The following is a 48,296-nucleotide window of genomic DNA, read 5'->3' as shown; positions in this document are numbered from 1 at the left end:
CCGAACACGGAAGTTAAGCTTTTCAGCGCCGATGGTAGTTGAGGGTTTCCCTCTGTGAGAGTAGGACGTCGCTAGGCAAAGAAAAAAAGCACCTGAGTGGGTGCTTTTTTTGTTATGTATATTTTTTATTGTTAAGTAATCACTTTTATGACTTCAAGTACCATTTATTCCACACAAACACGTCATAAACTACTTTTTTATGACGTGCAGTACCACTTTATCCTCGCATATAAGTTATAAACCAACTTTTATAACCTATCAGCTACACAAATCCCACAGCAACGAGTCATAAATTTGCTTTTATGATCTACAGCAGCCCTTTTTCCTTCGTCTACGTGTCATAAACCAACTATTAGGTCTACAGCGCTTCTCCTCTCCTTCTAGCCCTTGGATCAGAAGAATGATGTTTTACTTTTTTCTTTCGAATGGCCAAATAGAAGGTCTCTATCTGCCCGTGAGCGACACTTTTCCCCCCGAATGGTCAAATAGAGGAGCCCTCACTGCCAGTAAGCAACAAGTTTCCCCTCATACGGTCAAATAGAATAGATAAAAAATACCCCACAAACGCTCTGTTCCTCAGTGATCCTGTCTTAAATTTAATTAATTCTCTATTTTATAGAATTATATTTATGAATTCCTTCCTAGTTTGAGAGTGAGAAATTTGGGGAAAAATTTATAAGGTGTTGTTCATTGCATGAAACTACGTTCATCATGTATAATTAATGTCAAATATAGTCAAAGTCAGAGAGGGGGGGTATGGTGAGGAATATCTCCGATATCATTGAACAGTACTTAAAGGAAGTACTCGAGATGAGTGAAAGAGAGCTCGTTGAAATTAAGCGTAGTGAAATAGCTGATAAGTTTCAGTGTGTACCATCACAAATCAACTACGTAATAAACACACGATTTACCATTGAAAAAGGGTATGTTGTAGAAAGTAAACGAGGTGGTGGTGGATATATTCGAATTATGAAGGTTCAATCACACGATAACGCTCACCTTATTGACCAGCTGCTAACTGTGATCTCTTCTAGAGTGTCACAAAGTAGTGCAGAGCACGTGATTTTCAGACTAGTTGAGGAAGATGTGATCTCAACGAGAGAAGCAAAAATTATGCTCAGTGTCATTGATCGCTCCGTCCTGTATATTGACTTACCATATCGTGATGAACTTCGTTCGAGAATGCTAAAGGCTATGTTAACAACATTAAAATATAAGTAAGAAGAATCTACGCCTTTAGAAAAGAGTAAAGCCATTTATTGAGGTGAGTAACATGATTTGTCAGGAGTGTAATGAAAGGCCAGCTACACTTCATTTTACAAAGATTAATAATGGTAAAAAAACTGAGTTTCACTTATGTGAGGTTTGTGCTCAAGAAAAAGGTGAGCACTTTGTAGTCACTAATACGTCAGGGTTCTCCATTAATAATCTATTGGCTGGGCTATTAAACTTCGATCATAACTACCAGCTTGCTCAACAAAAAGCTTCACTTTATGAGCAACAACAAGTATTGCAATGTGAAAGCTGTTCGATGACATATAAGCAATTCATTCAAGTCGGGCGGTTTGGATGTGCACATTGCTATGAGACGTTTAGGGATCAGCTTCAACCGATACTACGACGGCTCCATAGTGGAAACTCCACACATAATGGGAAGATACCTAAGCGAATAGGTGGAAACATTCACTACAAAAAGAAAGTTGAAGAACTAAAGGTTGATTTAAAGTCTGCAATAGAAAACGAAGAGTTTGAACAAGCTGCAATTGTAAGGGATGAAATTAGAGAAATTGAAAAGCTGTTACGCAGTGAAAGTGAAGGAGAGGATTAGTACATGTCTCTTGAAAAATTTATTAATCAAGCCATAAGCTCATGGATGAGTGCAGAAGGGCCTGATTCAGACATTGTTCTAAGTTCTCGAATTCGGCTCGCGCGGAATATAAATGAGTATAAGTTCCCAACCCTCTTCTCTAATGAGGAAGCACAAGAGGTTATTCAGACAATGGAGAAGGCATTATTAAATCATACCATTCCTAACTTAAGTCAATTAGAGCTCCTAAGAATGGAAGAACTTCAGCCAATACAAAAACGAGTATTAATGGAGAAGCATCTAATCAGCCCTCATCTAGTTGAAAACTCTGCTCTAGGTGCCTGTCTTTTATCCGAAAATGAAGAAGTTTGCATTATGGTTAACGAAGAAGATCATATCCGAATTCAATGCTTATATCCTGGATTCCAGGTGAGCGAGGCATTAACACTGGCTGATCGCATCGATGATGAATTAGAAGAGCATATCAATTATGCATTCGATGAAAAGGTAGGATACTTAACGAGCTGTCCAACGAATGTAGGGACAGGGATGCGGGCTTCTGTTATGATGCATCTACCAGGTTTGACATTAACGCAACAAATGAATCGTATTATTCCAGCCATCAATCAACTTGGTCTCGTCGTTAGAGGAATGTATGGAGAGGGTAGTGAGGCGTTAGGCAACATCTTTCAAATATCTAATCAGATCACGTTAGGTAAATCTGAAGAGGATATTGTTGAGGACTTAAAGGGAGTTGTCAGCCAACTAATTGCCCAGGAAAGATCTGCTCGTGGGGCATTAGCAAAAACTTCTAACATACAATTAGAAGATAGAGTTTTTCGTTCCCTAGGTGTTCTAACACATAGTAGAATCATTGAAACAAAGGAAGCAGCCAACTGCTTATCTGATGTAAGATTAGGGATTGATATGGGTTATATTGAAAACATATCAAAAAATATTTTGAATGAATTAATGATATTAACACAGCCAGGATTTCTCCAGCAATATGCGGGAGGACCACTAAGACCCAACGAGCGTGATATTCGTCGCGCCTCTTTAATAAGGGAAAGAATAAAAATGGAAAATTAACCTTAGTTAGGAGGATGTTCACATGATGTTTGGACGTTTTACAGAGAGAGCTCAAAAGGTACTTGCACTAGCGCAGGAGGAAGCTATTCGTTTAGGTCATAATAATATTGGAACAGAGCATATTTTACTTGGGTTAGTAAGAGAAGGCGAAGGTATCGCAGCAAAAGCATTATATGCTTTAGGATTAGGATCAGAGAAAATACAAAAAGAAGTTGAAAATCTGATTGGTCGCGGGCAAGATGCTTCTCAGACGATTCACTATACACCGCGAGCAAAAAAGGTGATTGAACTTTCTATGGATGAAGCAAGAAAGCTTGGTCATTCATATGTAGGAACAGAGCATATTTTGCTTGGTCTTATTCGTGAAGGTGAAGGAGTAGCAGCAAGGGTATTAAACAATTTAGGAGTCAGCTTAAACAAAGCAAGACAGCAGGTGCTTCAACTCTTAGGTAGCAGTGAGTCAAGCAATCATCAAGGTGGTACAGCAGCAAGCGCTAATACACCTACCTTAGATAGCTTAGCACGAGATTTAACCGCTATTGCAAGAGAAGGAAGTCTTGATCCGGTTATTGGTAGAGCTAAGGAAATTCAGCGTGTGATCGAGGTATTAAGCCGACGAACGAAAAATAACCCCGTGTTAATTGGGGAGCCTGGAGTAGGGAAAACAGCTATTGCTGAAGGTTTAGCCCAACAAATTGTAAACAATGAGGTTCCTGAAACATTAAGAGATAAGCGTGTTATGACGCTTGATATGGGTACAGTTGTAGCAGGTACAAAGTATCGAGGTGAGTTTGAAGACCGTTTAAAGAAAGTAATGGATGAAATCCGACAAGCAGGAAATATCATCTTATTCATAGATGAGCTTCATACACTTATCGGTGCGGGTGGAGCAGAGGGTGCGATTGATGCTTCAAATATCTTAAAGCCTTCTTTAGCTCGTGGGGAGCTTCAATGTATTGGGGCAACAACCCTCGATGAATACCGTAAATATATTGAAAAGGATGCAGCTCTAGAAAGACGTTTCCAGCCAATCATGGTAGATGAACCGACAGCGGATGAATCTGTTCAAATCTTAAAAGGATTGAGAGATCGTTACGAAGCACATCATAGAGTATCCATTACGGATGAAGCTATTGAGGCAGCTGTAAAATTGTCTGATCGTTATATTTCGGATCGTTTCCTTCCTGATAAGGCAATTGATTTAATTGATGAAGCAGGTTCAAAGGTAAGACTTCGTTCTTACACGACTCCTCCAAACTTAAAGGAGCTTGAAGCAAAGCTTGAAGAGGTTCGTAAGGAAAAGGATGCTGCTGTTCAAAGCCAAGAATTTGAAAAGGCTGCATCATTACGAGATTCAGAGCAAAGACTTCGTGAACAACTAGAAGAGACAAAGAAAACATGGAAAGAGAAGCAAGGAAAAGAGAACTCAGAGGTTACTGTCGAGGATATTGCTACGGTTGTAGCAAGTTGGACTGGAATTCCTGTATCACGCCTGGCACAAACAGAGACAGATAAGCTATTAAAGCTTGAAGAAATTCTTCATTCTCGTTTAATCGGTCAAGAAGAAGCTGTAAAGGCAATCTCAAAGGCTGTCCGCCGTGCGCGTGCTGGTTTGAAAGATCCAAAGCGCCCTATCGGCTCGTTTATTTTCCTTGGTCCAACAGGTGTTGGTAAAACGGAGCTTGCACGTGCATTAGCAGAAGCCATGTTTGGTGATGAGGACGCAATGATTCGTGTTGATATGTCGGAGTATATGGAAAAACATTCGACTTCCAGACTAGTAGGTTCTCCTCCAGGTTATGTAGGATACGATGAAGGTGGACAATTGACAGAAAAGGTAAGAAGAAAGCCTTACTCTGTTATTTTATTAGATGAAATTGAAAAGGCGCATCCAGATGTATTTAATATTTTGCTTCAAGTACTTGAAGATGGTCGTCTAACTGACTCCAAAGGAAGAAGTGTTGATTTCCGTAATACAGTTGTTATTATGACTTCTAACGTTGGAGCAGAAGCGTTAAAGCGTAATAAGTATGTTGGCTTTAACATTCAAGATGGAGAACAGGACTTTAAAGATATGAAGGGGAAGGTAATGGAGGAGCTGAAAAAGGCATTCCGTCCAGAGTTCCTAAACCGTATCGATGAGATTATTGTTTTCCATTCGTTAGAGAAAAAGCACTTAAAACAGATTGTAACATTAATGTCTGATCAGCTAATTAAGCGATTAAATGAACAGGATATTACGTTAGAGCTAACAGAAGCTGCAAAAGAGAAGATTTCTGAGGAAGGGTATGACCCTGAATACGGTGCTCGACCTTTAAGAAGAGCGATTCAAAAGCATATTGAAGACCGTCTATCAGAAGAGTTATTAAGAGGAACGGTTCTAACCGGACAAAAGGTTGTCATTGATTTTGTGGATGGTGATTTTGCTGTAAGGGCAGGAGAACCCATTCATAAATAATCGTAAAAAATAGGGAGCACACGTAAGAGATTACGTGTGCCTTCTATTTTCTGTTGGGAAATACTTATCACTGCAATGAATTTACAACATGTCTTATAATAAGAGAGTATGGCAAGGAAGGTGTAAAGGGGGATATAAGTTTGGCAAAAGTAAAAACAAAATTTATGTGTAATGATTGCGGCTATGAATCTCCCAAATGGATGGGGAAATGCCCTGGATGTGGACAATGGAATACGATGGTGGAAGAAATAGAAAAAAAGGTGTCTAATCACCGCGCAACCTTTGCTCATTCAGTAGGTGCAACAACCATGTCTAAAGCAACACCAATTACCTCTATTGAAACGATTACAGAGCCCCGTATACAAACGGATTTGGTCGAGTTAAATCGTGTGTTAGGTGGAGGAATCGTTAAGGGCTCCCTTGTGTTAATAGGCGGTGATCCCGGAATTGGAAAATCCACCTTGCTATTACAGGTTTCCTCTCAACTTGCAAAAAAGCAACATTCCGTTCTTTATATTTCAGGGGAAGAATCAATGAGACAAACGAAGCTAAGAGCAGATCGACTAGGAGTAGCATCAGAAAACTTACTCGTCTATTCTGAAACAGACCTGGAAGAGATCAGTCGAACGATTGAGAAGGAAAACCCGAGTTTCGTGATTGTTGATTCTATCCAAACCATTTTCCATCCTCAAGTAACCTCAGCACCAGGAAGTGTCTCTCAAGTAAGAGAGTGTACAGCTGAGCTTATGAGAATAGGTAAGACAAAGGGCATTGCTATTTTTATCGTAGGCCATGTGACAAAAGAAGGCTCGATTGCAGGTCCTAGACTTCTCGAACATATGGTCGATACCGTTCTATATTTTGAAGGGGAGCGCCACCATACGTATCGGATCGTCAGAGCGGTAAAAAACCGTTTTGGTTCCACAAATGAAATGGGAATTTTTGAAATGAAGGAATTTGGATTGGAAGAGGTTCATAATCCATCTGAGATATTCCTTGAGGAGCGATCTCAAGGTGCTGCAGGATCGACAGTAGTTGCTTCGATGGAAGGCACTCGACCGGTTTTAGTAGAGATACAAGCACTTATCTCACCGACTAGTTTCGGAAATCCTAGGAGAATGGCTACAGGCATTGATCATAACAGAGTGTCACTGTTAATGGCTGTGTTGGAGAAACGAGTTGGTTTGCTACTCCAAAACCAGGATGCCTACTTAAAGGTTGCTGGTGGAGTGAAGCTGGATGAACCAGCTATTGATTTAGCTGTAGCTATTAGCATTGCTTCAAGCTTCCGGGATAAGCCAACAAGACCAACGGATTGTATTATTGGTGAAGTAGGTTTGACAGGAGAGATAAGAAGGGTATCAAGAATAGAGCAGCGTGTTCAAGAAGCTGCCAAGCTAGGGTTTGAACGAGTCATTATCCCTGCCAATAACATAGGTGGATGGTCAGCCCCAAAAGGGATTCAGTTGATTGGAGTTTCTACTGTAGCGGATGCACTAAAAGCGACATTTGAATAAGTGAAAGATAAAGGGTAAAAAATTGACACCAATATTTGCTAGGTGCTACCCTTAGTAATAATAAGCATGTGAAATCACCCGCAATTATACTAATATAACAAAGAGATTACAGGATAATGACAAACAATAATTTTCTATGTAATATTACGTTTCAATTTATGGAAATTGTTTATAATGTATAAAAGGAGGTGAAGGAATGTTAAAGCGTATTGTTCAAGCCTGTTTCTTAATTACAGGTGGTACTTTAGGGATCTTTTTAATCTCTGATCTATTAACACTTATATCATTAGACGACATTCCTCTGATAAATAATCATTATGTTACCGCTATTTTAGGTGCTATTATTTTTTATCTTATTACTTTTTGGGCGGTCGATTACGTCGTCAATTTCGTGAAATGGGTAGAAGAATCTCTTGTAAAAGTACCTATAACAGATATTATCTTTGGTAGCGTAGGATTAGTATTTGGATTAATTATTGCCTTTTTAGTTGGTTATGCTTTAACGGGTATTGAAGTACCTATTTTAAATACGGTAGCTCCCGTACTACTGACACTTCTATTTGGTTATTTAGGTTTCCAGGTTGGTTTTAAAAAGAGAGACGAGTTATTATCCCTTTTTACAAAATCAAAAAAGAAGTCTAGTGATGAAGAATTAGATGCTGAGAATACAACTGCCAAAAATGAATTAAAAATATTAGATACGAGTGTTATTATTGATGGACGTATTGCTGATATCTGCCAAACAGGATTTTTAGATGGAACCATTGTCATTCCACAATTTGTCCTTGAAGAATTGCAGCATATTGCTGATTCCTCTGATGTATTAAAGCGAAACCGTGGTAGAAGAGGTCTTGATATTTTAAATCGAATTCAAAAAGAACTAGCCATGAATGTAGAGATATATGAAGGCGACTTTGAGGATGTACAAGAGGTAGATTCAAAACTTGTTAAGCTTGCAAAGCTAACAAGCGGAGTAGTCGTAACCAATGACTTTAATCTAAATAAAGTGTGTGAACTTCAGAAGGTTGCTGTATTAAACATTAATGACTTAGCAAATGCCGTTAAGCCAGTTGTATTGCCTGGAGAAGAAATGAATGTCCAAGTTATAAAAGATGGCAAGGAGCATAACCAAGGCATTGCTTATCTCGATGATGGCACGATGATTGTTGTTGAAGATGGTAGAGATTATATTGGGAAGCAGCTTGATGTATTGGTAACAAGTGTACTGCAAACATCAGCTGGTCGAATGATTTTTGCTAAACCGAAATTACTAGAAAAAGCATTATAGAAATAGTTAGGGGATATCTTATGTCTTACCAAGTTATTATCCCTGCAGCAGGACAAGGGAAAAGAATGCGGGCAGGCAAAAATAAGGTGTTGCTTCAGCTAAAGGATATTCCTATATTAATTCATACACTCAAGGTATTTGAATTAGATGAGGCATGTAAGGGAATTATTTTAGCTATTTCAGCCGGAGATGAAGATCATTTTTCCAGCCTTTTAAAAAAGTATCGAATTAAAAAGGTTACTTCCCTTGTTGCTGGTGGGAACGAAAGACAGCACAGTGTATATAATGGGCTGCAAGCAGCAAAGAAAGAGGGAATTGTCCTCGTTCATGATGCAGCAAGGCCATTTATTGAAAAAAGAGTAATCCATGAATTAGTAGCGGTAGCAGAGCAAGATGGAGCGGCTGTAGTAGCGGTCCCTGTTAAGGATACGATTAAGAAGGTAAATAATTTTGAAGTAGTTGAGACGATTGAGCGTTCAAGCTTGTGGGCCATTCAAACCCCACAAGCTTTTCGCGTGTCGTTGTTAGAAGAAGCTCATAACTTAGCGTTGGAACAGAAGTTTTTAGGGACGGATGAGGCAAGTTTAGTAGAACGACTACATGTACCTGTAAAAATTGTTGAGGGTGACTACGATAATATTAAACTGACGACACCAGAAGATTTGTATTTTGCAGAAGCAATCATAAAGCAACGTGACTACCAAAAGAGGGGACTTTAATAACGATGTTTAGAATTGGACAAGGATTTGACGTTCATCAGCTCACAGAGGGTAGGCCTCTTATTATAGGAGGAATAACGATTCCTTATGAAAAAGGATTGTTAGGGCATTCCGATGCAGATGTCCTTCTTCACACAGTGACAGATGCTGTCTTAGGAGCAATAGGTGAAGGAGATATTGGTAGACACTTTCCGGATACTGATCCAGAGTTTAAGGATGCCGATTCAGCAAAACTTCTTGAACATGTATGGTCATTAGTTGAGAATCGAGGATATGAGCTAGTGAATGCTGATTGCACCATTATTGCACAAAGGCCGAAGATGGCACCATACATTGAGGAAATGAAGAACCGAATTGCTGAATTACTGAAGGCTACACCAGAACAAGTAAATGTTAAAGCAACAACAACAGAAAAGCTTGGGTTTACAGGAAGAGGAGAAGGAATTGCTTCTCAAGCAGTTGTGCTCTTAAAAAAGAAAGAGCTCTAGGAATTGTCTTTTCACAATGATAAAATAAATGTCAAAAATAGATTGAACTCTTTAGGAGGAAAAATAGAATGTCTAACACTGTACGTGTTCGTTATGCACCAAGTCCAACGGGGCATTTACATATTGGAAACGCTCGTACTGCGCTTTTTAACTACTTGTTTGCGCGTCATCAAGGTGGAAAGTTTATTATCCGAATTGAAGACACCGATAAGAAGCGTAATATTGCTGGCGGGGAAGAAAGTCAGCTGAAATACTTAAAATGGTTAGGAATAGATTGGGATGAGAGCGTTGATGTCGGTGGATCATATGGTCCATACAGACAATCAGAACGTAACGACTTATATGAAGTGTACTATAAGCAACTTCTAGAAGAGGGAAAAGCTTATAAATGTTATTGTACAGAGGAAGAACTAGAAGCAGAACGTAATGAGCAAGCGGAGAAGGGGGAGATGGGTGGCTATTCAGGGAAATGCCGTCATCTAACGAGTGATCAGCGCGAAGCTCTAGAAAAAGAAGGAAGACAACCAAGCGTTCGCTTTTTGGTTCCTAGTGGGAAGGTTTTCAGCTTTAACGACATGGTCAAAGGTGACGTATCTTTTGAGGCAGATGGGATCGGTGGAGATTTTGTCATTGTAAAAAAAGATGGAACACCGACGTATAATTTTGCTGTTGCTGTTGATGATCACTTGATGGAAATAACACATGTGTTACGTGGAGATGACCATATTTCTAATACACCAAAGCAAATGATGATTTACGAAGCGTTAGGTTGGGAAACACCAGTATTTGGACATATGACATTGATCGTAAACGAAAGCCGAAAGAAGCTGAGCAAACGTGATGAGTCCATAATCCAGTTCATTGAACAGTATGAGGAATTAGGATATCTTCCTGAAGCATTATTTAATTTTATTACCTTACTCGGCTGGTCACCATCTGGAGAAGAAGAGATTTTCTCGAAGGAAGAGCTGATTTCCATTTTTGAAGCGAATAGACTTTCGAAATCTCCAGCTCTATTTGATAAGCAAAAGCTTACATGGATGAATAACCAGTACATGAAGAAGCAAGAGGTTGACGTTGTGTATGAGCTTGCTCTACCACATCTTCAAAAGGCGGGACTTGTTAGTGAGGCAATGACTCCAGAGGAAATAGAATGGACGAAAAATCTCGTAGCGCTTTATCAAGATCAGTTGAGCTATGGGGCTGAAATTGTCGAGCTATCTGAGTTATTCTTCAAGGAGGAACTAGAGCTAGAGGAAGAAGCAAAGGCGGTTCTTCAGGAGGAAGGCGTGAAGGAAGTATTATCTACTTTTGCGAGTGAGATTGAAAAGCTTCCAAGCCTCCAAGCAGAAGATGTTCAAGCAACTTTGAAGGTTGTTCAAAAAGCAACAGGACAAAAGGGTAAGAAGCTCTTTATGCCGGTTCGTGTTGCTGCTACTGGTCAAACACATGGCCCAGATCTACCTAAAGCAATTGCTTTAATTGGTAAAGAAAAAATATTACAACGAATTGTGAGCATTATTGGTTAACAGATTGGAAAAAATGTAATATAGTAAAGATAATTATATAATTTAGAAAATGTTGAAGAGGAAAAGTAAAAAAGCAATGCTTTCTAGAGAGAACCATCATCGGCTGAAAGTGGTTTAAGCCCCTTGTTTTTTGAAGTGCCCCTCTGAGTCCTGATTCGAAACAGGGTCATTCCCCTAGTAGAATGAGGCGGATTTCTTCCGTTACAAGAGATGAGTTGAAGTAGCAATTACGTTACTTAAACAGAGTGGAACCGCGCATACAAGCGTCTCTGTCATTTTTGACAGGGGCGTTTTTTATTTTTACAAAAAATGCAGCATTTACGTTTAGGGGGAACGATAATGTTTAAAATGCTAAGGGAAGATGTTGAAGTAGTTTTTGAACAAGATCCAGCGGCAAGGACGTATTTGGAGGTTATCTTAACATATTCAGGTTTGCATTCCATCTGGGCTCATCGAATGGCGCATGCTCTATATAAGAGGAAATTTTATTTTATGGCAAGGGTCATTTCGCAGGTAAGCCGCTTCTTCACAGGGATAGAAATTCACCCAGGTGCAACCATCGGAAGGCGATTTTTTATCGATCATGGCATGGGGGTTGTCATCGGTGAAACATGTGAAATTGGTGACAATGTGACTGTGTTCCAGGGAGTTACACTAGGGGGAACGGGAAAAGAGAAAGGAAAGCGACATCCAACTATTAAGGATAATGCTCTTATTGCAACGGGTGCAAAAGTATTAGGATCGATTACGGTTGGTGAAAATTCTAAGATAGGAGCAGGTTCTGTTGTACTAAAGGATGTCCCTCCAAATTCGACAGTAGTTGGGATTCCTGGGAAAGTTGTAATAAGGGATGGAAAGAAAGTAGAGAAAGATTTAAATCACTGTGATCTACCAGATCCAACTGGCGACCGTTTCAAAGCATTAGAATCCGAAATTCACAATTTAAGAAAACAACTAGAACAGGTAGAGAAGGAAAGGAGCTACGAGCATGAGCATTCAAATATATAATACACTGACTCGTTCAAAAGAGCCGTTCATCCCTCTAGAAGAGGGTAAAGTAAAGATGTATGTTTGCGGTCCTACAGTTTATAACTATATCCATATAGGAAATGCAAGACCACCCATTGTGTTTGATACAGTAAGAAGATATTTAGAGTATAGAGGATATGAGGTTCAATATATCTCCAATTTCACTGATGTGGATGATAAGCTTATTCGTGTAGCAAATGAGCTTGGAGAAGATGTCCCAACGATTGCTGATCGTTTTATAAAAGCATACTTTGAAGATGTAACAGCACTCGGATGCAAAAAAGCAGATATTCATCCTCGAGTAACAGAAAGCATGGATATTATTTTAGACTTTATTTCTACATTGATTGAAAAGGGATATGCCTATGAGTCCGAGGGCGATGTATACTACCACACTCGTAAATTCAAGGAGTATGGAAAATTGTCTCACCAATCGATTGATGAACTGAGACTAGGTACGAGAATTGCCATTGGTGAGAAGAAACAAGATTCTTTAGACTTTGTACTTTGGAAGGCAGCAAAGCCAGGTGAAATTTTCTGGGAAAGCCCATGGGGGAAAGGGAGACCAGGCTGGCATATTGAGTGCTCTGCAATGGCGAAGAAGTATTTAGGTGATACGATTGACATTCATGCAGGGGGACAGGATCTGGCTTTCCCACATCATGAAAATGAAATTGCGCAATCAGAAGCGTTAACAGACAAAACATTTGCGCGCTATTGGATGCATAACGGGTACATTAATATTGATAATGAAAAAATGTCAAAATCACTAGGAAACTTTGTTCTCGTTCACGATATTATCAAAAAACATGATCCGCAGGTACTACGGTTCTTCATGTTAGCTGTACATTATCGTAATCCCATCAACTATACAGATGAGTTGTTAGAAAATACAAAAGCAGGACTTGATCGATTAATAACTTCTTATCAAAACTTAAAACATCGACGTGAGGCTAGTGCCAATTTAACGGACAATGATCAAGAATGGTTGACAAAGGTTACTACCTTACATGATGAATTTGTTCGAGATATGGATGATGATTTTAATACAGCTAATGGGATCTCTAAGTTATTCGACTTATCTAAGTTAGCTAACATGTATCTTATTGAAAAAAATACATCTATCACTGTGATCGACGCATTTATGAGTGAGTTTGAAGTGTTATTTGGAATCTTAGGTTTAACTCTTGAAGCAGAGCAACTGCTTGATGAAGAAATAGAAGCGTTAATCGAACAGCGTATCCAGGCAAGAAAGGATCGGAATTTCCAGTTATCTGACCAAATTCGTGATCAGTTAAAAGATATGAATATTATTCTAGAAGATACGCCTCAAGGCACTAGATGGAAAAGAGGCTAAAATATGCTTCGCTTTGAAAATACGATAGATGCGAAACAACTGAATAGCCTCGCCTTAGCTTATATAGGTGATTCTATTTTTGAGGTATATGTTCGGAGATACCTGCTTCAATCTGGGAAGGTACGACCTAATCAGCTTCATAAGGAGTCGACCAAATATGTTTCAGCAAAAGCTCAATGTCAATTCATCCATCACTTTCTGGATTCGAAGCTCTTAAGTGAGGAAGAAGAGGCTGTTGTTAGAAGGGGCAGAAATGCAAAATCTGGAACAGTGCCAAAGAACACAGATGTACAGACATATCGCTATGGTACAGCGTTTGAAGCATTAATCGGATATCTATATTTGATGAACAGAGAGGAGCGACTTGATGAATTGATCGAAGTTGCCCTCTCTCAAGTTGGAGAATGAAAGGAGGAACAATAAGATGAGCCAAGACTTTATTATTGGGAAAAATCCAGTTATAGAAGCACTAAAGTCTGAACGCGATGTGAATAAAATATTTATCGCAGAAGGTTCCCAAACGGGTCAAATGCAACAGGTAATAGGGCTAGCAAAAGCACAAAATGTCATCGTTCAATTTGTTCCTAAAAAGAAAATCGACCAGATGGTAGAAGGAAATCACCAAGGAGTTGTAGCAGCAGTAGCTGCCTACCAATATGCGGAACTTGATGACTTGTTTAAGGCGGCAGAAGCAAAAGGTGAAACACCATTTTTCCTTTTGTTAGACGAAATTGAGGATCCGCATAATCTAGGATCCATTATGAGAACAGCCGATTCCACTGGTGCACACGGAATTATCATTCCGAAACGAAGAGCAGTAGGGTTAACGGCAACTGTTGCAAAAGCATCAACGGGAGCCATTGAATATGTTCCTGTTGTCCGAGTGACGAATATGGCACAAACCATTGATGAGCTAAAGGAACGAGGATTATGGATTGCAGGAACAGATGCGAAGGGCAAACAGGACTTTCGTTCGCTCGATGGGACAATGCCTTTAGGTCTTGTAATTGGTAGTGAAGGAAAAGGAATGGGAAGACTCATCCGTGATAAATGTGACTTTTTGGTTAGCCTGCCAATGAAAGGACATGTCACCTCTTTAAATGCTTCGGTAGCGGCTGCCCTTTTAATGTATGAGGTGTATCGAAAACGATATCCACTAGAGGGGTAAAATGGACATTCTGTTAGTGGATGGATACAATATTATTGGAGCTTGGCCAGAACTCCGAGAGCTAAAAAATAAGGATTTAGCAGCAGCTCGGGACCGTTTAATTGAAAGGATGGCCGAGTATCAAGCCTACTCAGGCTATCGTGTTATCGTTGTATTCGATGCCCATTTTGTAAAAGGGACAGAGAAAAAGTATAAGAATTATAAAGTCGAAGTAATATTCACTAGAAATAATGAAACAGCGGATGAACGCATTGAAAAACTTGCGATCTCTTTAAATAATAGAAAAACTCAGATTCATGTGGCAACCTCTGATTTTACGGAACAATGGGCCATATTTGGACAAGGTGCGCTAAGAAAATCAGCACGAGAGTTACTTATAGAGATGAACTCGGTTGAAAAGAAGATAGAAAAGAAGGTACAAAAAATTCAGGAAAATAGCCCTACGTCAAAAATTCCATTAAGCAGTGAAGTGGCAGAAATTTTTGAAAAATGGCGAAGAGGAAAGTGATGAGCGGTTGACGCTTTAAAAAAGGCTACTGTATAATATTTCTATCTATGCTTGTTCGGTCGGGGGGATCCGAAGTGAATGCTGACTACAAGACAACAAAAATCAACGAAAATTATTTACATTTAATGCAGCTTGAGGATGAAGAAATAGTTGATTTAGTGCACAAAGGTGATAGTGAAGCATTAGATTACTTGATTCATAAGTATCGAAACTTCGTTAGAGCTAAAGCTAGATCCTATTTCTTAATCGGTGCTGACAAAGAGGACATTGTTCAAGAAGGAATGATCGGCCTTTACAAAGCGATCCGAGATTTCCGAGAGGACAAACTCACTTCTTTTAAAGCGTTTGCAGAACTGTGTATTACAAGACAAATTATTACCGCGATTAAAACGGCAACGAGACAAAAACATATTCCGCTGAATTCTTATGTGTCGTTGGACAAGCCGATCTATGATGAAGAATCCGATCGAACGTTAATGGATGTTATTTCTGGAGCTAAAGTGTTAGATCCGGAGGAACTGATTATCAATCAAGAGGAATTTGATCATATTGAGGTGAAAATGTCAGAGCTTCTAAGTGATTTAGAGCGGAAGGTACTAGCTCTTTACCTAGATGGTCAGTCATATCAGGAAATATCAGAGGAGCTCAACCGTCATGTGAAATCGATTGATAATGCGCTCCAACGTGTGAAGAGGAAGCTTGAGAAATACCTAGAGGTAAGGGAGCTCACTCTGTAATATGACAGGTATATGGTAATAGAGCTCTGTTGACATTGATAAGTGTCCATGATACAGTTTTATGGACAAAATAGTAAGTTAGAGGTGGCATTTTTGACAAAAAAGGTAGTTTTGGCCTGTGTAACTTGCGGTTCGAGAAACTATTCAACGATGAGCAATAAAGAGTCGGAACGGTTAGAGCTGAAGAAGTTTTGTAGAACATGCAGTGCTCATACCATCCACCGTCAAACAAAGTAGTAGGCACCACCTATAGATAGAGTAAGACAAGGAAGTTGGGGGTATACACATGCAGCGCGTAGTCAATTTTTTTAAAGATGTCAGCCGCGAAATGCGCAAAGTTAGTTGGCCAAAGCGTAAGGAACTGACAAACTACACAGTTACGGTATTAGCTACAGTTATATTTTTTGCTCTTTTCTTTGCTGTAATAGATTTAGGGATTTCAGAATTAATTCGTTTAATTCCTTGAATAACACCCGTAACATAATGGTATAATGGTAACAAACATAGGAAACTTTTAGCAAAGCCCGGCAACGGGTTTTTTCATTTGTAAAAAAATAAAGGCTAACAATGCTTTCTAGTTTAATAAAATGGATATTTTCATATAGGGAGGGAAGGACAATTCGTCCTCGACAATGGAAAAGAATTGGTATGTAGTTCATACTTACTCGGGTTATGAGAACAAGGTAAAAGCAAACCTTGAAAAACGTGTAGAGTCTATGGCGATGCAAGACAAAATCTTTCGCGTGGTAGTGCCTGAAGAAGAAGAAACAGATATTAAGAATGGTAAAAAGAAAGTAGTTAAAAGAAAGGTGTTTCCAGGTTACGTATTGGTTGAAATCGTGATGACAGATGACTCTTGGTATGTGGTTCGAAACACTCCTGGAGTAACTGGTTTCGTAGGTTCAGCTGGATCTGGTTCTAAGCCGACTCCTTTACTACCGGAAGAAGTGGATTTCATCCTTAAACGTATGGGACTTGAGCAGAAGCGTGTGGATGTAAACTTTGAACTTGGAGAAATGGTACAAGTCAAGGAAGGACCATTTGCAAACTTTACTGGATCTATTGAAGAAATAGATAAAGACAAGTCTAAAGTCAAGGTTCTTGTAAATATGTTTGGTCGAGATACCCCTGTAGAACTTGAATTTACACAGATTGAAAAAATATAACCTGAAAAAACTTGAAATAGGTTTCGAAAAGTGGTAATATTTCAAAGGTCAGTATGTCTCAAACTTTGAGACCGGACAAAAGGAAACAGTTCTTTATTTTAAATAAAGACTATTATATGAGTGGGAGGGGAAAATCCCCTATTACCACATCACGGACTTAAGGAGGTGTGTCTCGTGGCTAAAAAAGTAATTAAGATTGTTAAGTTACAAATCCCTGCAGCTAAAGCTAATCCAGCACCACCAGTTGGTCCTGCACTAGGTCAAGCCGGTGTTAACATCATGGGATTCTGTAAAGAGTTCAACGCTCGTACAGCTGAACAAGCTGGCTTAATCATTCCTGTTGAGATTACGGTTTTTGAAGACCGTTCATTTACATTTATTACAAAAACTCCTCCTGCTGCAGTTCTTCTTAAGAAGGCGGCTGGTATCGAGTCTGGTTCTGGTGTACCGAACCGTAATAAAGTAGCAACAGTCAAGCGTGACAAGGTGCGCGAGATTGCTGAAACAAAAATGCCTGATCTAAATGCGGCTAGCGTTGAAGCAGCTATGCGTATGGTTGAAGGTACTGCACGCAGCATGGGTATTGTTATCGAAGACTAATTCATGCTCGAATGTTTTTTGAGTTAAGGGGTTGCGGTGTTGAATTTGGTTTCACGCGCAACCTTTCTTATGTCTAGCGAATGTGTGTTTATGCACAGCGCTGTTATTCGTGGGAGGTTAGTTAAGAACTTTTCCGCTAAAACCACAATCTAGGAGGAAATAAAAATGGCTAAAAAAGGTAAGAAGTTTTTAGAAGCTTCAAAGCTTGTTGACCGTACAAAAGCATATCCGGTTGAAGAAGCTATTGAACTTGCTAAAAAGACAAACTTTGCAAAGTTTGACGCATCTGTAGAAGTTGCTTTCCGTCTTGGAGTAGATCCAAAGAAAGCTGACCAACAAATCCGTGGAGCAGTTGTGCTTCCAAACGGAACTGGTAAAACACAACGTGTACTTGTATTTGCTAAAGGTGAAAAGGCGAAAGAAGCAGAAGCAGCTGGCGCTGATTATGTAGGAGATGCAGACTATATCAACAAGATCAACCAAGGTTGGTTTGAGTTTGACGTAATCGTTGCTACACCTGACATGATGGGTGAAGTTGGTAAGCTTGGTCGTGTATTAGGACCTAAAGGCTTAATGCCAAACCCTAAGACTGGTACAGTTACATTTGATGTAACAAAAGCAGTTAACGAAATCAAAGCTGGTAAAGTTGAATACCGTGTTGATAAAGCTGGAAACATCCACGTACCAATCGGGAAAACTTCTTTCGAAAACGAAAAGCTTGTTGAAAACTTCACTACAATTTTCGAAACAATGCTTAAAGTGAAGCCTTCTGCTGCAAAAGGAACTTACATGAAGAACGTAACTGTTACTTCAACAATGGGACCTGGAGTAAAAGTAGACCCTTCAACTGTAAATGCAAAGTAATTTAAAAATATAATTGACAACAGAATGAAATTCTACTAGAATAGATTTTGTTGTGAAAATAGAATAACATTTGTACCGCAGACAGTAGGTGCCTTTAAGGCTTAATTCCCTACCGAGGTCATACGATAGATTGAACAGTTCGTGTAAACGACTATTGTATACTTCCTCCATGTCTGCAAGGCATGGAGGTTTATATTTTTTGGTATAAATGTAGTAAATCTACAGGAGGTGTAAGGATGAGCAACGCTATCGAAACTAAAAAAGTAATCGTAGACGAAATCGCTGATAAGTTAAAAGCTGCTAAAACAACAGTTGTTGTTGACTATCGTGGTTTAAATGTTGCTGAAGTAACAGAACTTCGTAAACAACTTCGTGAAGCTGGTATCGAGTTCAAGGTTTACAAAAACTCTTTAACTCGTCGTGCTGCTGAAGCTTCTGAACTTGCTGGCCTTAACGACGCTCTTACAGGTCCTAACGCTATCGCATTCAGTAACGAAGATGTAGTTGCCCCAGCTAAAATTTTAAATGACTTCGCTAAAAAGCACGAAGCTCTTGAAATTAAAGCAGGTGTAATTGAAGGGAACGTTGCATCATTAGAAGATATTAAGGCTCTTGCTGAACTACCATCACGCGAAGGCTTACTATCTATGCTACTCAGCGTACTTCAAGCTCCAATCCGCAACCTTGCTCTTGCTGCAAAAGCTGTTGCAGATCAAAAAGAAGAACAAGGCGCGTAAGTTAGAAATATCGTTCGTGAAATAAACAATTACAAACACAATTTTAAGGAGGAACTTTTATCATGACTAAAGAACAAATCATTGAAGCAGTTAAAAGCATGACTGTTTTAGAACTTAACGACTTAGTAAAAGCTATCGAAGAAGAATTTGGTGTAACTGCTGCTGCTCCTGTAGCTGTAGTTGGAGCTGCTGGTGGAGAAGCTGCTGCTGAGAAAACTGAATTTGACGTTGTTCTTGCTTCTGCAGGCGACCAAAAAATCAAAGTTATCAAAGTTGTACGTGAAATCACAGGTCTTGGACTTAAAGAAGCAAAAGAACTTGTTGACAACACTCCAAAAGCTATCAAAGAAGGAGCTTCTAAAGAAGAAGCTGAAGAAATCAAAGCTAAGCTTGAAGAAGTTGGAGCAAACGTTGAAGTTAAGTAATAATGATATTGAAAGGCTCGCTGCATAAGCGAGCCTTTTGCTTTTTAAAAAAGGTTCGATTATAATTTTTTCGTATAAGTTTTCTCTACTAAAAATTCATGGAAGTGGTAGTATGGCAGAGCATTATTTCTCGAGGGACCAAAAAGTTGAAAGTAATCGAAAGACATGGAGTTTTACACTAAGAAATCAAAGCCTATCTTTTATTACCGACAATGGTGTGTTCTCAAAAAGTGAAGTAGATTTTGGCTCGAGGTTACTGATTGAGGCATTTCAATTTCCGAATGTTAATGGCCCGATTCTTGATGTTGGTTGTGGCTATGGTCCGATTGGGATTTCTCTAGCAAAAGAACAGCCCACCAAAGAAATACATATGGTCGATGTGAATGAGCGAGCGATTGGATTAGCAAAAGATAATGCAGCTCTAAATAAAGTTTCTAATGTTACTATTTATGAGAGTGATCGATTAACTGGAGTAAAAGGTAAGGGGTTTGCCGCAATTTTGACGAATCCACCTATTCGTGCGGGAAAGCAAGTGGTGCACGACATTTTTGTACAAAGTTTTGAGTATCTAGCGCCTGGTGGTGAGCTTTGGGTGGTTATTCAAAAAAAGCAAGGTGCTCCTTCTGCGATAGAAAAACTAAATGAGATGTTCGGCTCTGTAGAAACGGTTGAAAAGAAAAAAGGGTATTTTATTTTGAAAGCCAAAAAGATTTGACTTGACATTTTGGCTATGTTAATATTATAAAATGCCAACATGATATATTGTGTAAAATTGCTAAATTCAACTCTTGTTGTATAAATTTGGCAATTAACGGCGATGCTAATAAAATAATAGTAGAAAATTGGAGAATGTGGTTTTTAAGAAAAAACCCTTTTTCTTTTTGTCTTATGAAAGAAGATACATGTAAGCGTTGAAGTCTTGAGTCGAGCGGTCAAGTGGGAAAATCCTCCTGTCTGGATAAAAGCATCACGTTTTACTATCTATTTTTTATAAGAAATTTATAGAAGTAATTACAAAAGCTTGATTTGAGGGGTGAATCTGTTGACAGGTCAACTAGTTCAGTATGGACGACACCGCCAACGAAGAAGTTATGCGCGAATCAGTGAAGTTTTAGAATTACCTAACTTAATTGAGATTCAAACAGCTTCCTATCAATGGTTCCTTGATGAAGGATTGCGTGAAATGTTCCAGGATATTTCACCGATTGAAGATTTCACGGGTAATTTGTCACTAGAATTTATTGATTATAGTTTAAGCGAACCAAAGTATTCTGTTGAAGAATCCAAGGAACGAGATGTTACATACTCTGCTCCACTTCGTGTAAAAGTGCGTCTTGTTAATAAAGAAACTGGGGAAGTAAAAGACCAGGATGTTTTCATGGGAGACTTCCCACTAATGACGGAAACAGGTACATTCGTTATTAATGGTGCTGAGCGTGTTATCGTATCTCAGCTTGTGCGTTCACCAAGTGTTTATTATAGTGGGAAACTTGATAAAAACGGAAAACGTGGATATACAGCAACTGTAATCCCGAATCGTGGTGCTTGGTTAGAATACGAAACAGATGCGAAGGATGTTGTGTACGTTAGAATAGATCGTACGAGGAAGTTACCCGTTACGGTTCTTTTGCGTGCGTTAGGATTTGGTTCAGATCAAGAAATTATTGAGTTAATTGGAGACAATGAGTACATTCGTAATACTCTTGAAAAGGATAATACGGAAGGTACGGAGAAAGCTTTATTAGAAATTTATGAGCGACTTCGTCCTGGTGAACCACCAACGGTTGAAAATGCAAAAAGTTTACTTGTTTCTAGATTCTTTGACCCTAAACGCTATGATTTAGCGAATGTTGGTCGTTACAAAATTAACAAGAAGCTGCATATAAAGAATCGTCTATTCGGTCAACGCCTTGCAGAAACATTGGTTGATCCTGAAACGGGAGAAATCATTGCAGAAAAAGGTGTGCTTTTAGACCGCCGTACGTTAGATCGTATTCTTCCACAATTAGAAAAGAATATTGGATTTAAGACCTTCACTCCAGTTGGAGGAGTAGTTCAAGAAGATATCCTTTTACAATCAATTAAGATTTTTGCTCCTAATGAGGATGGCGAAAAGGCAATTAATGTTATTGGAAATGCATATGTACCAGAAGCTGTTAAGAATATTGACCCTTCTGATATTATTGCTTCCATTAGCTATTTCTTTAACCTTCTACATTCGGTAGGAGATACAGATGACATTGACCACTTAGGAAATCGTCGTCTGCGCTCAGTAGGAGAATTACTTCAAAACCAATTCCGTATTGGATTATCAAGAATGGAAAGAGTCGTTCGTGAAAGAATGTCCATTCAAGATACCAATACGATTACACCACAGCAATTAATCAATATACGTCCTGTGATTGCGTCGATTAAAGAGTTCTTTGGTAGCTCTCAGTTATCGCAGTTCATGGATCAAACAAACCCATTAGCTGAGCTTACTCATAAGCGACGTTTATCAGCATTAGGACCTGGTGGTTTAACACGTGAACGTGCTGGATTCGAAGTGCGTGACGTTCACTATTCTCACTATGGTCGTATGTGTCCAATTGAAACGCCGGAAGGTCCGAACATTGGATTGATCAACTCTCTATCTTCTTTTGCAAAAGTAAATCGATTCGGGTTTATCGAAACGCCATATCGTCGTGTAGATCCTGAAACAGGAAGAGTTACAAGCCATATCGACTACTTAACTGCAGATGAAGAAGATAACTATGTAGTAGCACAGGCAAATGTGAGACTAGGAGAAGACGGATCTTTCATAGATAACGATATTATTGCTCGTTTCCGAGGCGAAAACACGGTTGTTGCTCGTGAGCGTGTAGACTACATGGACGTTTCTCCTAAACAAGTAGTTTCAGCTGCGACAGCATGTATTCCGTTCCTTGAAAATGATGACTCAAACCGTGCTCTTATGGGTGCGAACATGCAACGTCAGGCTGTACCATTGATGCAACCAGAAGCCCCTCGTGTAGGAACGGGAATGGAATATGTTTCTGGTAAAGACTCTGGAGCAGCAGTAATCTGTAAACACGATGGAATCGTGGAGCATGTTGAAGCTCGTCAAGTGTGGGTAAGAAGAGTGACTGAAGTAGATGGCCAAGAAGTAAAGGGCGATCTAGATAAATATAGAATGCAAAAATTCATTCGTTCAAACCAAGGTACTTGCTATAACCAAAGACCAATCGTGGCTGTAGGTAACCGTGTAACAAAAGGAGAGATCCTTGCAGACGGACCATCTATGGAGCTTGGAGAACTTGCTCTTGGCCGTAACGTTCTTGTTGCCTTCATGACTTGGGATGGTTATAACTATGAAGATGCTATTATCATGAGTGAAAGACTTGTAAAAGATGATGTGTATACTTCTATTCATATTGAAGAATACGAGTCAGAGTCACGTGATACAAAACTTGGACCAGAGGAAATCACTCGTGATATTCCAAACGTAGGGGAAGATGCTCTTAGAAATCTCGATGAGCGTGGAATCGTACGTGTCGGAGCAGAAGTGAAGGACGGAGATTTACTAGTTGGTAAAGTAACGCCTAAAGGTGTAACAGAACTAACAGCTGAGGAACGCTTATTACATGCAATCTTCGGTGAAAAAGCACGTGAAGTTAGAGATACATCTCTTCGTGTACCTCACGGTGGTGGCGGTATTGTCCTAGATGTAAAAGTCTTTAACCGTGAAGATGGCGATGAGTTACCTCCAGGTGTTAACCAACTTGTTCGTGCTTATATTGTTCAGAAGCGTAAAATTTCTGAAGGGGACAAGATGGCTGGTCGACACGGGAACAAAGGGGTTATCTCACGTATCCTACCTGAAGAGGATATGCCATTCTTACCAGATGGAACACCTGTTGATATCATGTTAAACCCATTAGGTGTACCATCGCGTATGAACATCGGTCAGGTGCTTGAACTTCATCTAGGTATGGCGGCAAGAGCACTAGGCATTCATGTTGCTTCTCCGGTATTTGATGGAGCGCGTGAAGAAGATGTGTGGTCAACGATTGAAGAAGCAGGCATGGCACGTGATGCGAAAACAGTTCTATACGATGGTCGCTCTGGTGAACCATTCGACAATCGCGTTTCTGTTGGTGTAATGTACATGATCAAGCTTGCTCACATGGTTGATGATAAGCTACATGCTCGTTCGACTGGACCATACTCACTTGTTACGCAACAACCACTTGGTGGTAAAGCACAATTTGGTGGACAGCGTTTTGGTGAGATGGAGGTATGGGCATTAGAAGCATACGGTGCTGCATATACGCTACAAGAAATCTTGACGGTTAAGTCAGATGACGTAGTCGGACGTGTGAAAACGTATGAAGCAATCGTTAAAGGTGAAAATGTACCAGAACCAGGTGTACCAGAATCATTCCGCGTATTAATGAAGGAGCTTCAAAGCTTAGGTATGGACGTTAAGATCCTTTCAGGCGATGAGCAAGAGATTGAAATGCGCGATTTAGAAGATGATGAGGAAGTACAACAAGCTGATGCTTTGACGATTTTGCCTGATTTAGAAGAGTCTGAATCAGAAAAAGTAGGTACTAAAGAGTAACTCACATATATAAAGGCCATCTCCTTCACTGAAGAGGTTTTAGGAGATGGGCTGATTTTTCAAGGAATCATTCCCTAACATATTGTTGGCAAAGAGACTTATTTAGGATCTAAGCCTTTCATATAAGGGTAAAACCCGTAGATCAAAAGGGAGGTAGGCCCCTTGCTAGATGTCAATAATTTTGAGTTTATGAAGATTGGTCTTGCTTCACCAGATAAGATCCGTTCATGGTCATTTGGAGAAGTAAAAAAGCCAGAAACAATTAACTACCGTACTTTAAAACCAGAAAAAGATGGTTTATTCTGTGAGCGTATTTTCGGGCCAACAAAGGACTGGGAATGTCATTGCGGTAAGTACAAGCGTGTAAGATATAAGGGTGTAGTCTGTGATCGTTGTGGAGTGGAAGTAACTCGTGCAAAAGTACGTCGTGAACGTATGGGTCACATTGAATTAGCAGCTCCTGTGTCTCATATTTGGTACTTCAAAGGGATCCCAAGTCGTATGGGTCTTGTATTAGATATGTCTCCACGTGCACTAGAAGAGGTAATCTACTTTGCTTCTTATGTAGTAACAGATGCTGGCGATACAGCTCTTGAAAAGAAGCAGCTTTTATCTGAAAAGGAATATCGTGCATACCGCGATAAGTATGGTAATAAATTCCAAGCTTCGATGGGTGCAGAATCCATTAAAAAGCTTCTTTCTGATATTGATTTAAATAAAGATGTTGAAGCACTGAAGGAAGAGCTTAGAACAGCACAAGGGCAACGTCGTACAAGAGCGATTAAACGCCTAGAGGTTCTTGAAGCTTTCCGTAATTCAGGTAATGAGCCATCTTGGATGATCCTTGATGTTCTACCAGTTATTCCACCAGAATTACGTCCAATGGTTCAGTTAGATGGAGGACGTTTTGCTACTTCTGACTTGAACGATTTATACCGTCGTGTAATCAACCGTAATAACCGTCTTAAGCGTCTATTAGATTTAGGAGCTCCAAGCATTATCGTACAAAACGAAAAGCGTATGCTTCAAGAAGCAGTGGATGCACTAATTGATAATGGTCGTCGCGGACGTCCGGTAACAGGACCAGGTAACCGTCCTTTAAAATCACTTTCACATATGTTGAAAGGGAAGCAAGGTCGTTTCCGTCAAAACCTACTAGGTAAGCGTGTTGACTATTCTGGTCGTTCCGTTATCGTTGTAGGACCAAACTTAAAGATGTACCAATGTGGATTGCCAAAAGAAATGGCACTAGAGTTATTTAAGCCATTCGTTATGAAGGAATTGGTGGAAAAAGGTCTAGCTCACAATATCAAATCAGCTAAGCGTAAGATTGAAAGAGTTCAGCCTGAAGTTTGGGATGTACTTGAAGAAGTAATTAGAGAGCATCCGGTTCTTCTTAACCGTGCACCGACTCTTCACAGACTAGGTATTCAAGCATTTGAACCAACGCTAGTAGAAGGTCGTGCGATTCGTCTTCATCCGCTAGTATGTACGGCATACAACGCTGACTTTGACGGTGACCAAATGGCCGTTCACGTTCCGCTTTCGTCTGAAGCTCAAGCAGAAGCAAGATTATTAATGCTTGCAGCTCAAAACATCCTTAACCCGAAGGATGGAAAGCCAGTAGTTACTCCGTCTCAGGATATGGTATTAGGAAACTATTACTTAACTCTTGAACGTGCGGGTTCTGTTGGGGAAGGTATGATTTTCAATGATACAAATGAAGCGATATTAGCTTATCAAAATGGTTATGTACACTTACATACTCGTGTAGCTGTGCGTGCAGGTTCATTGAATAACGAGACGTTCACTGAAGAGCAAAATAAAAAGCTTCTATTAACGACGGTTGGAAAACTGATCTTTAATGAAATTTTGCCTAGCTCATTCCCTTACATCAACGAGCCTACTAAATCAAATCTTGAAGTGGAAACACCTGCAAGATTCTTTGTAGAGCCTGGTACGGATGTGAAACAAGTAATTAGTGAAATGGATGTTGTAGATCCATTTAAAAAGAAGATTTTAGGGAACATCATTGCGGAAGTATTTAAGAAGTTTAAGATTACTGAAACTTCAAAGATGCTTGACCGAATGAAGGACCTAGGGTTTAAGCACTCTACAAAAGCGGGTATTACAGTTGGGGTTGCAGACATCGTTGTATTAGGTGAAAAGCAAGAAATAATCGCTGAAGCACAAACAAAGGTAGATAATGTTCAAAAGCAATTTAGACGTGGTTTAATCACAGAAGATGAGCGTTATGATCGTGTTATCTCCATCTGGAGTGCTGCGAAGGATGTTATCCAAGCGAAGCTAATGAAATCATTAGATAAAACAAACCCAATCTTCATGATGAGTGACTCTGGTGCCCGTGGTAACGCATCTAACTTTACGCAGCTTGCTGGTATGCGTGGACTAATGGCGAACCCGGCTGGTCGTATCATCGAATTACCAATCAAATCAAGTTTCCGTGAAGGTCTAACAGTATTAGAGTACTTTATCTCTACTCACGGTGCGCGTAAAGGTCTTGCCGATACAGCACTAAAAACTGCTGACTCTGGATACTTAACTCGTCGTCTCGTTGACGTAGCACAAGATGTTATCGTTCGTGATGATGATTGCGGTACGGATCGCGGATTGCATATTGCTGCACTTAGAGATGGAACGGAAATTATCGAGTCTCTAGAAGAACGTTTAATCGGACGTTATGCAAGAAAAGCAATTAAAAATCCTGAAACAAAAGAAGTAATGGTTCGTGAAAATGAATTAATTACAGAAGACCTAGCAGCCGAAGTGGTTGGTGCTGGTGTAGAGGATGTATGGATTCGATCTGCGTTTACATGTAATTCTCGCCACGGTGTATGTAAGAAATGTTACGGTCGTAACTTAGCAACTGGTCAAGAGGTTGAAGTAGGAGAAGCTGTTGGTATCATCGCTGCTCAATCTATCGGTGAACCAGGAACACAGTTAACGATGCGTACATTCCATACAGGTGGGGTTGCTGGAGACGATATCACACAAGGTCTACCTCGTATTCAGGAGATTTTTGAAGCGCGTAATCCGAAAGGTCAAGCGGTCATCTCTGAAATCGAAGGTGTGGTTGTTGGTATTAACGAAGGCCGCGACCGCCAGCATGAAATTATCGTTCAGGGCGATGTAGAGTCAAGAACCTACACAGCTCCATACACTGCACGTCTCAAAGTCGGTGTAAACGATAAGGTTGAACGTGGTGAAGAACTGACAGAAGGTTCGATCGATCCTAAGGAATTAATCAAGGTAAAAGACGTTACAGCTGTTCAAGAGTATTTGCTTCGTGAAGTTCAAAAAGTATACCGTATGCAAGGGGTAGAAATTGGTGACAAGCACGTTGAAGTAATGGTACGACAAATGCTTCGTAAGGTTCGTGTCATCGATGCAGGTGAAACGGAAGTATTACCTGGATCACTTCTTGATGTTCACCAATTCAGAGATGCTAATGAAAAAGCGTTGCTTTCTGGCAAGATGCCTGCAACAGGTCGTCCTGTATTGCTCGGTATTACTAAGGCTTCACTTGAAACAGATTCTTTCTTATCTGCTGCTTCGTTCCAAGAAACAACAAGAGTACTTACAGACGCTGCAATTAAAGGTAAGCGCGATGAGTTACTTGGTCTGAAGGAAAATGTAATTATTGGTAAACTTGTTCCTGCTGGAACGGGGATGCAACGTTATCGTAAAGCTGAACCAGTTACAAACAGTGAACAAGAAGAAGTATTAACTGTAGAATAATCATTCATGCGGCACTCTACCCTGAGTGCCGCACATTAAATGAACATCTCTATTAATAAAAATACCATTAGGTGTTGACAGTTAGTTTCATAGGTGTTAATATATCAAAGGTGCTCCTATAAACCTGTTACTTTGGAGGATGCAATCATGTCTTATGAAAAAGTAATGCAGGCAAAGAAATTTATCGTAGGGACTAAGCAAACAGTAAAAGCCATTAAAGGTGGCACTATTTCCGAAGTACTAGTAGCTAAGGATGCTGAACCACGTGTGACAGCAAAGGTAATTAGTACAGCACAGGAAGTAGGCGTGCCAATTATATACGTAGATTCTATGAAAAAGCTTGGTAAAGCTTGTGGGATCGAAGTAGGTGCTTCTACTGTAGCAATAACTTTTTAAAAACTGTTTTTATAGAAAGATATCTATAAAGACTTTGTTTTTTGTTTCAAAATGAACCACCTGGATGTGTGGGCTTTGAAATAGTAGATGAAGGGAGGAAAAAGAAATGCCTACAATTAATCAATTAGTGCGTAAGCCACGTTCTTCGAAAGAGGAAAAGTCTAAATCACCTGCACTAAACAAAGGTTACAACAGCTTCAAGAAATCACAAACGAACGTATCTTCACCTCAAAAGCGTGGGGTATGTACGCGTGTTGGTACAATGACTCCGAAGAAGCCGAACTCAGCATTACGTAAATATGCTCGTGTACGCTTAACTAACGGAATCGAAGTAACAGCATATATTCCTGGGATTGGTCACAACCTACAAGAGCACAGCGTAGTACTTATTCGCGGTGGTCGTGTAAAGGACTTACCAGGGGTACGTTACCATATCGTTCGTGGAGCATTAGATACAGCTGGTGTAAACAACCGTATGCAAGGTCGTTCTAAATACGGAACTAAGAGACCAAAAGCAGCTAAGAAATAATTAATACTACAAAAATAAAATCACACTTCTGTGAAAGGAGGAACAAACATGCCTCGTAAAGGTCCTGTAGCAAAGAGAGACGTATTACCAGATCCGTTATATAACTCAAAGCTAATCACTCGTTTGATCAACAAAATGATGATCGACGGTAAAAGAGGAAAGTCACAAGCAATCCTTTACTCTGCATTCGAACTTATTCGTGAGCGCAGTGGTAAAGAACCAATCGAAGTATTCGATGCAGCACTAAAAAATATCATGCCAGTTCTTGAAGTTAAAGCACGCCGTGTAGGTGGTTCTAACTATCAAGTACCAGTAGAGGTGCGTCCAGATCGCCGTACAACTCTAGGTCTTCGTTGGTTAGTAAACTACTCTCGCCTTCGTGGAGAAAAGACGATGGAAGAGCGTTTAGCTAACGAAATCTTAGATGCAGCAAACAACACTGGTGCATCAGTTAAAAAGCGTGAAGATACACACAAAATGGCTGAAGCAAACAAAGCATTTGCTCACTATCGTTGGTAGGATTCACTTTTACTTTTATAAAAATAAACTAAAAAACACTCATACGAGAAAGGAGAAATACCAATGGCAAGAGAGTTCTCCTTAGCAAATACAAGAAACATCGGTATCATGGCTCACATTGATGCTGGTAAAACAACAACAACTGAGCGCGTACTTTATTACACTGGTCGTATTCATAAGATCGGAGAAACACATGAAGGCGCATCTCAAATGGACTGGATGGAGCAGGAACAAGAGCGCGGAATTACTATCACTTCCGCTGCTACAACTGCTCAATGGGAAGGCCACCGAGTAAACATCATCGATACACCAGGTCACGTAGACTTCACAGTTGAAGTTGAACGTTCTCTTCGTGTACTTGATGGTGCAGTTGCTGTACTTGATGCACAATCTGGTGTTGAGCCTCAAACTGAAACAGTTTGGCGCCAAGCAACAACATATGGTGTACCACGTGTTGTATTTGTAAACAAGATGGACAAAATTGGTGCTGATTTCAAGTATTCAATTAAAACAATTCATGATCGCTTACAAGCAAATGCTGCAGCAATTCAACTTCCAATTGGAGCTGAAGATCAATTCTCAGCTATCATTGACCTAGTTGAAATGAATGCAACATTCTACGGTAACGACCTTGGAACGGATATTGAAGTTCGTGAAATCCCTGAAGAGTACCGTGCTGAAGCAGAGGAATATCGTGAAAAATTAATTGAAGCGGTATCTGAGTTTGATGAAGAGTTAATGGAAAAATACCTTGGTGGTGAGGAAATCACTGCTGAAGAGCTAAAAGTAGCAATTCGTAAAGGTACTGTTAACGTTGAATTCTATCCAGTAATCTGTGGATCAGCATTTAAAAACAAAGGTGTTCAGAAAATGCTTGACGCAGTAATTGATTACCTTCCATCTCCATTAGATGTACCTGCAATCAAAGGTACACTTCCTGATAGTGAAGAAGTAGTTGAACGTCATTCAAGTGATGAAGAGCCGTTCTCAGCTCTTGCGTTCAAAGTTATGACTGACCCTTACGTTGGTAAATTAACATTCTTCCGTGTGTACTCTGGTACATTAAACTCTGGTTCTTACGTTCAAAACTCTACTAAAGGTAAGCGTGAGCGTGTAGGTCGTATCCTACAAATGCATGCTAACAGCCGTGAAGAGATTTCAATGGTATACGCTGGTGACATCGCTGCAGCTGTAGGTCTAAAAGATACTACAACTGGTGATACACTATGTGATGAAAAGAACCTAGTTATCCTAGAGTCTATGGAATTCCCAGAGCCAGTTATTCAATTATCTATCGAGCCTAAGTCTAAAGCTGACCAAGATAAAATGACTACTGCTCTTCAAAAGCTTCAAGAAGAGGATCCTACATTCCGTGCGCATACTGACCAGGAAACTGGACAAGTTATCATCGCAGGTATGGGTGAACTTCACTTAGATATTCTAGTAGACCGTATGCGTCGTGAATTCAAAGTTGAAGCTAACGTTGGTGCTCCTCAGGTTGCTTATCGCGAAACAATCCGTTCTTCTGCTAATGTAGAAGGAAAGTTTGCTCGCCAATCTGGTGGACGTGGACAATTCGGACACGTTTGGATTGAATTCTCTCCAAACGAAGAAGGAAAAGGATTTGAATTCGTAAATGGAATCGTCGGTGGTGTTGTTCCTCGTGAATACATCCCAGCTGTACAAGCAGGTCTTGAAGACTCACTTGACAGAGGTATGGTTGCTGGATTCCCTGTTGTAGATATCAAAGCTAGATTGTTTGATGGATCTTACCATGATGTTGACTCATCTGAAATGGCGTTTAAGATTGCTGCATCTATGGCACTTAAAGCAGCAGCTTCTAAGTGTAACCCAGTTATCCTTGAGCCTATCATGAGAGTCGAAGTTATTATTCCTGAAGAGTATCTTGGTGATATTATGGGTAACGTAACTTCACGTCGTGGTCGTGTAGAAGGTATGGAAGCACGCGGAAACGCTCAAGTTGTTCGTGCGATGGTTCCACTTTCTGAAATGTTTGGATATGCAACAAGCTTGCGTTCTAGCACGCAAGGTCGTGGAGTATTCTCAATGCATTTCGATCACTATGAAGAGGTTCCAAAATCAATCTCTGAAGAAATCATCAAAAAAAATAAAGGCGAATAATTGATTTTCGCCTTTATATAAAGTATAACTACTTATGTAAGTGTGGGCGTTGGTAGGTGCTGGTAACAGCAACCTCTCTGTCCATAAATATACTTAGACTATTTTTTATATATTAAAGGAGGATTTTTCTAATGGGAAAAGCTAAATTTGACCGTTCTAAGCCACACGTTAACATCGGTACAATTGGTCACGTTGACCATGGTAAAACAACTTTAACAGCTGCAATCACTTCTGTACTTGCTAAGGTAGGTGGAGCAGAAGCTCGTGCATATGATCAAATCGACGGTGCTCCAGAAGAAAGAGAGCGTGGAATCACAATCTCTACTGCGCACGTTGAGTACGAAACTGCTAGCCGTCACTACGCACACGTTGACTGCCCAGGTCACGCTGACTACGTTAAGAACATGATCACTGGTGCTGCACAAATGGATGGCGGAATCCTAGTTGTATCAGCAACTGATGGCCCAATGCCACAAACTCGTGAGCACATTCTTCTTTCTCGTCAGGTAGGTGTACCTCACCTTGTAGTATTCATGAACAAGTGTGATATGGTAGACGACGAAGAGCTTCTTGAATTAGTAGAAATGGAAATCCGTGACTTACTATCTGAGTATGAGTTCCCTGGAGATGACATTCCTGTAATTAAAGGTTCTGCTCTTAAAGCTTTAGAAGGTGAAGCTGAATGGGAAGAGAAAATCAACGAGCTTATGGCTGCGGTTGATGAGTATGTTCCAACACCAGCACGTGACACTGAAAAGCCATTCATGATGCCAGTTGAGGATGTATTCTCAATCACTGGTCGTGGAACTGTTGCTACTGGACGTGTTGAGCGTGGAGTAGTTAAAGTTGGGGACGTTATTGAAATCGTTGGTTTCACTGAAGAGCCTAAGTCTACTACTGTAACAGGTGTAGAAATGTTCCGTAAGCTTCTTGACTATGCTGAAGCTGGAGACAACATTGGTGCACTTCTTCGTGGGGTTTCTCGTGAAGAAATCGAGCGTGGACAAGTTTTGGCTAAGCCAAAATCAATCACTCCACACACAAAGTTCAAAGCGGAAGTTTATGTTCTTTCTAAAGAAGAAGGTGGACGTCATACTCCATTCTTCACTAACTACCGTCCACAATTCTATTTCCGTACTTCTGATATTACAGGTATCTGTAACCTTCCAGAAGGCGTTGAAATGGTTATGCCTGGCGACAACATCGAAATGACTGTTGAGCTAATCGCTCCTGTTGCTATCGAAGAAGGTACTAAGTTCTCTATCCGTGAGGGTGGACGTACTGTAGGCGCTGGCGTAGTTGCTACAATCTCTGAATAATTTTAAATAAGAAAGCAGATGGATTTTCCATCTGCTTTTTTCTATGCTTTTTTTAAGTAAAGCATTGACATTTTTCCATTCTGTTGTTAAATTTAATTAAACCTATAAGTTAAGTTGGAATTAAAATCAAATAGAGATAAATTAATGTTGGGAGTGGTATTAACATGGTCGAGTCAAAATTGACCTTTTCATCATATGATCATTATTCGTTTCCTAGCTTCGACGAAGATAATGAAACAAAAGGCGCACTCGATGCGTTGCGTTGGAGTTATGAGCATTACGATGAGAATGAAATTGTGTACGCATGTAGTTTTGGGATTGAAGGCATGGTCATGATCGATCTAATAGCGAAGGTTAAGCCGGATGCAAAGGTTGTTTTCTTAGATACCGGTCTTCATTTTAAAGAGACATACGAACTTATTGACAAGGTAAAAGAACGTTACCCACAACTACAAGTTGAGCTTAAAAAACCGTCCTTAACATTAGAAGAGCAAGCAGAACAACACGGAGAAGAACTCTGGAAGACGGCTCCAAACAGATGTTGTGAAATTAGAAAAATCATTCCTTTAAGAGAAGCCTTATCGGGTGCAACTGCCTGGATAAGTGGATTAAGAAGAGAGCAGTCAGAAACGAGAAAGAACACGCAGTATTTCAATAAAGATAACAAATTTGAATCGATAAAAGTATGTCCTCTCATTCACTGGACGTGGAAGGATGTATGGAGATACGCACATAAGAATGATCTTCCGTATAATGTTCTTCATGATAATGGGTACCCTAGTATTGGGTGTGCGCCATGTACTTCTCCTGCATTTAACGCAGATGATATGAGATCTGGTAGATGGACAGGAACAGGTAAGACAGAATGCGGATTACACCAATAGGAGGGCTTTGCCCATGGTCATAACATATACGGCTGTTATTGTTGCTCTCTTTTTGGCTATGAATATTGGTGCAAGTGGAGCTGCAGCCTCAATCTCTATCGCTTACGGCTCAGGAGCACTTCCAAAGAAAAAAGTGGCTCTGCTTGTTTGTGGAGTGGCGATTTTTTTAGGTGCTGTACTCGGTGGTAGTGAAGTTGTTAAAACAATCGGATCAAATATTGTGCCTTCATCGGTACTAGATGAAAAAGTAGTTCTCATTATTCTATCTTCAGCTGCACTTTCATTATTTATTGCCAACTTAATGGGCATTCCTTTGTCCACGAGCGAGATTACAGTTGGATCTGTTGTAGGAGTGGGTGTTGCTTTTAAGGCGCTATTTGTAAAGAACATTTTAGTTATCGTTGCTTTCTGGTTTATCGTTCCAATAGCAGCATTTACTTTGGCGCTTTTGTGGGGTAGGGGAATAAAGTTACTTGAAAAGAAATTTCCTACATTAAAAAATGGGAAGTATAATAAACCAATCACAATCTTTGTTATTGTTGTTGGGTTTTTTGAAGCTTTTTCGGCAGGAATGAACAATGTAGCAAATGCTGCAGGTCCTCTAGTAGGAGCCGGAGTAGTCTCTATTACAACTGGAGTTTGGGTTGGTGGATTATTCATTGCGGTAGGAGCTATATTCCTTGGAGGAAGAGTGCTTCAAACAAACGGGAAAAAAATAACGAGCTTTTCCTTACTTGAAGGTGGAGCTATCTCAAGTACAGGTGCAACCCTGGTTATATTAGCTTCTGTATTTGGGTTACCGGTACCGTTAACTCAAGTTACAAGTACTGCAATCATTGGAATTGGTTTTGCTCAACGAGGGATGTCAATATTTCAACAAAGTATAATAAACAAGATTATAAAGGTATGGATTGTATCTCCTATTTTATCTCTTGTTTTATCTTATGGACTTGTAAAGATCTTTGTTGATACTGATATATATACTGTTGTTGTGTTGTTTAGTGTAAGTATTGCCACTTTAGGTACATTATCCTTGGCAAATACGATAAAGAAAGAGAACCGAACATACTTTGAAAATAGCGGAGGTATTTAACTATGACACTTAGTACGCCACACGGAGGAAAACTTATCAATCTATGGGAGCCAGAATACAATGTTGGAAATATTGAGCTTTCAATTGATCTTGATAAGACAGCGTTAAGCGATCTAGAGCTTATTGGAAATGGAGCTTATAGCCCAATTACTGGCTTTTTTAATAAAAAGAATTATGAATCAGTTGTGAATAACTTGCGTTTGGCTGATGGTCATGTATGGAGTATACCGATTACTCTTCCAGTAGACGAAGAAAAAGCTAGTACTTTGTCAATTGGTGCAGAAGCGAAACTTGTTTTTGAAGGGGAAGTATACGGAGTAATCACTATTAATGACATCTATACACCGGATAAGGAAATTGAGGCTAAAGCTGTTTATCAAACTGACGAATTAGCGCATCCAGGTGTACGTAAATTATTTGAAAGAAAGAATGTTTACGTAGGTGGACCAATTAAGGTTGTAAAGCGATTAGAAAGAGAAAGATTTAACGAGTACTATCTGGATCCAGCTGAGACGAGAAGTATTTTCGCTGAAAACGGCTGGAAGACAGTTGTAGGTTTCCAAACGAGAAATCCTGTTCATCGTGCACACGAATACATTCAAAAGTCAGCCCTAGAAATCGTTGATGGTCTATTCTTAAATCCGTTGGTGGGAGAAACAAAATCTGATGATATTCCAGCAGATGTAAGAATGAAGAGTTATCAAGTGTTATTAAAGAACTACTATCCGGAAGATCGTGTATATCTTGCTGTATTCCCAGCAGCAATGCGCTATGCAGGGCCTAGAGAAGCTATTTTTCATGCGATGGTTCGAAAAAACTATGGTTGTACACATTTTATTGTAGGAAGAGATCATGCAGGTGTGGGCAATTACTACGGAACATACGATGCACAAAAGATTTTTGATCAATTTACACAAGAGGAATTAGGTCTAACACTTTTATTCTTTGAACATAGCTTTTATTGCAAGAAGTGTGGAAACATGGCATCAACAAAAACATGTCCACATTCAAAAGAAGATCATGTGATTCTTTCTGGAACAAAGGTAAGAGAAATGCTTCATAATGGTGAAGTACCACCAAGTGAATTTAGCCGTAAAGAAGTGGTAGAAGTACTAATTGAAGGCTTAAAATCTCACAGTGTGAAGGCATAGGTGGAGGATTATTATGAGTACAAATATTACATGGCATGAAGCTTCATTAAATAAAGAGCTAAGAAGAAAGCAATTCGGACATCATAGCTTTGTTCTATGGTTCACTGGTTTATCTGGCTCAGGGAAGTCTACAGTAGCCAATGCTGCTGCTAAGGCACTTTTTGATCAAGGGTTAAATCCTTACGTATTGGATGGAGATAATATTCGTCATGGGTTAAATAAGGACCTTGGTTTCTCTGAAGAGGATCGTACAGAGAACATTCGTAGAATCGGAGAAGTATCAAAGCTCTTTGTAGATAGTGGACAAATTGTAATAACTGCATTTATTTCACCATTTATTAAAGATAGAGAACTGGTGCGTGAGCTACTAGAAGCTGATGAGTTTATTGAAGTATATATTAAGTGCCCGGTAGACGAGTGCGAGAAGAGAGATCCGAAGGGGTTATATGAAAAAGCAAGAAAAGGACTTATTCGTGACTTCACAGGTATCGATTCACCGTATGAAGAGCCAGTAAACCCAGAAATCGTAGTAGAGACAAATAAGTATTCTATAGAAGAAAGTGTGGAGCAAATTCTCCAACACTTAAAATCTAAAGGATATATAAAAGAATAAGTATTAAATAGAAGAATATGAAAGAGCCGGTATAAGGGTCCATTAAAACACCTTTGTACTGGCCTTTTTTTATGGACCTCTTTCTATATTGTAAAGTTGGAGAGAGTGGAATTATTTCACACAAAGTTTATTGTTCACCCTGGTTGAAAAGAGCAAGTGTAACAGCTATAATAGGAAAAGTGTTCGAAAGATAAACAAAAAAACATATTTATGTTGCAATTGCTTTATCGTTTCAGTATAATAGACAATGTTGGTCTTTGACTGCGATGAAGTGAAAGGTTGCTGACACACCCGGCCGCTTTGCCATGGCGAGTGTGTGGGAAATTTTCACGGAGAATGTCTATTTTTAATATAGGCGAAAAGGAGGGAAAATAATGGCAAAACAAAAGATTCGTATTCGTTTGAAAGCTTATGATCACAGAATTCTTGATCAATCAGCAGAGAAGATTGTAGAAACTGCAAAACGTTCTGGTGCGGCTGTATCTGGTCCGATTCCATTACCAACTGAGAAGTCAATTTACACAATCCTTCGTGCGGTTCATAAGTACAAAGATTCTCGTGAACAATTCGAGATGCGTACTCATAAGCGTCTAATCGACATCGTGAATCCAACTCCACAAACAGTTGATTCATTAATGCGTTTAGATTTACCATCTGGTGTAGATATCGAAATCAAACTTTAATGAAATAAAAATAATAAACTTTCAGGAGGTGTGACTTTAATGACCAAAGGAATCTTAGGAAGAAAAATCGGTATGACTCAAGTGTTTGCTGCAAACGGTGATCTTATCCCTGTAACTGTAGTAGAAGCAGCTCCAAACGTTGTTCTTCAAAAGAAAACGTCTGAAACTGATGGATATACTTCAATTCAATTAGGTTTTGAAGACAAGCGTGAAAAGCTTTCTAACAAACCTGAAAGAGGACACGTTGCAAAAGCTAACACTGCTCCTAAGCGCTTCGTTCGTGAATTACGCGACGTAAACGTAGATGAGTATGAAGTTGGTCAAGAAGTCAAAGTAACAATTTTCGCAGAAGGCGAAATCGTAGATGTAACAGGAGTTTCAAAGGGTAAAGGTTTCCAAGGTGTTATCAAACGCCACGGACAATCTCGCGGACCAATGGCACACGGTTCACGTTACCACCGTCGCCCAGGTTCAATGGGTCCTGTAGCTCCAAACCGTGTATTCAAAGGTAAATTATTACCTGGACGTATGGGTGGAGAGCAAATTACTGTACAAAACCTTGAAATCGTAAGAGTAGATGCTGAACGCAACCTACTATTAATTAAAGGTAATGTACCAGGAGCTAGAAAAGCTCTAGTAAAAATTAAAAGTGCGGTAAAAGCATAAACATTTAAGTCAGAAAGGAGGAAATAAGAATGCCGAAAGTAGCATTGTTAAACCAAACTGGATCACAAGTTGGCGAAATCGAACTTAATGATTCAATCTTTGGTATCGAGCCTAATAATCACGTTCTTTTCGAAGCGGTTATTATGCAAAGAGCTTCTTTACGTCAAGGAACTCACAAAACAAAAATTCGCTCTGAAGTAGCTGGCGGTGGACGTAAGCCATGGCGTCAAAAGGGTACTGGTCGTGCTCGTCAAGGTTCAATCCGTTCTCCACAATGGCGCGGAGGTGGTACTGTATTTGGTCCAGTTCCACGTAGCTATAGCTATAAATTACCTAAAAAGGTTCGTCGCTTAGCGATTAAATCTGCATTATCTACAAAGGTTTTAGAAGAAAACATTCTAGTACTTGAAAACCTTGCTTTCGAAACTCCAAAAACTAAAGACTTTAAAGGTGTATTAGCAGGTCTATCTGTTAATTCAAAAGCACTTATCGTAACTGCTGACCTTGATGAGAACGTAGCATTATCTGCACGTAACATCCCTGGTGTTACTGTTGTATCTGCTAACGGAATTAGCGTATTGGATGTTTTAAATCATGACAAGTTGATCATGACTAAAGCAGCGGTTGAAAAAGTAGAGGAGGTGCTTGCATAATGGATGCACGCGATATCATTAAGCGCCCCGTTATCACTGAACGTTCTACTGACCTAATGGCTGAAAAGAAATATACTTTTGAAGTTGATGTTAGAGCTAACAAAACTCAAGTTAAAGACGCTGTAGAAGAAATTTTTGGTGTCAAAGTTGATAAAGTTAACGTACAGAACTACAAAGGTAAGTTCAAGCGTATGGGTAAATTCGGAGGCTACACGAACAAGCGTCGTAAAGCAATCGTTAAATTAACAGCTGATAGCAAAGAAATCGAATTATTCGAGGTTTAATTTAGAATAGAAGAAGAGGAGGGAAAAAATTATGGCGATTAAAAAGTATAAACCTACCTCTAACGGTCGTCGCGGTATGACAGTTTCTGATTTTGCTGAAATTACAACAAGCACACCAGAAAAGTCTCTACTTGCTCCTTTAAAAAGAAAAGGTGGACGCAACAACCAAGGTAAGTTAACAGTACGTCATCAAGGTGGCGGCCATAAGCGTCAATATCGTATTATCGATTTTAAACGTAACAAAGATGGCATTCCAGGACGCGTTGCTACAATTGAGTACGATCCAAACCGTTCTGCAAACATCGCATTAATTAACTATGTGGATGGAGAAAAGCGTTATATCTTAGCTCCTAAAAACCTAGTAGTTGGAACAGAAATTATGTCAGGTCCTGAAGCGGACATTAAAGTAGGTAACGCATTACCACTTGCGAATATTCCAGTTGGTACAGTTATCCACAACATCGAGTTAAAGCCTGGTAAAGGTGGACAATTAGTACGTTCTGCTGGTACTTCTGCACAGGTTCTTGGTAAAGAAGGAAAGTACGTATTAGTACGTCTAAACTCTGGTGAAGTTCGTATGATTCTTGCAACTTGTCGTGCGACAGTAGGTCAAGTAGGTAACGAGCAACACGAACTTATCAATATTGGTAAAGCTGGACGTTCTCGCTGGTTAGGCAAGCGCCCAACAGTTCGTGGTTCTGTAATGAACCCTAACGATCACCCACACGGTGGTGGAGAAGGACGCTCACCAATCGGACGTAAGTCTCCAATGACTCCATGGGGCAAGCCAACTCTTGGATTCAAGACGCGTAAGAAAAAGAACAAATCAGATAAATTTATCGTTCGTCGTCGTAAAAAATAACGGGATTGTACTACGGTTCCAGCATAGAACCGTAGAGCAGTCACGAAGGGAGGTTCAGACATGGGTCGCAGCTTAAAAAAAGGACCTTTTGTTGATGAGCATTTAATCACAAAGATCGAAAAGTTAAATGAAACTGAAAGCAAGCAAGTTACTAAAACTTGGTCTCGCCGTTCTACGATCTTCCCGCAATTCATCGGACACACGATTGCTGTATATGATGGTCGTAAACATGTTCCTGTATATGTCACTGAAGACATGGTAGGTCATAAGCTTGGAGAATTCGCTCCAACTCGTACTTACAAAGGTCATGCAAGTGATGACAAGAAAACAAGACGTTAATGAGAGGAGGGCATTCTAATGCAAGCTAAAGCTGTATTAAGAACAGTACGTATTGCTCCTCGTAAAGCTCGTTTAGTCGTAGATTTAATTCGAGGTAAGCAAGTCGGAGAAGCGGTAGCAATTTTAAAGCATACACCAAAAACTGCTTCACCAGTTATTGAAAAATTACTAAATTCTGCGATTGCTAACGCAGAACATAACTATGAAATGGACGTTAACAGCTTAGTAGTATCTCAAGCATTCGTTGACGAAGGACCAACTTTAAAACGTTTCCGTCCTCGTGCAATGGGTCGTGCAAGTGCTATTAACAAGCGTACTAGCCATATTACTATCGTATTAACAGAGAAGAAGGAGGGATAATAGTGGGTCAAAAAGTTAATCCAGTCGGCTTGCGTATTGGTATCATCCGTGATTGGGAATCCAAATGGTTCGCAGGAAAAGACTATGCTGATCTTTTACACGAAGACCTTAAAGTACGTGAGTACATTACAAAGCGTCTAAGCGATGCTTCTGTATCAAAAGTAGAAATCGAGCGTGCAGCTAATCGCATTAACATCACTATCCACACTGCAAAGCCAGGTATGGTTATTGGTAAGGGTGGTACTGAGGTTGAAGCGCTTCGTAAAGCTCTTAACTCACTTACTGGCAAACGTGTTCACATCAACATTCTTGAAATCAAAAAAGCAGACATCGACGCTAAGCTTGTTGCGGAAAACATTGCTCGTCAATTAGAAAACCGCGTATCTTTCCGTCGTGCTCAAAAACAAGTTATTCAACGTGCAATGCGCGCTGGTGCAAAAGGTATCAAAACAATGGTATCTGGTCGTCTAGGCGGTGCAGACATCGCTCGTTCGGAGTCTTACAGTGAAGGAACTGTTCCACTTCATACTCTTCGTGCTGACATCGATTACGCTACAGCAGAAGCAGATACAACTTACGGTAAGTTAGGTGTAAAAGTATGGATCTACCGTGGAGAGGTCCTTCCTACTAAGAAGAAATCTGAGGAAGGAGGCAAATAATATGTTAGTCCCTAAACGCGTTAAGTATCGCCGTCAACACCGTGGAAAAATGCGCGGAATGGCTAAAGGTGGTACAGAGGTTAACTTCGGTGAATTCGGTCTACAAGCTATTGAAGCTTCTTGGATTACAAACCGCCAAATTGAAGCTGCTCGTATCGCAATGACACGTTACATGAAACGTGGCGGTAAAGTTTGGATTAAAATATTCCCTCATAAGCCTTATACAGCTAAGCCTCTAGAAGTCCGAATGGGTTCTGGTAAAGGTGCTCCTGAAGGATGGGTAGCAGTTGTTAAGCCTGGGAAAGTAATGTTTGAAGTTGCTGGTGTTTCTGAAGAAATCGCACGTGAAGCATTACGTTTAGCAGCACACAAACTTCCAGTAAAATGTAAGTTTGTAAAACGAGAAGAAATTGGTGGTGAATCAAATGAAAGCTAATGAAATTCGTGACCTTACCACTGCCGAAATAGAACAAAAAGTTAAATCTTTAAAAGAAGAGCTTTTCAACCTTCGCTTTCAATTGGCGACTGGACAACTTGAAAATACAGCTCGCATTCGTGAAGTACGCAAAGCGATTGCTCGCATGAAAACTGTAGTTCGTGAAAGAGAAATCGGCGTTAACAATCGATAATTGAAGGAGGTTTGCGAAAGATGAGTGAACGCAACCAACGCAAAGTTTACACTGGCCGCGTTGTTTCTGACAAAATGGATAAAACCGTTACTGTCTTAGTAGAAACATACAAAAAGCATCCGTTATACGGTAAACGCGTTAAGTACTCTAAAAAGTTCAAGGCTCATGATGAGCAGAACGTTGCAAAAATCGGCGATGTTGTTCGTATTATGGAAACACGTCCACTTTCTGCTACGAAGCGCTTCCGCCTTGTTGAAGTAGTAGAAACAGCAGTTATTATTTAATTATGATCGGAAATAGCTACATCCCGAAGGGAGGTTACACACATGATTCAACAAGAAACACGTTTAAAAGTTGCTGACAATTCAGGTGCTCGTGAAGTACTTACAATTAAAGTCCTTGGTGGTTCAGGCCGCAAGACTGCTAATATTGGTGACATTATCGTTGTTACAGTGAAACAAGCAACACCAGGTGGCGTTGTTAAAAAGGGTGACGTTGTAAAAGCGGTAGTTGTTCGAACTAAAAGCGGCGTTCGTCGTGCAGATGGAACATACATTCGTTTCGATGAGAACGCTTGTGTAATTATCCGTGACGACAAGAGTCCACGCGGAACGCGTATCTTCGGACCTGTTGCTCGTGAACTTCGCGACAGCAACTTCATGAAGATCGTATCACTAGCTCCAGAAGTACTATAATCTTAAAATATATGCCTTTAAGGAGGTGCGAACAGATGCATGTGAAAAAAGGTGACAAAGTTATGGTCATCTCTGGTAAGGATAAAGGCAAAACAGGTGTTATCTTAGCTGCTTTCCCTAAACAAAGCCGTGTGCTAGTTGAAGGTGTAAACATCGTAAAGAAGCACTCTAAGCCATCCCAAGTGAATCCACAAGGTGGAATCATTAACCGAGAGGCACCTATTCATGTATCAAACGTCATGCCTATCGATCCTAAGACTGGTACGCCAACTCGTGTAGGGTTTAAAGAGGTTGACGGTAAAAAAGTACGTGTTGCAAAAAAATCCGGTGAAGTTCTAGATAAATAAGTCTAAAAGAAGGGAGGTACAAAAATGAACCGCCTAAAAGAAAAATATGTTAAAGAAATTACTCCTGCTCTTGTGAGCAAGTTTAACTATAAATCAATTATGCAAGTACCGAAGCTTGAAAAGATCGTTATCAACATGGGTGTTGGTGATGCAGTACAAAACGCGAAAGCACTTGATAACGCGGTAGAAGAACTAGCATCTATCTCTGGTCAAAAGCCAGTTGTTACTCGTGCAAAGAAGTCTATCGCTGGTTTCCGTCTACGTGAAGGTATGCCAATCGGTGCGAAGGTTACTCTTCGTGGAGAGCGTATGTACGAATTCTTCGACAAGTTGGTTTCTGTATCTCTTCCACGTGTACGTGACTTCCGCGGTATTTCTAAAAAGTCTTTCGACGGACGTGGAAACTACACATTAGGTGTAAAAGAACAGTTAATCTTCCCTGAAATTGATTACGATAAAGTAAGTAAAGTTCGTGGTATGGATATTGTTATCGTTACTACAGCTAATACTGATGAAGAAGCTCGTGAACTGTTAACTCAATTTGGAATGCCATTCCAAAAGTAATCGGTAAATAGAGGGAGGCGAAAACGTGGCTAAAAAGTCAATGATTGCGAAACAAAAACGCACGCCTAAATTCAAGGTTCAAGAATACACACGTTGCGAACGTTGCGGACGTCCACATTCTGTATACCGTAAATTTAAGCTTTGCCGTATTTGTTTCCGTGAATTAGCATACAAAGGGCAAATTCCTGGTGTGAAAAAAGCTAGCTGGTAAAACTAGAGTTTGGGAAGGAGGTAAAAAACAATGGTCATGACAGATCCAATTGCAGATTTGCTAACTCGCATCCGTAATGCGAACATGGTTCGTCACGAAAAATTAGAAGTTCCTGCTTCTAACACGAAGAAAGAAATCGCTGAAATCTTAAAGCGTGAAGGCTTCGTGCGTGATGTTGAATATATCGAGGATAACAAGCAAGGAATCATCCGTATCTTCTTAAAGTACGGTTCGAATAACGAACGTGTTATTACTGGTCTTAAGCGTATCAGTAAGCCTGGTCTTCGTGTATATGCAAAAGCTACAGAGGTTCCACGTGTACTTAACGGTCTTGGAATCGCATTAGTATCTACTTCTCAAGGCGTTCTTACTGATAAAGAAGCTCGCGCAAAGCAAGTAGGCGGAGAAGTATTAGCATACGTTTGGTAATAGAGTTTCTTAAAGAATGGAGGTGCACTAAATGTCTCGCGTAGGTAAAAAACCAGTTGAAATTCCATCTGGCGTTACAGTAACAGTTGATGGAAGCAACGTAACAGTAAAAGGTCCTAAAGGTGAACTAAGTCGTTCATTTAATCCAGATATCGAAATTAAGGTAGAGGAGAACGTAATTAACGTTTCTCGTCCATCTGATGCGAAGGAACACCGCGCATTGCACGGTACTACTCGCGCATTACTTTCAAACATGGTTGAAGGTGTATCTAAAGGGTTCGAAAGAACACTTGAATTAATCGGGGTTGGTTACCGTGCTCAAAAGCAAGGTACTAAACTTGTATTAAACGTTGGATACTCTCATCCAGTAGAAATCGAGCCTGAAACAGGTATTGAGATCGAAGTACCTTCAAATACACGTGTAATCGTAAAAGGTACAAACAAGGAGCGCGTTGGCGCACTTGCTGCTAACATTCGTGACGTTCGTCCTCCAGAGCCTTACAAAGGTAAAGGAATCCGTTATGAAGGCGAATTCGTTCGTCGTAAAGAAGGTAAGACAGGTAAGTAATGCCCTAAGGGGTAAACGAAAGGAGTGACCAAAATGATTACGAAGGCTGACAAAAATGCAACGCGTAAGAAAAGACACGCACGTGTGCGTTCAAAACTTAGCGGTACTGCAGCTCGTCCTCGTCTAAATGTGTTCCGTTCAAGCAAGCACATTTATGCACAACTAATTGACGATGTAAGTGGAGTAACTTTAGCGAGTGCTTCAACTTTAGATAAAGAAATCGGTCTTGAATCTACTGGTAACGTTGATGCAGCGGTTAAGGTCGGAGAATTAGTTGCAAAGCGTGCTGTAGAAAAAGGCGTTAAAGCTGTTGTTTTCGATCGTGGAGGATACTTATATCATGGACGCGTGAAAGCACTAGCAGATGCTGCTCGTGAAAACGGCTTAGAATTTTAATAGACAAAGGAGGGACACAAAAAGATGCGTCGTATTGATCCAAACAAACTTGAACTTGAAGAACGCGTAGTTACGGTTAACCGTGTTGCGAAAGTTGTTAAAGGTGGACGTCGTTTCCGTTTCTCTGCTCTAGTAGTAGTAGGTGACAAAAACGGCCACGTTGGCTTTGGTACTGGTAAAGCACAAGAAGTACCAGATGCAATCCGTAAAGCAATTGAAGATGCTAAGAAAAACTTAATCGAGGTACCAATGGTTGGTACTACGATTCCACACCAAGTAATCGGACACTTCGGTGCTGGTGAAATCCTTCTAAAGCCTGCTTCTGAAGGTACTGGGGTTATCGCTGGTGGTCCAGTTCGTGCGGTACTAGAATTAGCTGGTGTAGCTGATATCTTATCAAAATCTTTAGGTACTAACACACCAATTAACATGGTTCGTGCAACTTTGGACGGTTTAAAACAACTAAAACGTGCTGAAGACGTAGCTAAATTGCGTGGAAAATCAGTAGAAGAACTGTTAGGTTAAGGGAGGGAAAGATAATGGCTAATAAATTAGAAATTACCCTCACTCGCAGTGTGATTGGTCGTCCACAAGATCAAAAAGAAACTGTTAAAGCACTTGGTTTACGTAAAATTCACCAAACTGTTGAGCAACAAGATAATGCTGCTATTCGCGGTATGATCAATAAAGTTGCCCACCTTGTAACAGTTGTAGAAAAATAAATCGATTTTTTTCTTTTAATAAGGAGGTGCCAATATGAAACTTCATGAATTAAAACCTGCAGAGGGTTCTCGTCGTGAGCGCAAGCGTCTTGGACGTGGTATCGGTTCTGGGCAAGGTAAAACTGCTGGTAAAGGTCATAAAGGTCAAAATGCTCGTTCTGGTGGCGGTGTACGTCCTGGCTTCGAGGGTGGTCAAACACCTTTATTCCAACGTTTACCTAAACGTGGATTTACCAACATCAACCGCAAGGAATACGCTATTGTAAACCTTGATGCACTTAACCGTTTCGAAGACGGAACTGAAGTTACTCCAGAACTTCTTATTGAAACTGGTGTGGTTAGCAGTGAAAAAGCAGGAATCAAGATTCTTGCTAAAGGCAATGTTGAGAAAAAGCTTACTGTAAAAGCTCATAAATTCTCCTCTGCTGCAAAGGAAGCTATCGAAGCTGCCGGCGGTCAAACTGAGGTGATTTAATGTTTCAGACAATCTCCAATTTTATGCGCGTGGGTGATATAAGACGAAAAATCATATTCACCCTTTTAATGTTGATTGTATTTAGAATCGGGACATTTATTCCTGTTCCACATGTAAATACCGATATTTTAAAAGCACAAGATCAACTTAGTGTATTTGGAGTACTGAATACATTTGGTGGGGGAGCACTTAGCAACTTCTCTATCCTTGCCATGGGTATCATGCCGTATATTACAGCGTCTATTATCATTCAACTTTTACAGATGGATGTAGTACCGAAGTTTACGGAGTGGTCAAAGCAAGGAGATGTAGGACGTCGTAAGCTTGCTCAATTTACCCGCTACTTTACGATCGTACTTGGGTTTATTCAAGCGTTCGGAATGTCTTATGGTTTTAATAATCTTGCTGGTGGATTATTGATTGAGAAGCCTGGTATCGGAACTTATCTTTTAATCGCAACTGTATTAACAGGCGGTACGGCTTTCCTTTTATGGTTAGGTGAACAAATCACTTCAAAAGGAGTCGGAAATGGTATTTCAATTATCATCTTTGCTGGTATCGTTGCTAGCATTCCGAATATAGCTAACCAAATTTATGCACAGCAATTTGAAGATGCTGGTGATCAGCTTTTCTTAAATATCGTAACAGTTCTGTTGATTGTTTTAGCTGTAATTGCGATTATTGTTGGAACCATCTTTATTCAACAAGCTTTACGTAAAATCCCAATTCAATATGCAAAGAAAATGACTGCTGGCACTTCGCCTGCGGGACAATCCACCCACTTGCCTTTAAAGGTAAATGCGGCTGGTGTTATCCCTGTTATCTTTGCGGTATCGTTTATTATCACTCCTAGAACGATTGCACAGTTCTTTGAGCAAAATAGCGTAACGATTTGGATTGAACGGATTTTTGATTATACACATCCTATTGGTATGTTGATCTATTGTGCGCTAATTATTGCGTTCACATATTTCTATGCATTCATTCAAGTAAACCCAGAACAAGTGGCTGAGAACTTGAAGAAGCAGGGTGGGTATATTCCAGGAATTCGCCCAGGTAAGAACACTCAAGAATATTTAACACGCGTATTATACCGCTTAACATTTGTTGGTGCGCTGTTCTTAGCAGCCATTGCCATTCTTCCAGTCTTTTTTGTGAAGTTTGCGGGTCTTCCGGAATCTGCTCAAATTGGTGGAACGAGCTTGCTTATCGTTATAGGGGTTGCCCTCGAAACAATGAAACAGCTTGAAGCTCAGCTTGTTAAGCGTCACTATAAAGGTTTTATAAAATAATTCGGATTTGGGGACATATGTTCCCAAACACCGTTTTAGAGACTGAGGGGGAGCCAGAGTGAATTTAGTTTTGATGGGGCTGCCAGGTGCGGGAAAAGGCACTCAAGCTGAAAAAATCGTTGAAAAATATTCTATCCCTCATATCTCGACAGGAGATATGTTCCGTGCTGCTATGAAGGAGGGGACAGAACTAGGTTTAAAAGCTAAATCTTTCATGGATCAAGGTGCACTTGTTCCGGATGAAGTAACAATTGGTATTGTTCGTGAAAGATTAAGTAAAGATGACTGTCAAAAGGGATTCTTACTTGATGGTTTTCCTAGAACTGTTGCTCAAGCAGAAGCGCTAGAGAATATGCTTACTGGATTAAATAAGAAAATTGATTACTGTTTAAATATTGATGTAGACCAAAGTATTCTGATGGAACGTTTAACTGGTCGTCGTATTTGTAAAGATTGTGGAGCTACTTATCACTTGGTTTTCAATCCTCCTGCAAAGGATGATACATGTGACCGTTGTGGTGGAGAGCTTTATCAGCGTGCAGATGATAACGAAGAAACAGTTCATAACCGTCTAGAAGTTAATATTCAACAATCTGAACCTTTGCTTCATTTTTATGAGACAAAGGGTTACTTGAAGAATATTAATGGTCAACAAGATATTAATGATGTTTTCAATGATATTGACAGCCTTCTTCGGGAGCTTGCGTAAATGATTATTTGCAAGACTCCGCGTGAGATTGAAATAATGCGTGAAGCTGGTCGCATCGTTGCACTTACGCACCAGGAGTTAAAAAAGCATATCGTTCCCGGTATAACCACGAAGGAATTGGATAAAATCGCTGAAGCTTTTATAAGAAAGCATGACGCTATTCCATCCTTTAAAGGCTATAACGGCTTTACAGGAAGCATTTGTGCTTCTGTAAATGAAGAACTAGTGCATGGGATTCCTGGTAACCGTATGTTAAACA

58 protein-coding genes, 1 rRNA gene and 2 other annotated features are annotated in these 48,296 nt (G+C 40.0%); all 59 genes read left to right on the top strand.

Annotated elements, in window-relative coordinates; genetic code table 11:
- Positions 1–77: ribosomal RNA gene (gene rrf, locus ACRX5O_RS21300) — 5S ribosomal RNA — on the top strand; the annotation flags it as partial.
- A 682-nt stretch (positions 78–759) separates the two neighbouring features.
- Positions 760–1,221, top strand: coding sequence for a CtsR family transcriptional regulator (locus ACRX5O_RS21295; RefSeq protein ID WP_119706241.1), 462 nt, complete (start codon positions 760–762; stop codon positions 1,219–1,221).
- Between the two features lie 52 nt (positions 1,222–1,273).
- On the top strand, positions 1,274–1,828 hold the full coding sequence (gene mcsA / locus ACRX5O_RS21290) for a protein-arginine kinase activator protein McsA (RefSeq protein ID WP_433907784.1): 555 nt from the start codon (positions 1,274–1,276) through the stop codon (positions 1,826–1,828).
- 3 nt (positions 1,829–1,831) lie between these two features.
- The gene (gene mcsB, locus ACRX5O_RS21285; RefSeq protein WP_433907783.1) at positions 1,832–2,896 is read left to right on the top strand and encodes a protein-arginine kinase McsB; all 1,065 of its coding nucleotides are present in this window, start codon (positions 1,832–1,834) and stop codon (positions 2,894–2,896) included.
- A gap of 22 nt (positions 2,897–2,918) precedes the next feature.
- The gene (clpC, locus tag ACRX5O_RS21280; RefSeq protein WP_433907782.1) at positions 2,919–5,354 is read left to right on the top strand and encodes an ATP-dependent protease ATP-binding subunit ClpC; all 2,436 of its coding nucleotides are present in this window, start codon (positions 2,919–2,921) and stop codon (positions 5,352–5,354) included.
- Between the two features lie 140 nt (positions 5,355–5,494).
- Complete coding sequence (gene radA / locus ACRX5O_RS21275; protein ID WP_433907781.1) at positions 5,495–6,871, top strand: DNA repair protein RadA; 1,377 nt, start codon at positions 5,495–5,497, stop codon at positions 6,869–6,871.
- Between the two features lie 196 nt (positions 6,872–7,067).
- The gene (locus tag ACRX5O_RS21270; RefSeq protein ID WP_433907780.1) at positions 7,068–8,159 is read left to right on the top strand and encodes a PIN/TRAM domain-containing protein; all 1,092 of its coding nucleotides are present in this window, start codon (positions 7,068–7,070) and stop codon (positions 8,157–8,159) included.
- Positions 8,160–8,179: 20 nt separating this feature from the next.
- Positions 8,180–8,878, top strand: a complete 699-nt coding sequence (ispD, locus tag ACRX5O_RS21265; RefSeq protein WP_433907779.1) for a 2-C-methyl-D-erythritol 4-phosphate cytidylyltransferase — start codon at positions 8,180–8,182, stop codon at positions 8,876–8,878.
- Between the two features lie 5 nt (positions 8,879–8,883).
- The gene (gene ispF, locus ACRX5O_RS21260) at positions 8,884–9,366 is read left to right on the top strand and encodes a 2-C-methyl-D-erythritol 2,4-cyclodiphosphate synthase (protein ID WP_433907778.1); all 483 of its coding nucleotides are present in this window, start codon (positions 8,884–8,886) and stop codon (positions 9,364–9,366) included.
- Between the two features lie 68 nt (positions 9,367–9,434).
- The gene (gene gltX / locus ACRX5O_RS21255) at positions 9,435–10,895 is read left to right on the top strand and encodes a glutamate--tRNA ligase (protein WP_433907777.1); all 1,461 of its coding nucleotides are present in this window, start codon (positions 9,435–9,437) and stop codon (positions 10,893–10,895) included.
- Positions 10,896–10,938: 43 nt separating this feature from the next.
- Positions 10,939–11,169, top strand: a binding site (T-box leader).
- A 65-nt stretch (positions 11,170–11,234) separates the two neighbouring features.
- Positions 11,235–11,903, top strand: coding sequence for a serine O-acetyltransferase (gene cysE, locus ACRX5O_RS21250; protein WP_433907776.1), 669 nt, complete (start codon positions 11,235–11,237; stop codon positions 11,901–11,903).
- Complete coding sequence (cysS, locus tag ACRX5O_RS21245) at positions 11,884–13,281, top strand: cysteine--tRNA ligase (protein ID WP_433907775.1); 1,398 nt, start codon at positions 11,884–11,886, stop codon at positions 13,279–13,281. The genes cysE and cysS overlap by 20 nt, the downstream gene beginning before the upstream one ends.
- A gap of 3 nt (positions 13,282–13,284) precedes the next feature.
- Positions 13,285–13,689 carry a Mini-ribonuclease 3 gene (locus ACRX5O_RS21240; protein WP_433907774.1) on the top strand — a complete coding sequence of 135 codons (405 nt, stop codon included), beginning with the start codon at positions 13,285–13,287 and terminating at the stop codon, positions 13,687–13,689.
- 16 nt (positions 13,690–13,705) lie between these two features.
- Positions 13,706–14,449, top strand: a complete 744-nt coding sequence (gene rlmB, locus ACRX5O_RS21235; RefSeq protein ID WP_119706253.1) for a 23S rRNA (guanosine(2251)-2'-O)-methyltransferase RlmB — start codon at positions 13,706–13,708, stop codon at positions 14,447–14,449.
- 1 nt (position 14,450) lies between these two features.
- Positions 14,451–14,957, top strand: coding sequence for an NYN domain-containing protein (locus tag ACRX5O_RS21230; protein WP_433907773.1), 507 nt, complete (start codon positions 14,451–14,453; stop codon positions 14,955–14,957).
- A 125-nt stretch (positions 14,958–15,082) separates the two neighbouring features.
- The gene (sigH, locus tag ACRX5O_RS21225) at positions 15,083–15,694 is read left to right on the top strand and encodes an RNA polymerase sporulation sigma factor SigH (RefSeq protein ID WP_285852393.1); all 612 of its coding nucleotides are present in this window, start codon (positions 15,083–15,085) and stop codon (positions 15,692–15,694) included.
- A 93-nt stretch (positions 15,695–15,787) separates the two neighbouring features.
- Entirely contained in the window at positions 15,788–15,931 is a 144-nt protein-coding gene (gene rpmG / locus ACRX5O_RS21220; RefSeq protein WP_119706256.1) for a 50S ribosomal protein L33, read from the top strand.
- Between the two features lie 49 nt (positions 15,932–15,980).
- Positions 15,981–16,160, top strand: coding sequence for a preprotein translocase subunit SecE (gene secE / locus ACRX5O_RS21215; RefSeq protein WP_066058623.1), 180 nt, complete (start codon positions 15,981–15,983; stop codon positions 16,158–16,160).
- A 166-nt stretch (positions 16,161–16,326) separates the two neighbouring features.
- Positions 16,327–16,860: a transcription termination/antitermination protein NusG gene (gene nusG / locus ACRX5O_RS21210; protein WP_391559482.1), complete on the top strand. Its 534-nt coding sequence runs from the start codon at positions 16,327–16,329 to the stop codon at positions 16,858–16,860.
- Between the two features lie 174 nt (positions 16,861–17,034).
- On the top strand, positions 17,035–17,460 hold the full coding sequence (rplK, locus tag ACRX5O_RS21205; protein WP_066058614.1) for a 50S ribosomal protein L11: 426 nt from the start codon (positions 17,035–17,037) through the stop codon (positions 17,458–17,460).
- A gap of 165 nt (positions 17,461–17,625) precedes the next feature.
- Positions 17,626–18,324, top strand: coding sequence for a 50S ribosomal protein L1 (gene rplA / locus ACRX5O_RS21200; RefSeq protein ID WP_119706258.1), 699 nt, complete (start codon positions 17,626–17,628; stop codon positions 18,322–18,324).
- Between the two features lie 57 nt (positions 18,325–18,381).
- Positions 18,382–18,528 (top strand) — a sequence feature (ribosomal protein L10 leader region).
- A gap of 32 nt (positions 18,529–18,560) precedes the next feature.
- Positions 18,561–19,061 carry a 50S ribosomal protein L10 gene (rplJ, locus tag ACRX5O_RS21195; RefSeq protein WP_066058607.1) on the top strand — a complete coding sequence of 167 codons (501 nt, stop codon included), beginning with the start codon at positions 18,561–18,563 and terminating at the stop codon, positions 19,059–19,061.
- 62 nt (positions 19,062–19,123) lie between these two features.
- Entirely contained in the window at positions 19,124–19,486 is a 363-nt protein-coding gene (rplL, locus tag ACRX5O_RS21190; RefSeq protein WP_119706260.1) for a 50S ribosomal protein L7/L12, read from the top strand.
- A 112-nt stretch (positions 19,487–19,598) separates the two neighbouring features.
- Positions 19,599–20,201 (top strand): class I SAM-dependent methyltransferase, encoded by a 603-nt coding sequence (locus tag ACRX5O_RS21185; protein WP_433907772.1) that lies wholly within the window; start codon positions 19,599–19,601, stop codon positions 20,199–20,201.
- Between the two features lie 327 nt (positions 20,202–20,528).
- Complete coding sequence (gene rpoB, locus ACRX5O_RS21180; protein ID WP_433907771.1) at positions 20,529–24,089, top strand: DNA-directed RNA polymerase subunit beta; 3,561 nt, start codon at positions 20,529–20,531, stop codon at positions 24,087–24,089.
- A gap of 162 nt (positions 24,090–24,251) precedes the next feature.
- A complete protein-coding gene (gene rpoC, locus ACRX5O_RS21175; RefSeq protein WP_433907770.1) occupies positions 24,252–27,848 on the top strand; it encodes a DNA-directed RNA polymerase subunit beta' in 3,597 nt (1,198 codons plus the stop codon).
- A 147-nt stretch (positions 27,849–27,995) separates the two neighbouring features.
- A complete protein-coding gene (locus ACRX5O_RS21170) occupies positions 27,996–28,244 on the top strand; it encodes a 50S ribosomal protein L7ae-like protein (protein WP_433907769.1) in 249 nt (82 codons plus the stop codon).
- 106 nt (positions 28,245–28,350) lie between these two features.
- Entirely contained in the window at positions 28,351–28,773 is a 423-nt protein-coding gene (gene rpsL, locus ACRX5O_RS21165) for a 30S ribosomal protein S12 (RefSeq protein WP_066058589.1), read from the top strand.
- Between the two features lie 48 nt (positions 28,774–28,821).
- On the top strand, positions 28,822–29,292 hold the full coding sequence (rpsG, locus tag ACRX5O_RS21160) for a 30S ribosomal protein S7 (RefSeq protein WP_119706265.1): 471 nt from the start codon (positions 28,822–28,824) through the stop codon (positions 29,290–29,292).
- Between the two features lie 63 nt (positions 29,293–29,355).
- Positions 29,356–31,434, top strand: coding sequence for an elongation factor G (gene fusA, locus ACRX5O_RS21155; RefSeq protein WP_433907768.1), 2,079 nt, complete (start codon positions 29,356–29,358; stop codon positions 31,432–31,434).
- A 131-nt stretch (positions 31,435–31,565) separates the two neighbouring features.
- Positions 31,566–32,753, top strand: coding sequence for an elongation factor Tu (gene tuf, locus ACRX5O_RS21150; protein ID WP_433907767.1), 1,188 nt, complete (start codon positions 31,566–31,568; stop codon positions 32,751–32,753).
- Between the two features lie 164 nt (positions 32,754–32,917).
- A complete protein-coding gene (locus ACRX5O_RS21145) occupies positions 32,918–33,637 on the top strand; it encodes a phosphoadenylyl-sulfate reductase (RefSeq protein ID WP_433907766.1) in 720 nt (239 codons plus the stop codon).
- A 13-nt stretch (positions 33,638–33,650) separates the two neighbouring features.
- Positions 33,651–34,730, top strand: coding sequence for a sulfate permease (gene cysP / locus ACRX5O_RS21140; protein WP_433907765.1), 1,080 nt, complete (start codon positions 33,651–33,653; stop codon positions 34,728–34,730).
- Positions 34,731–34,732: 2 nt separating this feature from the next.
- Positions 34,733–35,881, top strand: a complete 1,149-nt coding sequence (gene sat, locus ACRX5O_RS21135; RefSeq protein WP_433907764.1) for a sulfate adenylyltransferase — start codon at positions 34,733–34,735, stop codon at positions 35,879–35,881.
- Between the two features lie 13 nt (positions 35,882–35,894).
- Positions 35,895–36,494, top strand: a complete 600-nt coding sequence (cysC, locus tag ACRX5O_RS21130) for an adenylyl-sulfate kinase (RefSeq protein ID WP_119706271.1) — start codon at positions 35,895–35,897, stop codon at positions 36,492–36,494.
- Between the two features lie 374 nt (positions 36,495–36,868).
- Entirely contained in the window at positions 36,869–37,177 is a 309-nt protein-coding gene (gene rpsJ / locus ACRX5O_RS21125; RefSeq protein WP_009336571.1) for a 30S ribosomal protein S10, read from the top strand.
- Between the two features lie 39 nt (positions 37,178–37,216).
- Entirely contained in the window at positions 37,217–37,843 is a 627-nt protein-coding gene (gene rplC, locus ACRX5O_RS21120; protein ID WP_433907763.1) for a 50S ribosomal protein L3, read from the top strand.
- A gap of 29 nt (positions 37,844–37,872) precedes the next feature.
- Entirely contained in the window at positions 37,873–38,496 is a 624-nt protein-coding gene (rplD, locus tag ACRX5O_RS21115; RefSeq protein WP_066058564.1) for a 50S ribosomal protein L4, read from the top strand.
- Positions 38,496–38,780 (top strand): 50S ribosomal protein L23, encoded by a 285-nt coding sequence (gene rplW, locus ACRX5O_RS21110; protein WP_066058561.1) that lies wholly within the window; start codon positions 38,496–38,498, stop codon positions 38,778–38,780. Before rplD ends, rplW begins: the two co-directional genes overlap by 1 nt.
- Positions 38,781–38,811: 31 nt before the next feature.
- Positions 38,812–39,642, top strand: coding sequence for a 50S ribosomal protein L2 (gene rplB / locus ACRX5O_RS21105; RefSeq protein ID WP_066058560.1), 831 nt, complete (start codon positions 38,812–38,814; stop codon positions 39,640–39,642).
- A 60-nt stretch (positions 39,643–39,702) separates the two neighbouring features.
- Positions 39,703–39,981: a 30S ribosomal protein S19 gene (rpsS, locus tag ACRX5O_RS21100; protein ID WP_066058557.1), complete on the top strand. Its 279-nt coding sequence runs from the start codon at positions 39,703–39,705 to the stop codon at positions 39,979–39,981.
- An 18-nt stretch (positions 39,982–39,999) separates the two neighbouring features.
- Positions 40,000–40,341 carry a 50S ribosomal protein L22 gene (gene rplV / locus ACRX5O_RS21095; protein WP_119706273.1) on the top strand — a complete coding sequence of 114 codons (342 nt, stop codon included), beginning with the start codon at positions 40,000–40,002 and terminating at the stop codon, positions 40,339–40,341.
- Positions 40,342–40,343: 2 nt separating this feature from the next.
- A complete protein-coding gene (gene rpsC / locus ACRX5O_RS21090; RefSeq protein ID WP_119706274.1) occupies positions 40,344–41,000 on the top strand; it encodes a 30S ribosomal protein S3 in 657 nt (218 codons plus the stop codon).
- A gap of 1 nt (position 41,001) precedes the next feature.
- Positions 41,002–41,436, top strand: a complete 435-nt coding sequence (rplP, locus tag ACRX5O_RS21085) for a 50S ribosomal protein L16 (protein WP_119706275.1) — start codon at positions 41,002–41,004, stop codon at positions 41,434–41,436.
- A complete protein-coding gene (rpmC, locus tag ACRX5O_RS21080) occupies positions 41,426–41,629 on the top strand; it encodes a 50S ribosomal protein L29 (RefSeq protein ID WP_119706276.1) in 204 nt (67 codons plus the stop codon). The genes rplP and rpmC overlap by 11 nt, the downstream gene beginning before the upstream one ends.
- Positions 41,630–41,649: 20 nt before the next feature.
- On the top strand, positions 41,650–41,913 hold the full coding sequence (gene rpsQ / locus ACRX5O_RS21075) for a 30S ribosomal protein S17 (protein ID WP_066058542.1): 264 nt from the start codon (positions 41,650–41,652) through the stop codon (positions 41,911–41,913).
- A gap of 42 nt (positions 41,914–41,955) precedes the next feature.
- Complete coding sequence (gene rplN / locus ACRX5O_RS21070) at positions 41,956–42,324, top strand: 50S ribosomal protein L14 (RefSeq protein ID WP_066058539.1); 369 nt, start codon at positions 41,956–41,958, stop codon at positions 42,322–42,324.
- A 35-nt stretch (positions 42,325–42,359) separates the two neighbouring features.
- On the top strand, positions 42,360–42,671 hold the full coding sequence (gene rplX / locus ACRX5O_RS21065) for a 50S ribosomal protein L24 (RefSeq protein WP_119706277.1): 312 nt from the start codon (positions 42,360–42,362) through the stop codon (positions 42,669–42,671).
- Between the two features lie 24 nt (positions 42,672–42,695).
- Complete coding sequence (rplE, locus tag ACRX5O_RS21060) at positions 42,696–43,235, top strand: 50S ribosomal protein L5 (RefSeq protein WP_433907762.1); 540 nt, start codon at positions 42,696–42,698, stop codon at positions 43,233–43,235.
- Positions 43,236–43,260: 25 nt separating this feature from the next.
- Entirely contained in the window at positions 43,261–43,446 is a 186-nt protein-coding gene (rpsN, locus tag ACRX5O_RS21055; RefSeq protein WP_001085700.1) for a 30S ribosomal protein S14, read from the top strand.
- Positions 43,447–43,476: 30 nt separating this feature from the next.
- Entirely contained in the window at positions 43,477–43,875 is a 399-nt protein-coding gene (gene rpsH / locus ACRX5O_RS21050) for a 30S ribosomal protein S8 (RefSeq protein WP_066058527.1), read from the top strand.
- A 31-nt stretch (positions 43,876–43,906) separates the two neighbouring features.
- The gene (gene rplF, locus ACRX5O_RS21045) at positions 43,907–44,443 is read left to right on the top strand and encodes a 50S ribosomal protein L6 (protein ID WP_119706279.1); all 537 of its coding nucleotides are present in this window, start codon (positions 43,907–43,909) and stop codon (positions 44,441–44,443) included.
- 33 nt (positions 44,444–44,476) lie between these two features.
- Complete coding sequence (rplR, locus tag ACRX5O_RS21040) at positions 44,477–44,839, top strand: 50S ribosomal protein L18 (protein ID WP_066058521.1); 363 nt, start codon at positions 44,477–44,479, stop codon at positions 44,837–44,839.
- Between the two features lie 24 nt (positions 44,840–44,863).
- A complete protein-coding gene (gene rpsE / locus ACRX5O_RS21035; protein WP_066058517.1) occupies positions 44,864–45,364 on the top strand; it encodes a 30S ribosomal protein S5 in 501 nt (166 codons plus the stop codon).
- Positions 45,365–45,378: 14 nt separating this feature from the next.
- Positions 45,379–45,561 (top strand): 50S ribosomal protein L30, encoded by a 183-nt coding sequence (gene rpmD, locus ACRX5O_RS21030; RefSeq protein WP_119706280.1) that lies wholly within the window; start codon positions 45,379–45,381, stop codon positions 45,559–45,561.
- A gap of 34 nt (positions 45,562–45,595) precedes the next feature.
- Complete coding sequence (gene rplO / locus ACRX5O_RS21025) at positions 45,596–46,036, top strand: 50S ribosomal protein L15 (protein WP_066058511.1); 441 nt, start codon at positions 45,596–45,598, stop codon at positions 46,034–46,036.
- Positions 46,036–47,328, top strand: coding sequence for a preprotein translocase subunit SecY (gene secY, locus ACRX5O_RS21020; protein WP_433907761.1), 1,293 nt, complete (start codon positions 46,036–46,038; stop codon positions 47,326–47,328). Before rplO ends, secY begins: the two co-directional genes overlap by 1 nt.
- Before the next feature lie 58 nt (positions 47,329–47,386).
- Positions 47,387–48,037: an adenylate kinase gene (locus ACRX5O_RS21015; protein WP_066058507.1), complete on the top strand. Its 651-nt coding sequence runs from the start codon at positions 47,387–47,389 to the stop codon at positions 48,035–48,037.
- Positions 48,038–48,296 (top strand): M24 family metallopeptidase (locus tag ACRX5O_RS21010; RefSeq protein WP_433907760.1); only part of this gene is annotated, 259 nt, incomplete at its 3' end.

The sequence above is a fragment of the Robertmurraya mesotrionivorans genome (genome assembly GCF_050971805.1).
In the GTDB taxonomy this organism is placed as follows: Bacteria; Bacillota; Bacilli; order Bacillales; family Cytobacillaceae; genus Robertmurraya_A.
Note: the sequence above shows the minus strand (reverse complement) of the source record. Positions and strands in the feature narration are given on the sequence as shown.

Excerpts from the sequence above, each read along its gene's own strand:
- mcsA (WP_433907784.1), top strand. The coding sequence starts at position 1,274 with ATGATTTGTCAGGAGTGTAATGAAAGGCCAGCTACACTTCATTTTACA.
- mcsB (WP_433907783.1), top strand. The coding sequence starts at position 1,832 with ATGTCTCTTGAAAAATTTATTAATCAAGCCATAAGCTCATGGATGAGT.
- clpC (WP_433907782.1), top strand. The coding sequence starts at position 2,919 with ATGATGTTTGGACGTTTTACAGAGAGAGCTCAAAAGGTACTTGCACTA.
- ACRX5O_RS21270 (WP_433907780.1), top strand. The coding sequence starts at position 7,068 with ATGTTAAAGCGTATTGTTCAAGCCTGTTTCTTAATTACAGGTGGTACT.
- ispD (WP_433907779.1), top strand. The coding sequence starts at position 8,180 with ATGTCTTACCAAGTTATTATCCCTGCAGCAGGACAAGGGAAAAGAATG.
- ispF (WP_433907778.1), top strand. The coding sequence starts at position 8,884 with ATGTTTAGAATTGGACAAGGATTTGACGTTCATCAGCTCACAGAGGGT.
- gltX (WP_433907777.1), top strand. The coding sequence starts at position 9,435 with ATGTCTAACACTGTACGTGTTCGTTATGCACCAAGTCCAACGGGGCAT.
- cysE (WP_433907776.1), top strand. The coding sequence starts at position 11,235 with ATGTTTAAAATGCTAAGGGAAGATGTTGAAGTAGTTTTTGAACAAGAT.
- cysS (WP_433907775.1), top strand. The coding sequence starts at position 11,884 with ATGAGCATTCAAATATATAATACACTGACTCGTTCAAAAGAGCCGTTC.
- ACRX5O_RS21240 (WP_433907774.1), top strand. The coding sequence starts at position 13,285 with ATGCTTCGCTTTGAAAATACGATAGATGCGAAACAACTGAATAGCCTC.
- rlmB (WP_119706253.1), top strand. The coding sequence starts at position 13,706 with ATGAGCCAAGACTTTATTATTGGGAAAAATCCAGTTATAGAAGCACTA.
- ACRX5O_RS21230 (WP_433907773.1), top strand. The coding sequence starts at position 14,451 with ATGGACATTCTGTTAGTGGATGGATACAATATTATTGGAGCTTGGCCA.
- sigH (WP_285852393.1), top strand. The coding sequence starts at position 15,083 with ATGCAGCTTGAGGATGAAGAAATAGTTGATTTAGTGCACAAAGGTGAT.
- secE (WP_066058623.1), top strand. The coding sequence starts at position 15,981 with ATGCAGCGCGTAGTCAATTTTTTTAAAGATGTCAGCCGCGAAATGCGC.
- nusG (WP_391559482.1), top strand. The coding sequence starts at position 16,327 with ATGGAAAAGAATTGGTATGTAGTTCATACTTACTCGGGTTATGAGAAC.
- rplA (WP_119706258.1), top strand. The coding sequence starts at position 17,626 with ATGGCTAAAAAAGGTAAGAAGTTTTTAGAAGCTTCAAAGCTTGTTGAC.
- rplJ (WP_066058607.1), top strand. The coding sequence starts at position 18,561 with ATGAGCAACGCTATCGAAACTAAAAAAGTAATCGTAGACGAAATCGCT.
- rplL (WP_119706260.1), top strand. The coding sequence starts at position 19,124 with ATGACTAAAGAACAAATCATTGAAGCAGTTAAAAGCATGACTGTTTTA.
- ACRX5O_RS21185 (WP_433907772.1), top strand. The coding sequence starts at position 19,599 with ATGGCAGAGCATTATTTCTCGAGGGACCAAAAAGTTGAAAGTAATCGA.
- ACRX5O_RS21170 (WP_433907769.1), top strand. The coding sequence starts at position 27,996 with ATGTCTTATGAAAAAGTAATGCAGGCAAAGAAATTTATCGTAGGGACT.
- rpsL (WP_066058589.1), top strand. The coding sequence starts at position 28,351 with ATGCCTACAATTAATCAATTAGTGCGTAAGCCACGTTCTTCGAAAGAG.
- rpsG (WP_119706265.1), top strand. The coding sequence starts at position 28,822 with ATGCCTCGTAAAGGTCCTGTAGCAAAGAGAGACGTATTACCAGATCCG.
- fusA (WP_433907768.1), top strand. The coding sequence starts at position 29,356 with ATGGCAAGAGAGTTCTCCTTAGCAAATACAAGAAACATCGGTATCATG.
- tuf (WP_433907767.1), top strand. The coding sequence starts at position 31,566 with ATGGGAAAAGCTAAATTTGACCGTTCTAAGCCACACGTTAACATCGGT.
- ACRX5O_RS21145 (WP_433907766.1), top strand. The coding sequence starts at position 32,918 with ATGGTCGAGTCAAAATTGACCTTTTCATCATATGATCATTATTCGTTT.
- cysP (WP_433907765.1), top strand. The coding sequence starts at position 33,651 with ATGGTCATAACATATACGGCTGTTATTGTTGCTCTCTTTTTGGCTATG.
- sat (WP_433907764.1), top strand. The coding sequence starts at position 34,733 with ATGACACTTAGTACGCCACACGGAGGAAAACTTATCAATCTATGGGAG.
- cysC (WP_119706271.1), top strand. The coding sequence starts at position 35,895 with ATGAGTACAAATATTACATGGCATGAAGCTTCATTAAATAAAGAGCTA.
- rpsJ (WP_009336571.1), top strand. The coding sequence starts at position 36,869 with ATGGCAAAACAAAAGATTCGTATTCGTTTGAAAGCTTATGATCACAGA.
- rplC (WP_433907763.1), top strand. The coding sequence starts at position 37,217 with ATGACCAAAGGAATCTTAGGAAGAAAAATCGGTATGACTCAAGTGTTT.
- rplD (WP_066058564.1), top strand. The coding sequence starts at position 37,873 with ATGCCGAAAGTAGCATTGTTAAACCAAACTGGATCACAAGTTGGCGAA.
- rplW (WP_066058561.1), top strand. The coding sequence starts at position 38,496 with ATGGATGCACGCGATATCATTAAGCGCCCCGTTATCACTGAACGTTCT.
- rplB (WP_066058560.1), top strand. The coding sequence starts at position 38,812 with ATGGCGATTAAAAAGTATAAACCTACCTCTAACGGTCGTCGCGGTATG.
- rpsS (WP_066058557.1), top strand. The coding sequence starts at position 39,703 with ATGGGTCGCAGCTTAAAAAAAGGACCTTTTGTTGATGAGCATTTAATC.
- rplV (WP_119706273.1), top strand. The coding sequence starts at position 40,000 with ATGCAAGCTAAAGCTGTATTAAGAACAGTACGTATTGCTCCTCGTAAA.
- rplP (WP_119706275.1), top strand. The coding sequence starts at position 41,002 with ATGTTAGTCCCTAAACGCGTTAAGTATCGCCGTCAACACCGTGGAAAA.
- rpmC (WP_119706276.1), top strand. The coding sequence starts at position 41,426 with ATGAAAGCTAATGAAATTCGTGACCTTACCACTGCCGAAATAGAACAA.
- rpsQ (WP_066058542.1), top strand. The coding sequence starts at position 41,650 with ATGAGTGAACGCAACCAACGCAAAGTTTACACTGGCCGCGTTGTTTCT.
- rplN (WP_066058539.1), top strand. The coding sequence starts at position 41,956 with ATGATTCAACAAGAAACACGTTTAAAAGTTGCTGACAATTCAGGTGCT.
- rplX (WP_119706277.1), top strand. The coding sequence starts at position 42,360 with ATGCATGTGAAAAAAGGTGACAAAGTTATGGTCATCTCTGGTAAGGAT.
- rplE (WP_433907762.1), top strand. The coding sequence starts at position 42,696 with ATGAACCGCCTAAAAGAAAAATATGTTAAAGAAATTACTCCTGCTCTT.
- rpsH (WP_066058527.1), top strand. The coding sequence starts at position 43,477 with ATGGTCATGACAGATCCAATTGCAGATTTGCTAACTCGCATCCGTAAT.
- rplF (WP_119706279.1), top strand. The coding sequence starts at position 43,907 with ATGTCTCGCGTAGGTAAAAAACCAGTTGAAATTCCATCTGGCGTTACA.
- rplR (WP_066058521.1), top strand. The coding sequence starts at position 44,477 with ATGATTACGAAGGCTGACAAAAATGCAACGCGTAAGAAAAGACACGCA.
- rpsE (WP_066058517.1), top strand. The coding sequence starts at position 44,864 with ATGCGTCGTATTGATCCAAACAAACTTGAACTTGAAGAACGCGTAGTT.
- rpmD (WP_119706280.1), top strand. The coding sequence starts at position 45,379 with ATGGCTAATAAATTAGAAATTACCCTCACTCGCAGTGTGATTGGTCGT.
- rplO (WP_066058511.1), top strand. The coding sequence starts at position 45,596 with ATGAAACTTCATGAATTAAAACCTGCAGAGGGTTCTCGTCGTGAGCGC.
- secY (WP_433907761.1), top strand. The coding sequence starts at position 46,036 with ATGTTTCAGACAATCTCCAATTTTATGCGCGTGGGTGATATAAGACGA.